The organism is Hydrogenophaga sp. PAMC20947 (genome assembly GCF_004795855.1).
Taxonomy (GTDB): domain Bacteria; phylum Pseudomonadota; class Gammaproteobacteria; order Burkholderiales; family Burkholderiaceae_C; genus Hydrogenophaga.
Map to the genome: position 1 here is coordinate 1,611,719 of NZ_CP039252.1, position 57,671 is coordinate 1,669,389.

Consider the following 57,671-nt stretch of genomic DNA (forward strand, 5'->3'; position numbering starts at 1 on the left):
CTGCTTTCAGTTGCAAGGCAATGTAGGGCACGATGCCCACCACAGTGATCAGCGTCACCAGGCCCGCCAATGTCGGGCTCTTTCCGTACCGGCTGGCAATGAAATCGGCGATGGAAGTGATGCGGTATGTCTTGGCGATGCGAATCATCTTGCGCACCACCAGCCAGGCCAGCGTCATGGCCAGCATGGGGCCGAGGTAGATCGGCAGGAACCACACGCCAGACTGGGCTGCGCGGCCCACGCTGCCAAAGTAGGTCCAAGCCGTGCAGTACACCGCCATGGACAGGGCATACACCCAGGCATTGCCAATCACCGACCGCCCGGCTGCCGCACGCCGATCGCCCCAGCTCGCTACCGCAAACAGCAGCGCCAGGTAAACGACCGAGATGAAGATGACCAGTGCGGGCGAGAGCATGGTCTTCAAGGCCCGTGAGAGCTGGGTGCACCGCCATCGCGCTCCATCACCCAAGCCAGCGCGGCGATCATGATCGCCCAGAGCACAAACAGGGCCGTCGGGAACAGTGGCAAGCCCAGCACCTCCACCTCGTGGTCCCACAACGCCAGCAAAGGAAAATTGAACGCCACCAGCCCCGCAAAAAACAGGGCCACCAGGCGTTGGGTCTTGAGACCTTGGGTCATGGACGTCTCCTTGAGGCTGGCGCAGTTCGTCGCCGCGCGTCTTCTCCCCATTGTGCGCCGGGCTCTGACCCTGCGCTTACGCTGGCCTCAAGGATGTTTTTGCCACAAAAAAAGGCAGGGGAACACCCTGCCTTTTGATTTGGGGCAACGCCGTTTACTTCGCCGTAGACGCCAGCAACTGCCAGGTATCGACCACCGAGTCAGGGTTCAGCGAAATCGAGCTGATGCCCTCATCGCGCAGCCACTGCGCGAAATCGGGGTGATCGCTGGGGCCCTGCCCGCAGATACCCACATACTTGCCTTCTGCCTTGCAAGCGCCAATGGCCATTTTGAGCAATGCTTTGACAGCAGGATCGCGTTCGTCGAAATCATGCGCCAACAACTCCAGCCCTGAATCGCGGTCCAGGCCCAGCGTCAACTGGGTCAGATCGTTCGAGCCGATGGAGAACCCATCGAAGTACTGCAAGAACTCGTGTGCCAGTACCGCGTTGCTCGGGATCTCGCACATCATGATGATCTTGAGCTCATTCTCACCGCGCTTGAGGCCCTTCTCTGCCAGCAACTCGGTCACCTTTTTCGCCTGACCCACCGTGCGCACGAAGGGCACCATCACTTGTACGTTGGTGAGGCCCATGTCTTCACGCACCCGCTTGATGGCTTCGCACTCCATGGCGAAGGCTTCGCGGAAGTCTTCGCTGATGTAGCGCGCGGCACCACGAAAGCCCAGCATCGGATTCTCTTCATCCGGCTCGTAACGGCTGCCACCGACCAGCTTGCGGTATTCGTTGGACTTGAAGTCGGACAAGCGCACGATCACCGGCTTGGGCCAGAAAGCGGCCGCGATCGTGGCCACGCCTTCGGCGACTTTATCGACGTAGAAAGCGCGAGGCGAGGCATGGCCACGCGCCACCGACTCGACTGCTTTCTTCAAGTCGGAATCGATGGCGGGGTAATCCAGAATGGCCTTGGGGTGCACACCAATGTTGTTGTTGATGATGAACTCCAGGCGGGCCAGACCCACTCCGCCATTGGGCATCTGCGCAAAATCGAATGCGAGCTGGGGGTTGCCCACGTTCATCATGATCTTCACGTCCACCTCGGGCATCACGCCACGCTGCACTTCGGTGATCTCGGTTTCCAGCAAGCCGTCGTATATGTTGCCGGTGTCGCCTTCGGCGCAACTCACGGTCACCAGGGTGCCGTCCTTGAGGAGCTCGGTGGCATCGCCGCAGCCCACGACGGCAGGAATGCCCAGCTCGCGGGCAATGATAGCCGCGTGGCAGGTGCGCCCGCCCCGGTTGGTCACGATGGCACTGGCGCGCTTCATCACCGGCTCCCAGTTCGGGTCCGTCATGTCGGTCACCAGCACATCGCCAGGCTGCACCTGATCCATTTCGCTGATGTTGTGCACCAGCCGCACGGGTCCGGTACCCACTTTCTGGCCGATGGCACGGCCCGATGCCAGCACCGTGCCCGTGCCCTTGAGCTTGTAGCGCAGCTCGGCTTTACCAGCGGCCTGGCTCTTCACCGTTTCGGGGCGCGCCTGCAGGATGTAGAGCTCGCCGTCGGTGCCATCTTTGCCCCACTCAATGTCCATGGCTCGGCCGTAATGCGCTTCGATCACCATCGCGTACTGGGCCAGCTTTTCCACCTCGGCATCGGTCAGGCTGTAGCGGTTGCGCAGCTCCACCGGCACGTCGGTGGTTTTGACCAGCTTGCCCTTGAGGGCGCCGCCCTGGGTTTTTTCCTGCGCCGTCGTGAACTCCATCTGAATCAGCTTGGAGCCCAGATTGCGGCGAATCAATGCACGCTTGCCCGCCTTGAGCATGGGCTTGTGCACATAGAACTCATCCGGGTTCACGGCCCCCTGCACCACCGTTTCACCGAGGCCATAGCTCGATGTGATGAACACCACATCTTCAAAGCCGGATTCGGTGTCTATGGTGAACATCACACCGGCGGCCCCCAGATCGGAGCGAACCATGCGCTGCACACCGGCCGACAAAGCCACGTCGGCGTGGGCGAAGCCTTTGTGCACGCGGTAGCTGATCGCACGGTCGTTGTAAAGGCTGGCGAACACTTCCTTCATCGTGTGCAGCACTTCGTCGATGCCGTGCACGTTCAGGAAGGTCTCCTGCTGGCCGGCGAACGAAGCGTCAGGCAAATCTTCGGCTGTGGCCGAAGAGCGCACAGCGAAGGTGGCCTTTTCATTGCCCCCAACCAGGGTGGTATAGGCCTCACGAATGGCTTTTTCCAGGTCGGCCGGAAACGGCTGCTTTTCTACCATGGCGCGAATTTCCGCACCCGCTTCTGCCAGCGCACGGACATCTTCCGTGTCCAGCGCTTCGAGGCGCGTGTTGATGCGCGCGGTCAGGCCTTCAAATGCCAAGAACTCGCGAAACGCATGCGCGGTGGTGGCAAAGCCCGTGGGCACCTTCACGCCACTGGGCAACTGGGAGATCATTTCACCGAGACTGGCATTTTTGCCACCGACGGATTCAACGTCGGTCATCCGAAGATGCTCGAAAGGCACGACCAGATCGGTCGGGGAAAACAGGTTGGACATGGATAGACTCCGCTCAAGGTTAAAAAACCGGGGGCTCCATGCGCCAGCGCAAGACCTGTTGTGTTTTTGTGGGTCCGAAACCAGGCGACGGGGCGAAAATCGGAAGTGGCGGCCGCCAGTCAACTGGCCAGGCGCCACAAACCCTTGATTGTAGGTGGCGGCTTGCCCTGAGACCGCAGCTTGGCCAGAATCAACCTGAAAAGCGCAGTCTTCTGCGTTGAACTTCTATAAACCACGAGAATTTCCGCCCATGCCCAACCGCACCGCCTTCTTTGTTTCTGACGGCACAGGCATCACTGCCGAGGCTTTTGGCAATGCCATCCTGGCCCAGTTTGAGGCCCCTGTTCGCCGGATTCGCCTGCCCTTTCTGGACAGCGTGGACAAGGCCCACCAAGCTGTGCGTCAGATCAACCACACCGCCGAGATCGAAGGCAAGCGCCCGCTGGTTTTCACCACAGTGGTGAACATGGATGTGTTGAAGGTCGTCAAGACCCATTGCAACGGCATGGTGCTCGACATGTTTGGCACCTTCGTGGAACCCCTGGAAGCCGAGCTGGGCATCAAGTCCAACCACCGGGTGGGCCGCTTCTCCGACGCGTCCAAGAGCAAGGAATACAACGACCGCATTGAAGCCATCAATTTTTCCTTGATGCACGACGATGGTCAAAGCCACAAGGATTTGCAAGGATCGGATGTGATCTTGGTGGGCGTGAGCCGCAGCGGCAAGACACCCACTTCGCTGTACCTCGCCATGCAGCACGGGCTGAAGGCGTCCAACTACCCGCTGATCCCGGAAGACTTTGATCGACGCAAACTCCCGCCAGCGTTGGTCCCCCATCGCAAAAAGATTTTTGGTTTGACCATTGCACCCGAGCGCCTGAGCGAGATCCGCAACGAGCGCCGCCCCAATTCGCGCTACGCAAGTCTGGAAAATTGCCGCATGGAAGTCAACGAGGCAGAAGCCATGATGCGCCGTGAAAGCATCCGCTGGCTGTCGACCACCACCAAATCAATCGAAGAAATCGCGACCACCATATTGCAAGAGATCCAGCCTGATCGACTGGCCTATTGAAATCGCCCGGTCAAACGGCCAACTGTTGCGCGCCTTTTCTTCAGCACTTCAAGCGTGGTGCGATCGCTTCCCGCTTGGGTCAGGCGCTCTTGTCGGCCTCAGCGGCCGGACTGTTTGCTTTGCCCTTGCGTTTGCCAGGGCCCAGGCCATGGGCTTGGCGACCCAGAACAAACGAAAAAAGCAACTTTATCCACAGCGTGACGCCCGCGATGGCAATCCAGTCCTCCGACTTGAGCGCTTGAAAACCCAGCACCGCGATCAAAACGCCCAACATCACCACGCCACCGACGAGGTTGATGACCATCTCGTAGGGGGCGTACTTTTCAGCGTTGGGCGGGGGTGCGCCCTTTTTCAACGCCACTTCGGAAAAATCACGTTTCACCAGAATCCGATAGGCCCGCCGCAGCCAGAAAAATGACACCGGAAAAAGGGCGAGCAAAAAAATCCAGTTGAAGATAAATACGCTGGGGAGCTGCATCCTGAAGATCCTAGGGTTTGATGGAGTGCTAAACACTGTGCACAAACGCCCTGTGTGGGCGACTGTGCGCAATGCTCTGGACTCTTGAAAGCGAGGCTTTCTCTATTGTGCGCCAGAGCACATGGGTGAAAAACAAAGCCCCGCCAGAGAACTGACGGGGCTTTGGTGAACATCACACCGGCCCGAAAGCCAGTGAGATGTCAATCAAGCTCAGTGACCTCCGGAGACCATTCCCGCACCCTTAGGCACGCGAACCGACTCCACCAGCTCCTGGATGTGCTTGGGCACAGGTGCACCCATCTTGCTCACCAAGTAAGCCACCGCAAAGTTGACGATCGCGCCAACGGTACCAAAGGCTTCGGGCGCAATGCCGAAGAAGCCGTTGACACCACCGACCATGTCGACAAAGTCCGTACCCTTGACGAAGAACAGGCCCTTGTGTGCGAACACATAGAACAGCGTCACGAAGAGGCCCGACAACATACCGGCGATAGCGCCTTTGTCCGACACGGTCTTGCTGAAAATACCCATCATCAACGCAGGGAAGATGGTGGAGGCAGCAATACCGAAGGCCAGTGCCACTGTACCGGCAGCGAAGCCGGGTGGGTTCAGGCCAAGGTAGCCCGCGACGAAAACCGCCACACCCATCGAGATCTTGCCAGCCATCAGCTCGTTCTTTTCGCTGATGTTGGGGTTGATAGCGCCCTTGATCAGGTCATGGGAAATAGCCGATGAAATGGCCAACAACAAACCAGCCGCGGTTGACAGCGCAGCGGCCAAGCCACCTGCAGCCACCAAGGCGATCACCCAGTTGGGCAACGTGGCGATTTCCGGGTTGGCCAACACGATGATGTCGGCGTTCACGGTCAGCTCATTGCCCTTCCAGCCAGCCGCTTCGGCCTTGCCGATGGCAGCTTCGTTCTTGGACTTGTCGTTGTAGTACTGGACACGACCATCGCCGTTTTTGTCTTCCCACTTCAACAGACCGGTCTTTTCCCAGCGCTTCATCCACTCAGGACGCTGCTCATAAACCAAACTGGCTTCGGTGGCGTACAGATCGCCATTGGCTTTCACCGCGTCGGGATTCACGCGCAATTGACCCGCAGGGCCGGTGATCAACCCCACAGCGGAGTTCATGGTGCCATGCAGGTTCAGCTTGGCCATGGCGCCCACAGCAGGTGCCGTGGTGTACAGCAAAGCGATGAACACCAGCGCCCAGCCAGCGGAAGAGCGGGCATCGGCCACTTTTGGCACCGTGAAGAAGCGCACGATCACGTGGGGCAGACCGGCGGTACCGATCATCAGCGACACGGTGTAGAAGAACATGTTCAGCATGCTTCCGTTGGCCGTGGTCGTGTATTCACTGAAACCAAGCTCCGTCACCACTTGGTCAAGCTTGTTCAGCAAGGAAACATCGGTGCCAGCCATGTTGGCGCCCAGACCCACCTGTGGCAGGAAACTGTCGGTCAGGTTCATGGAGATGAAGAACGCCGGCACGAGGTAGGCAGCGATCAACACGCAGTACTGAGCGACTTGGGTGTAGGTAATGCCTTTCATGCCGCCGAACACGGCGTACATGAACACGATGGCCATACCGATGTAAATGCCCTGGTCACTGGTCACGCCCAAGAAGCGTGCAAACGTCACGCCCACACCGGTCATCTGACCAATGATGTAGGTGAGCGACGCCACCAACAAGCACAACACGCCAACGTTACGGGCGGTCTTCGAATAGAAGCGATCGCCAATGAACTCAGGCACAGTGAACTTGCCGAATTTGCGCAGGTACGGCGCCAGCAGCATGGCCAGCAACACGTAACCGCCGGTCCAGCCCATCAGGAACACGGCGCCGCCGTAGCCCAGGTTGGCGATCAGGCCCGCCATGGAAATGAACGAAGCCGCAGACATCCAGTCAGCAGCTGTGGCCATTCCGTTGGCGATGGGGTGCACCCCGCCGCCGGCAACGTAAAACTCGGACGTGCTGCCCGCGCGCGCCCAATAGGCAATGCCGAGATAGAGCGCAAAGCTCAATCCGACAAAGATGTAAATAGTGGTTTGAAGTTCCATGGTGCGTCCTTGTGATCAGTCTTCTTGCATGCCGAACTTGCGGTCGATCTTGCCCATCTGGCTGGCGTACCAGAAGATGAGCGCGATGAACACGTAGATGGAGCCTTGCTGGGCGAACCAGAAGCCCAGCGGATAGCCGCCCAAATGGAAGTTATTGAGTGCCCCTGCGAACAGGATGCCAGCACCATAAGAAACCAGGAACCAGATGACCAGCACCTTGGTCAGGAGACCCAAGGTGGCCGACCAATAGGCCTTTGCATTGTTGTCAGTTGCCATGAATGTCATCTCCTCATATTGATTGCGATGTGCCCAGACGGGGGTTGGCCGTCACGTTGTGTGTGCGAAAAACCGGGCACGACGCACCCGCTCTTAGCACTCCGAAAGGGACTTTGTTCACGATTCCTTACGTCAAAGTTTCTTAGCCTTCGCTTAAGGGCGATACCGAGGGTAAGTCCTTACAAAACAAGCAAAACGCCCTGAAACTTTCGTTGTTTTCATAGAGGAAACGCCGGGTTTTCAGGGGTGGAAGAAAAGCGCAATTTCACTTAAGGAACCTTAAATAACAGTTGCGTTTTCAACACCCGCTTTCGAGCGGTCAGATTTGGTCAGAGATCGGTAAGAACGGCTTCTGAAACTGCTCAGGTCTAAACCCATAAAAGGAGATGTCATGGAAGACGAACTGGTCCAGAAAATTCTGAAAAACCCGAAATACCACGAACTTAAAAACAAGCGCTCAAAGTTCGGATGGTGGCTCACGCTGGCGATGATGGTCGTGTACTACGGCTTCATCACCCTGGTGGCTTTTGACAAAGCCCTCCTGGCCACGCCGCTGGGCGCAGGCGTCATGACACTGGGTATTCCAGTGGGCTTCGGTGTGATCGTGTTCACCATCATCATCACAGCGATTTACGTGAGACGCGCCAACACCGAGTTCGATGAACTCTCCAACGAAATCACCAAGGCAGCGTACAAATGAACCAACCCTTTATGCGCCGCGCCTTGACGCTGCTGGCGCTTTTTGCCACCTCCGCCGCAGTCTGGGCGGCCGGTGCCGACCTGGGCCAAGCTGAAAAGCAGCCCACCAACTGGACCGCCATCGCCATGTTTGGCGCGTTTGTGCTGTTCACCCTGTTCATCACAAAATGGGCGGCAGCCAAAACCAAATCGGCATCCGACTTCTACACCGCAGGCGGCGGCATCACCGGCTTCCAAAACGGCTTGGCCATCGCGGGCGACTACATGTCGGCCGCTTCATTCCTGGGTATTTCTGCGGCCGTGATGGCCAGTGGATTTGATGGACTGATCTACTCGATCGGTTTCCTGGTGGGCTGGCCCGTCATCACCTTTCTGATGGCGGAGCGCCTGCGCAACCTGGGCAAGTTCACCTTCGCCGATGTGGCCGCATTCCGCTTTGAACAGACGCCCGTTCGCATCTTTGCGGCTTCTGGCACACTGGTCGTGGTGGCGTTCTACCTGATCGCCCAGATGGTGGGCGCTGGTCAGTTGATCAAGTTGCTGTTCGGTCTGGACTACTACATCGCCGTGATCATTGTGGGCGCGTTGATGATGGTCTATGTGTTGTTCGGCGGAATGACCGCCACGACCTGGGTGCAGATCATCAAAGCCTGTCTTTTGCTCTCTGGTGCGTCATTCATGGCCTTCATGGTGCTCTGGCACTTCGGTTTCAGTCCTGAAGCGATGTTCGCCAAAGCGGTCGAAATCAAGGCGCAATTGGGAGGCGCCGCCAGAGACACGGCGATTGCTGCGGCCACCGCAGCCAGCGCTGTGGCAGCCGACCCCGACGCTGTTGCCAAGGCCGCCGCCGACCTGACCACCGCCAATGCCATGCCCGATGCAGCCAAGGCCGGCATTTCTATCATGGGCCCAGGCAACTTCGTGAAAGACCCCATCTCCGCCATCAGCTTCGGCATGGCACTGATGTTCGGTACCGCTGGCCTGCCGCACATCCTGATGCGCTTCTTCACGGTGCCCAGCGCCAAGGAAGCCCGCAAATCCGTGATGTGGGCCACCGGCTGGATCGGCTATTTCTACCTGCTGACTTTCATCATCGGTTTCGGCGCCATCACCTTCGTGTTGACCAACCCCGGCTTCCTCGATGCCAAGGGCGGTCTGATGGGCGGCAACAACATGGCGGCGGTTCACCTGGCCAACGCCGTGGGCGGCAACGTGTTCCTGGGCTTTATCTCGGCAGTGGCATTCGCAACCATCCTCGCGGTGGTGGCGGGCTTGACGCTGTCGGGTGCCTCGGCCGTGTCACACGATATCTACGCTACCGTGATGAAGAAGGGCAAGGCCGATTCGGCATCCGAACTGCGCGTGTCGAAAATCACCACGATATGCCTCGGCATCGTCGCGGTGGTGCTGGGCATCGCCTTTGAGAAGCAGAACATCGCCTTCATGGTGTCCTTGGCTTTCGCCATTGCAGCTTCAGCGAACTTCCCCGTGTTGTTCATGAGCGTGCTGTGGAAAGACTGCACCACCAAAGGCGCGGTGATCGGCGGCTTCTTGGGCTTGATCTCATCCGTGGCTTTGACCATCGTGTCGCCGTCGGTCTGGGAAGCCACTTTGGGTCACCCCAAAGGTTCGGCCTGGTTCCCCTACACCTCGCCCGCCCTGTTCTCCATGACCATTGGCTTTGTGGGCATCTGGCTGTTCTCCATCTTGGACAACAGTGCCCGAGCCAAGATTGACCGTGCCGGCTTCATTGCACAGCAGGTGCGCTCGGAAACGGGCATCGGCGCATCGGGTGCATCCGGCCACTGACCCAGGTTCTTAACAAAACCGCGGCGGGCAAAGACTGACCGCCAAGAAAAAGGAGGGCCTCGGCCCTCCTTTTTCTGTTGCGCAAACCGCATCTCAACCCACGGATTCCGACACCTCGCTTGCCACAGGCGTCACGACGGGCAGGCGAATCAGGTGGTCAAACGCGCTGAGGGCTGCTTTGGAGCCCTCTCCCGCAGCGATCACGATCTGCTTGTAAGGCACGGTGGTGCAATCACCCGCCGCGAACACACCGGGCACATTGGTGTGACCCTTGGCGTCGACCTCGATCTCACCAAAACGGCTCAGCGCCACATCACCCTCGAGCCATTCGGTGTTGGGCACCAGCCCGATCTGAACGAATACACCTTCCAGCTCGACCAGCTGCTCGACGCCACTCAAACGGTCCTTGTAGCGCAAGCCGTTCACCTTGCCATGGGCACCCATGATTTCGGTGGTCTGTGCGTTCACATGGATGGCGACGTTCGGCAAGCTCTTGAGTTTGCTCACCAGAACCGCATCGGCCTTCAGTGCGTCGGCAAATTCCACCAAGGTTACCTGGGCCACGATGCCGGCCAGATCAATCGCCGCCTCGACACCCGAGTTGCCGCCGCCGATCACCGCCACGCGTTTGCCCTTGAACAGCGGGCCGTCGCAATGGGGGCAATAGGCCACACCCTTGTTCTTGTATTCCTGCTCGCCGGGTACGTTGACATTCCTCCAGCGCGCGCCGGTTGAAAGGATCACGCTCTTGCTCTTGAGCGACCCGCCGTTCGCCAGCTGCACCTCGATGAACCCCCCCGGCTCGCTGGCCGGAATCAATTTGTCTGCCCGCTGCAGGTTCATGATGTCCACGTCGTAGTGGCGCACCTGCGCCTCCAGCGCTGCCGCGAACTTCGGGCCGTCCGTTTCCTGCACGCTGATGTAGTTTTCGATGGCCATGGTGTCGTTCACCTGCCCCCCGAAACGCTCAGCGGCCACACCCACCCGGATACCTTTGCGAGCGGCATAGACCGCCGCAGCGGCACCGGCTGGGCCACCGCCCACGATCAGCACATCAAACGGATCTTTCTGGTTGAGCTTGGCGGCTTCACGCTCATCGGACTTCACATCCAGCTTGGCCACCATCTCTTCCAGCAGCATGCGGCCCGACCCGAACACCTCGTCGTTGCGGTACACCAGCGGCACGGCCAGCACCTGACGGCGCTCGACCTCTTCCTGGAACAGGCCACCATCGATCACCACAGTCTGGATATTCGGGTTCAAGATGGCCATCAAGCTCGCCGCCTGCACCACGTCGGGACAGTTGTGGCAGGACAGGCTCATGTACACCTCGAAGCGGTGCTCACCGTTCAGCGCCCTGATCTGCTCAATCACCTCAGGCTCGACCTTGGGTGGGTGCCCACCCGTCCACAGCAAGGCCAGCACCAGCGATGTGAATTCGTGGCCCAGCGGAATTGCCGCGAAACGAACACCGGTGCTCTCGCCTTCGCGGGCGATCACAAACGAGGGCTTGCGGCCATCCGAGCCCGACTCGTCAACAGTCACTTTGTCCGACAAGGCGGCGATCTCGCCCAGCAATTCCCGCATCTCAGCCGCCTTGGCGCTGCCGTCGAGCGAAGCGATCAGGCAAATGGGCTGGCGGAGCATCGCCAGGTAGGTGGAAAGCTGGCCTGTGAGGGTGACGTCAAGCATGGTGATCTCCTTCAAAATCGGTCAAAAATGGGCGCACTGAACCAGTGCCGCTGGTGCATGGGCCTTTTTTGGAAAGCCCATGGGTCTGCGGTACAAGTACCAACCTGTGTAAGAGCCGGAGCGAGGTGCCCCAACCCAGAACGCCGCGGGTCTGGCTCTGCCAGTCCGCCAGCGTTGCCCCCTTGAGGGGGTGACGCGCCGCCGGGTGCGGCGCGGGGGGGTCAGATCTTGCCGACGAGGTCCAAAGAAGGCGTCAGCGTCTTTTCGCCCTCGTTCCACTTGGCAGGGCACACCTGGCCTGGGTTCTTGGCCACGTACTGAGCGGCTTTGAGCTTGCGCAGGGTTTCCTTCACGTCGCGGGCGATGGCGTTGTCGTGCACTTCCATCGTCTTGATTTCGCCTTCGGGGTTGATGATGAAGGTGCCGCGCAGCGCCAAACCTTCTTCTTCAATGTGCACGCCAAAACCGCGGGTCAGTTGGTGGGTCGGGTCACCGATCATGGGGAACTTGGCCTTGCCCACGGCGGGCGAGGTCTCATGCCAAACCTTGTGCGAGAAGTGGGTGTCGGTGGTCACGATGTAAACCTCGGCACCGGCCTTCTGGAACTCGGCGTAGTTGTCGGCTGCGTCTTCCACTTCGGTGGGGCAGTTGAAGGTGAAAGCGGCGGGCATGAAAATCAACACCGACCACTTGCCTTGCAAGTCTTTGTCGGTGACTTCGATGAATTTGCCTTGCTGAAACGCTTGGGCCTTGAACGGCTGGACCTTGGTGTTGATGAGCGAGAGCGCGTTGATGATCGACATATTCTTCCTTGTAGAGAGCGGTTGATAAATGCGTTTGCGCTGTTTTGTGCATCGCAACAGGATTAATCATAGCGCAGAACTATCGATTACCCACATTGATAGTCCCTATGCCGTCGATAGTTTTTTACTGGTGCACCGCACAAAGCGTTGCAATCCCACCAACATCATTGCGAATCGTTCGCATTTCGATTAAGATTATCCTCTCAGCCAGCCACGGTGCCTCGACATTGCAGCCAGCCAACAACCTCCTTGCTCAGCTGCCCCCATGTCCAAACGCCTTCCTGCGGCGCCCCGCCGCGCTGCCGTCCGTCCCCGGATCGATGCCTCTCTGAATCACCCTGCCTTGCTCCCTCTGGGCGCGCTCTTATTGGCCGGATCGATCAACGCCCATGCTCAAAGCCCCACACCAGGCGCTGCGCCAGCAACTGCTGGCACTTTGCCCACGGTGTTTGTGCGGGAAAAGGCCGAAGCACCCGAGGGCAAAGACGCCCTTCGCGCCACCGACACGCAAATCGGCAAAGGCAACCAAAAATTGCGCGACATCCCGCAATCGGTCACCGTGGTCACCGAGAAACTCATCGATGACCGCAACCTCGACACGCTCAAGGCGGTGCTGAAGAACACCGGCGGCATCAGCTTCCTGGCGGCCGAAGGCGGCGAAGAAGACATCAAACTGCGCGGCTTCAGTCTGCAGGCCACAGGCGACGTGTTTGTCGACGGCCTGCGCGACCCCGCTTTTTATGACCGCGACACTTTCAATCTGGACCGGGTCGAACTTCTGCGGGGCTCTGCTTCCATGTTGTTTGGCCGTGGCTCCACCGGCGGCGCAGTCAACATGGTCAACAGGGTGCCGCGCCTGATTGACGAAAACCAGGTTGATCTCACACTGGGCAGCCACGCCTACAAGCGAGCGGTGGGAGACTTCAACATCAAGACAGGCGACAGCGCAGCTCTTCGCCTGGGGGCCATGGTCACCAAGGCCGACAACAACGGCGCCGGCAGCAGCATCGACAAAAGCGGCATCTCAGCGGACTACCGATGGGGCATCGGCGAACGAGACGAGTTCTCCGCCAGCGTGTACCACCTCGACAACAACAACGGCATCAACTACGGCCTGCCTTGGATCAAACCCACCGTCGGTTCGGGTGCCAGTGCGACCACGCTGTTGCCACTCGACCCCGATGCCGCCTACGGCATGGGCAGCGACTACAGCGATGGCTCGGCCAGCACGCTCACGTTAAGCCACATCCACCGCTTTGACAACGAGAACAGCCTCACCACCAAAGTTCGGCGTGGCGCTTACACCCGAGACCAGCGCTCGGGCGCGGTGCGGCTGTGCACCAGTGGTCTGAGCCGCCAGACAGGCTTGCCCACCAACACCGACTGCCCGAGCTCGGTGGCGTTGGATACCTTCGGCCCCAATACCGTGCTCACCCGGGGCAATCACACGAAGGTGCAGGATCTGGACACGGTGTATGCCCAAAGCGATTTCAGCGGCAAATTCGAAGCACTGGGTCTGCGCCACGAACTGCAGGCGGGTGTCGATGCGGCGCGGGAAGAGAAGATCGTTTTCGCGGCCTCTTCCGTGTCCAAGCCAAGAACCGAAGCAGGTACACCCAACGACGGGGCGTGGATCGACGAAGGGGCACGCACCCTGACCACCAACAGCCAATACCTGTCACAAGGCTACGGCGCTTATGTGCAGGATCTGGTGCAGATCGCACCGATGTGGAAGCTGCTGGCCGGCCTGCGATACGACAACCTCACGGGCGCCTACGACAGCTTCTCCAGCAACAACCCCGGAAGCTACAAAATGAACGTTTCGGAGTGGAGCCAGCGCGCAGGCGTGTTGCTCCAGCCCAGCGCACGCCAGTCGTACCATTTCTCGGCCGCTACGTCGTTCAACACCTCAGGCGACGCCTACTCGCTCAGCGCAGACAACGTGGATGTGCCGCCAGAGCAGGCCATCAACCTCGAAATCGGTGCCAAGCTCGACTCGGCCGACGGCAATTTCACCACCCGCCTGGCCGTTTTCCGCTCCACCAAGCTGCACGAACGCAACACCGATCCCGATGTCAATTTGGTGACCCTGTCGGGCAAGCGCCATGTGGCCGGCTTCGAGACCGACATCACGGGCCGCATCACGCCGCAGTGGGAAGTTTACGGCTCCTATGTGTGGATGCCCGTCGCCAATATCGACATCGGTGTACCAGGCTCAGAAGGCCAAGGCACCCGCCCCTCGCTCACACCTGAGCACTCGGGCACGGTGTGGAGCACCTACAAGTTGACCCCTCGCTTTCGGGTAGGCGCAGGCCTGAATTTCCGCGGCAAGCAGTCGCCTAACCGCAACCCGGGCTGGGAGGCAGACGCCTACGTCACGGGCGACCTGATGGCGGAGTACACCTTTGATTTCGATCGAATCGCACTCAAAGCCAATCTCACCAACGTGACCAACAAGCTCTACGCCGACCAGCTCTACACCGGACACTACATCCCCGGCGCGGGTCGCACGTTGCAAGTCACGGCGAGCTTGAAATTCTGATGCTTTCGGCGTCTCGTTCCTGAGGGAAAAAAGGGCCCATCTCACCACCTGGCGAGAAAGGTCCCTTTTTCCCCTATTCATTCGTTCACTCATTCACGAACTCCTGGGCACAGGGCGCTCCTTGCGCCGCCTCCGACGATCCATGCTCCTCAACCTCCCCGACATCCTGTCGCTATCCGAAGTGCAACAGGCACAACAGCTGATGCAAAGTGCGCCATGGGGCAACGGGACCGAGAGCGCGGGTCGGCAGGCGCGAGCCGTCAAGAACAACCAGCAGCTGCCCCACGACTGCGAAGCAGCCCTGGCCATTCGAACGCTGGTGTTGAACGGTCTGAACCGCTCTCCCATATTCTTCAGTGCAGCCTTGCCGCTGCGCATCTTCACACCACGGGTCAACCGCTACGGCGACGATACAAACGCTTATGGCCCACACGTCGACAACGCCATCCGGCTCAAAGCGGGCGAAGCTGGCCAAACCGACTATGTGCGCACCGACATTTCGTGCACCGTGTTCCTGAACGAACCCGATGATTACGATGGCGGTGAGCTCAACGTGAGCGACACCTATGGCACCCAAGCCATCAAGTTGCCGGCCGGACATGCCGTTCTGTACCCCGGCACCAGCTTGCACGAGGTGACCCCGGTCAGCCGAGGCCACCGCCTGGCCTGCTTCTTCTGGGTGCAAAGCATGGTGCGCAGCGATGAACAGCGCCGCCTTTTGTACGACCTCGATATGAACCTGCTCGCGCTGCGCAGCCAGCATGGCGAAACGCCTGAGACCACGGCCATCACCGGCACGTATCACAACCTGTTGCGCATGTGGGCGAGTACATGAGCCCCCACGCTCCACCGCTGCGCGGGTCGCTGCCCCCCAAGGGGGCTGATCCGGCTTGGGGCGGCCCTGCGCCGGATCGCTTGAGCCCCAACCCTGCACCACTGCGCGGGTCGCTGCCCCCCGAGGGGGCCGATCCGGCTTGGGGCGGCCCTGCGCCGGATCGCTTGAGCCCCTACCCTGCACCACTGCGCGGGTCGCTGCCCCCCGAGGGGGCTGATTCGGCTTGGGGCGGCCCTGCGCCGGATCACTTGAGCCCCTACCCTGCACCACTGCGCGGGTCGCTGCCCCCCGAGGGGGCCGATCCGGCTTGGGGCGGCCCTGCGCCGGATCGCTTGAGCCCCTACCCTGCACCACTGCGCGGGTCGCTGCCCCCCGAGGGGGCCGATCCGGCTTGGGGCGGCCCTGCGCCGGATCGCTTGAGCCCCTACCCTCCACCGCTGCGCGGGTCGCTGCCCCCTGAGGGGGCTGATCCGGTTTGGGGCGACCCTGCGCCGGATCGCTTGAGCCCCCACACGCCGCCGCTGCGCACGATGCTGCCAGACGGCGTGGTCACTCTGGCCGACCACGAGGACAGGGTCAACACCGTGTTGTCGCCACAAACGCTGGCCTACTTCAACGGTGGGGCAGCGGACGAAATCACCCTGCGAGACAACATGCGGGCCTGGCAACGCATTCCCCTGCGCCCCCGCGTGCTGCGCTCGGTAGCCGGGGGCCACACCCGCGTCTCCCTGCTCGGGCGCAGCCTGGCTCACCCTATCCTGGTCGCTCCCATGGCGTATCAGCGCCTCGCACACCCGCATGCAGAACAAGCCACAGCATTGGCCGCGGCGGTTTTGGGCGCCGGCATGGTGCTCAGCACCCAGGCCACCACCCTGCTGGAAGACGTCGCCCAACTCGTGCTGACTGAGCCCAGCCGAGGGCCTCTGTGGTTCCAGCTTTACATGCTGCCCGACCGGGCTTTTGTACGCAAACTGATACAGCGCGTGGAGACCGCTGGCTACGAAGCCTTGGTGCTCACCGTGGATGCGCCCGTTCAAGGCGCCCGCGAGCGGGAGCGTCGCACCGGGTACCGGCGACCGCCAGAGCTTGCTGCGGTCAACCTCGCGGGTCGCGTGGCGCCCCGCCCTCGTGAGCTCCAGGCAGGGCAAAGCCGGCTGTTTGACGATCTCATGACCCATGCCCCCTCCTGGGAAGACGTGACATGGTTGCGCTCCATCACCCACCTGCCCGTCATCCTCAAAGGCATCACCCACCCGCTCGACGCCCAACAAGCCGTGGCCTGTGGCGCAGTCGGGGTGATTGTCTCCAACCATGGCGGGCGCACACTGGACACCATGCCCGCCACCGCCCACCTGCTGCCGGCGGTGCTGCAAGCCGTGGGTTCAGAGGTTCCCGTTCTGGTTGATGGTGGCATCCGGCGTGGTACCGATGTGCTCAAGGCCATGGCCCTTGGCGCGAGCGCGGTGCTGGTTGGACGCCCCGTCCTCCACGGCCTGGCGAATGCGGGCGCGACGGGCGTTGCCCATGTGCTCCGGCTGTTGCGTGACGAGCTGGAGATCGCCATGGCGTTGTGTGGTTGCCGTTCACTGGACGAAGCGGCCACCCTCGGCATCGTGGATTCCACTTGGCCAACTCGCGCTCACACGCTTTGAAGGAACCGGATGTCCACACTGGATTTTTTGTGCAAACAGTCTAAGTTTATTCAAATACGAATCATTTGCATTTATAATGATCCATCACGATGTAACAGCAACCATCCCTCAGGAATACACACCCATGATCCTTAGTCTGAGCGTTCTGGCGGGCAGCTTCACCTTCGTTGGCGTGGCCGCCTGGTGGGTCTTCAAGCGATGAGTTGGGCGTTGTGCCCTACTTTGCGACTTTTCCCCGGCATCCCAGCCTGAAACGCCTCAGCCTCGCTGCCGCAGCCCGCCACTAAACTATGATTTCTGCCCGCGCCAGCCTCAACTTGCCACCCGAAGCCGCCCTCCTGACGCCGAGCAATCCATCGAACATGAAACGACCCGTTTTGATCGTGGCCAGCGTGGTCACCTTTCATGCGATCGCCCTGTGGGCCTTGCAAGCCGGATTCGTGCGCCGTGCGGTAGAACAGGTGGTGCCTGTGGAAGTCCTGGTCGAGTTCATTGAGCTGCCGCAGCCCCAGATAGCACCGGCGCCCGAGCCAGTGCCGGAACCGCAGCAGCCCGCCCCGACCCCGGCGGCTCAGCCCAAGCCAAGGCCCACGCCTAAACCGGTGCCCAGGCCGGCGGTCGAACCGGTTCCGATACCAACGCTCAGCCCACCAGCCACCGAAAGCGAGGCACCCTCTCTGGCTCCGGCGGTGAGCGCACCTGTGGACGCCAAGCCGGTCAAACCAGCGGCGCCCCCTGCGCCACCAGCTCCGCCCAGAGTCGTGCTGCCATCCAGCAACGCAAGCTTCCTGAACAACGCCCCACCGCCCTATCCTCCACTGTCCAACCGCCTGAGAGAACAAGGCCGCGTGGTGATCCTTGCGCTGATTGCGGTCGATGGAACTGCCGGCCAGGCCAGCATCAAGACGTCCAGCGGTTACTACCGGCTCGATCAAGCGGCCTTACAAGCCACGCTCCGGTGGCGCTACGTGCCCGGCAAGCGCGACGGTGTTCCTGAGGCTATGTGGTTCAGCATTCCGATCGACTTCGGGCTCGACTAAAGCGCACCCCTTTTTCCATCCATTCCTTCTAGAGACCCCCAAGCCCATGGAACCCCACATCGCCACCTCTGGCCTCGCCCACGTCTGGACCCAGGGCGACGCCGTCACCCGCACCGTCGCCCTGGTCCTGCTGCTCATGTCCTTGGCCACCTGGATCATCATCCTGTGGAAATTCCTCGATCAGCGTGGCCACCGCCGGCAAGCCAAAGCGTGTGAGAGCTTCTGGCACAGCGCCGATTTCGCCGAAGGAGTGGACAAGCTCGGCAACCAGGATGGCAACCCCTTCCGGGCCCTCGCCACCGAAGGCCGCGAGGCGACCCGCCACATCCTGCACAGGGATGGCAAAAGCGGCACCCAACTGCACGATGCACTCGATGTGAGCGACTGGGTCGAGCGCTCTTTGCGCAACAGCCTGGACGATTTCACGGCGCGGGCCCAAAGCGGCCTGACCATGCTCGCATCCATCGCCTCCACAGCGCCATTTGTGGGTCTGTTCGGCACCGTCTGGGGCATCTACCACGCGTTGCTCGGCATTGGCGCCGCAGGCCAGGTCAGCATCGACCAAGTGGCGGGGCCTATCGGCGAGGCCTTGATCATGACGGCGTTGGGCCTGCTCGTGGCCATCCCTGCCGTGCTCGGCTACAACGCCCTGGTGCGCGGCAACAAAGGCATCACACACCGGCTCAACCGCTTTGGCAACGACCTCCACGCCTACTTTGTCACCGGCGCCCGGGTGACCGTGGGCAGCGACGACGGCAAGGTGCTCCCCATGAAGCGAGGCTGACACCATGGCCATCGGAACCCAGGACGACAGCGACCAGATGCTCAGCGAGATCAACATGATCCCGTTCATCGACGTCATGCTGGTGCTGCTCATCATCTTCATCATCACTGTGCCGGTGATCAACCACGCGGTCAAAGTCGACCTGCCTCAAGCCAGCCACCAAAAGGCGATTGACAAGCCCGAAAACGTCCGGCTCACGGTCGATGCAGGCGGCGAGTACTTCTGGAACGATGTCCCGGTGGCCGATGCCGAGCTCGAGCAATACCTGCTCAGCGCGGCCGCGCAGACGACGCAGCCCGAGCTGCACATCAGGGCCGACAAAGACGTTCGCTACGAGCGTGTGGCTCTGGCCATGGCCGCAGCGCAGCGAGCCGGCCTGAGCAGGATCGGGTTCATCACCCAACCCAAAGCCCCCTGATCCAACCCGATCCGGTACGACCCCATCCGACCTGCCAGGACCCGCCCATGAACAGCCCACCCGACCGAGCGACGACGCCCGACACCCCATCAAACGCCAACGACAAATCCCCTGCGGGCGTCGCTGCCCCGCCCAAGGCCGCCCATCGCATTCAGAGCCATGAAGTCATGCGCGGGCAAAGCGCCGTGGCTATCGAACACAACGGCAACGTTTACCGCCTGCAAACCACCCGTCAGGGCAAGCTTATCCTGACCAAGTAGGTACAACCCAGGCCATACACCCCCCGTTTTTTCATCGTGGGGCGACCCGAGGTGCAGACCGCACTTCGGATCCGCTTTTGGACCAGCCATCGAGTACACCTCCCCTAGCCAGTCTTTTTTTTCACGATCACTGACCAAAAAAAAGGGCCGCTGACAGCGGCCCTTTTTCGGCTCATGGCCTGAACGGGTTCAGAGGCCAACAGCAGCAATGCCCGCGCGCGCAATCTGAGCGTCTTCCGACGACTTGACGCCGCTCACGCCCACAGCACCCAGGCACTGGCCATCTTTCATGATGGCAACGCCACCCTCCAGCAAGCCCGACACAGCCGGTGCACTGAGGAACGATGTGCGCCCCTGATTCACCAGATCTTCGTAGAACTTGCTGTCTTTGCGGCTCAAAGCGGCCGTATGGGCCTTGGCCGGGGCGATGTGCGCAGACAAAGCAGCAGCGCCATCCAGCCGCTGCAACCACAACAGGTGGCCGCCATCGTCCACAATCGCGATCGTCACCGCCCACTGGTTCTTCAGGGCCTCGGCCTCGGCCGCAGCCGCGATTTGTTTGACGTCAGCGAATTCGAGTACAGCCTTGTTTTTCATGAACTTTTTCCCATTCTCCGGATCACATGACCGGGTGCACGGCCAGCCACATCGGCCCGCCAACCCGGCAACCTTAACCCATTCATTCCCGGCATTGAAGTCACAAGTCGATTGACTTGCGTTGAAGTGCCGGGGAATTCCGTCCAGGGTTGAATTTGCCCCCTCAGGCCGCACCTGAAGTCCATGCCTTCTACAATGGGTGCAGCTCGGCCTTCCGGCCGATCGATGAATTGCTACACGTTCAAGGAGACCCTTATGAACCAACCCCTTTCTTCCGGCCGCTTCGGCTCCGCCGTCTCCAGCGCCGGCGAGCGCAACAAGGTGATGCGCAACACCTACTGGCTGCTGGCCCTGTCCATGCTGCCCACAGTGCTCGGTGCCTGGATCGGTGTCGCCACCGGCATCACCGCAGGCCTCGGCGGCGGCATGGGCCTGATCGTGTTTCTGGGCGGCGCCTTTGGCTTCATGTACGCCATCGAGAAAACGAAGAACTCTGCGGCCGGCGTCCCCGTGCTGCTGGCCTTCACCTTCTTCATGGGCCTGATGCTGTCCCGCATGCTGGCGGCCGTGCTCGGTTTCAGCAATGGTGCGAGCCTGATCATGACGGCCTTTGGCGGCACAGCCGGCGTGTTCTTCGTCATGGCCAACCTGTCAACCATCATCAAGCGAGACCTCTCCGGCATGAGCAAGTGGTTGTTCGCCGGTGCCTTGGCCATCATGTTTGGCGCCATCATCAACGTGTTCGTGGGCAGCACCATGGGCATGGCCGTGATCGCCACCCTGGCCATCGCCGTGTTCAGCATGTACCTGCTGTACGACCTCAAGCGCATTGTCGATGGCGGCGAAACCAACTACATCACCGCAACCCTGGGCCTGTACCTCAGCCTGTTCAACATCTTCCAGAGCCTGCTGGCCCTGCTGGGCATCTTTGGCGGCGACGACTGATCGCTCGGAACAGCGACACCCCAAAAGGGCCTTCGGGCCCTTTTTTTCGGCTTGTCGCCAGCAACCGGCTGGAGAACGGCCTCAAGCTGATGGCCAATCTGCCGAAACAAGGTACATACCGGACACCACTCCATGCGACACACTGCCCTCACCACCTGCTTGCTCCTGGCCGCCACGGCACTGGCCGGCTGTGATGCCCTGGGCATCGAAACCGCGCCCCAGGTAGCCGCCAAAAAAGATGCCGAGGCCCACGCCATTGGCAGCGGTTGTCGGCACGCGGTGCGCAGCATCGAAGCCTGTTTCCAGACCAACCCAAAAGCGACCAAGGCCGCCATGTTCAGTGGTTGGAAGGAAATGGATCAATACATGCGTGACAACGAAATCCTGGGAATGCCTTCCGAGACGGGGTCGACCGCGTCAGATCCACCCGCCACGCCGGCTGACGAAGCTGACGGCCACGGCCAGAAAGCGCACAAGTCCTGACGCCGCCGGCGGCACCGCCCCGGCACCCCATTGATTCAGTCCACCCGCTCGAACACCGCCATGCTCTCGACGTGAGCGGTGTGCGGAAACATGTTCACCACCCCAGCCAACGTGCAACGGTAGCCCGCCTGGTTCACCAGCAAGCCCGCATCGCGCGCCAGCGTGGCCGGATTGCAGCTGACATAGACAATGCGCTTCGGCGGTGTCCAGCCCTCGGGCTTCTCCGTGAGCTGGTGCATGTCGGCGAGCGTCTGCGCCAGCGCAAAGGCGCCTTCGCGAGGTGGGTCCACCAGCCACTTGTCAGCCGCTCCGTCGGCGACCAGCAGCATAGGCGTCATTTCGAACAGGTTGCGCGCCACAAACGTGATCGGCGCGAGGGGCCGGGCGCGCCCGGCCTGATTGTGGATCAGGTTATCGCGCGAACGGGCCACCAGCGCCTCGCTGCCTTCGATCCCCACCACCTCGCCCGCCATGGTGGCAATCGGCAAGGTGAAGTTACCGAGGCCACAAAACCAGTCGATCACACGTTCGTGGGGCTGGGCATCGAGCAAGCGCAAAGCGCGCGAGACCAGCACCTGGTTGATGTGTGGGTTGACCTGGGTGAAATCGGTCGGCTTGAAAGGCATGGAGATGCCAAAGGCTGGCAAAGCGTACGACAAGGTTTCTGCCTCGCTCGCTGGGGCATCGAGCAAACACACGGTGTCCGGCCCCTTGGATTGCAACCACCACTGCACACCATGCAAGGAGGCAAACGCTCGCAGCTTGCCCACGTCGCCATCGCTCAGCGGCTCCATGTGGCGAAGCACCATCGCCGTCACGCTGTCGCCACAGGCCAGCTCGATTTGCGGCAGCGTTTCGCGCGCATCCATGTTGAAAACCATCTCACGCAGGGGCATCAGCATGGCGCTCACATGGGGGGGCAGCACATGGCACACCTTCATGTCGGCCACATAACGGCTCTTTCGCTCGTGGAAACCGATCAGCACCTCGCCCTTCTTGTGCACATAGCGCACCGACAGACGGGCCCGGTAGCGGTATCCCCAGGCCGGACCTTCAATCGGGCGCATCATCGTTTCCGGCCTAACCTTGCCCAGGTGCCACAGGTTGTCTTCCAGCACTCGCTGTTTGACCGCCACCTGGGCGCCTTCGTGCAGGTGCTGCATCTTGCAGCCACCGCAGGCACCCGCGTGCAAGCCAAAATGGGGACAACCCGGACGAACCCGCTGAGCCGACTCTTTGTGGATGGCCGTGACCACACCCGCCTCCCAGTTGGCCTTCTTGCGGTGCACGCTGGTGCTGACGACTTCAAAAGGCAAAGCGCCCTCAATGAAGACCACTTTGCCATCAGGCCGGTGGGCGATGCCTTGGGCATCGATGTCCATGGATTCAACGGCCAGCCAGCCATCGGGCAGCGCAGGCGTTGCGTCAGCGTAGGGATTGGGGGTGTCGTTGGCCGTGGTGGCCAAGCTGTTTTCGTGGGTTTTTGAAGCGCTCATCCCCTGATTGTCTCAGGCCTGAGGCCTTCCTTCGCCCGACCGCTCAGGTCCAGGCCTCAAGATACTCGCCCCAGTGGGATTCGGCAGGTGCCAGTTGCCCCAGCGTCTCTTTGACGTAGGCCACTTCCTGCTGATACTCGGCCTCGGTGAATCCGCCCCGCATCTTCTGAAACCGGCAATACACCAGGTAGGTGTTCATGACGTCGGTTTCGCAGTAGCGGCGCACCTCTTCGGTTTGCCCTGCCAGGTACTGGGCGTACACCTGCGAGCCATCCATGCCCAGTTTGCCTGGAAACCCACAGAGCTTGGCCATGGCGTCCAGGGGCGCGTTGCTTCGGGGGTTGTACATGGCCAGCAAGTCCATCAGGTCCAGGTGGCGCATGTGGTACCGGCTGATGTAGTTGTTCCACTTGAATTCGCGCTCGTCTTCACCCAGGTCCCAGTACTTGCCCGCCTCCACCCCGTGCCGCAGGCCGCGGTAATGCAAAACCGGCAAGTCAAAGCCGCTCCCGTTCCAGCTCACCAACTGAGGGGTGTGTTTTTCAATGGCATGAAAAAAGGTCTGGACCACCTTGCCTTCGCTCAAGCCATCGCGATCGACAAACGAATGGATGCGCAGACCATCGGCGTTGCGAAACACGCAGCTGATCACCAGGATGCGCTGCAGGTACAGCGGCATGAAGTCGCTCTGGCCCTTTTCCTTGCGCTCAGCAAGCCAGCCGGCATACACCTGCTCGTCGGTGGACTCAGGCGACTCGCCGCGCAACGCCCGCAGCCCCGCCACATCCGGAATGGACTCGATGTCAAAGACCAGAACGGGCCAGACCATGGGATGGGCCAGCGGCTGCCGCAGCGATCAGTTCTTGGGCAGGTAGCCCATGGGGTCGACGGGCTTGCCGTTGCGGCGCACCTCGAAGTGCAGCTTGACGCGGTCGGCATCGCTGCTGCCCATCTCGGCGATTTTTTGCCCCTGCTTCACGGCCTGGTCTTCCCTCACCAGCAAAGCCTGGTTGTGCGCGTAGGCGGTGAGGAAGGTGCTGTTGTGCTTGAGGATGATCAGGTTGCCGTAGCCCCGCAGGCCTGCGCCGGCGTACACGACCCGGCCGTCAGCGGCGGCCACCACGGGATCACCCACGCGACCCGCGATCGCAACGCCCTTGTTTTTGGCCTCGTCGAACTGCGAGATCACGGAGCCTTGCGCTGGCCAGACAAAATTCACTTCTTCACCGGCCTGGACAGGCTCTGGCACAGGGGTGGCGGGAGCAACGGCCACAGGCGCGGGACCAGCCCCCGGCGCAGGCAAGGGCGCGGTGGCTGCGGTGCCGTTGAGCGGACGCGCCACCACACCCTGTGTCGCCACAGGCGCGGCGGTCACACCAGCGGCACCCGGCACGGGTGCCATTGCCACAGCATTGGCACCGGCGGGCGGCGCCACACGCAGCACCTGACCGACCTCAATCAAATTGGGGTTGGTGAGGTTGTTCCAGGTCTGCACATCACGCGGGCTCTGCCCACTCTCCAGCGCAATGCGGTAGAGGGTGTCGCCAGGGCGGACAGTGAAATAACCCGGCTTGCCTGCGTTCTCTGCGCCAGGCAAAGGTTTCACATCGGTCATTTTTCCGCCTGTGCGGTCTTCCACAGGAGCGGGTCCCGACACGCTGCGTGTTGAGCAACCTGCCAGCAAAACCACACCCACGAGCCCCACGCTCAAACCCACACTGCGCCAGCTCCTACGAGAGCCCAGCCCATCGGCCGAAAGAGTCGTGGCATTCATACTGTTCATCGAGAAAACTCCCACCTGTAAGGCGCCGCGTGTCTGCGACCGCGACGATCCTGAATCACACATCCCGCAACGTGCGGGTCGCGCTTCACGCGATACCTGATTTTAGAGGCACGAAGTGCACCGCCTCGAGCTCCGAGCGCTCCACACCCCTGGCGGTCTTGTCAATCACCACCAGATGCTGATGTCCACGCACCGTCACAGCGGGCGCCACCAAACGCCCACCCACCGCGAGCTGGTCAATCCAGGCCTGGGGAATGGCTTCACCACCCGCTGCCGCAATGATCGCCGCATAAGGGGCTCCCTTGGGGAAGCCTAACATCCCGTCACCAAAAATGAGGTGCAGGTTGGCCACGCGCAGCGTCCGCACATTCTCCCTTGCCTTTTCGTGCAAACCGCGCAAACGCTCGATGGAATACACCTCTTGTGACAAATGGCTCAGCACCACGGCCTGATAGCCACAGCCGGTGCCAATTTCCAGCACCCGGCCCAGCTTCTCCGTGCGCCCCTGGCACATCAGCTCCAGCATGCGCGCCACCACGTTGGGTTTTGAGATCGTCTGGCCCAGGCCGATGGGCAAACTGGTGTCTTCATAAGCCTGATTGGCCAGCGCGCTGTCCACAAAACGGTGGCGTTCCACCGTTTGCATGGCCATGAGCACCCCGGTATGGCTGATGCCCTGGGCCTGCAACTTGCGCACCATGTCCACACGAACCGCCTGGGAGCCGGTTCCAAAGCCGCTCGCCTGGGCTGGTCTGGACTCCACAAGGCCCGTCACGGCGGGGCGAATGGGTGGGCCCAACGGCGCTGCCGGCCGCGGGGTGACCGAAGCCGACGGCCTGGCGACCATGGACGGTGCCCCCGTCACCAGCCTGGCAGGAAATCCCGGCCGTGGCTTGCCCGCGCCCAATGGGGAAGTGCCTGGGGTTGAGGGGCCGCCCGGGCGTTTCACGCTGAAGTCCCCGCTGCTTGAGACAACAGGGCCGCCAAAGGCGCCCAATAGGGCAAGCGTTCATGGTCTGTGAGGTCGACCTGCAGCGGTGTGATGGTCGCAAAACCCGCCGCACTGGCGTGGAAATCTGTGCCCTCGGCACCGTCTTTGGCCGCGCCCGCGCTGCCAATCCAGTACATGGTGTCACCCCGCGGGTTGGTTTGCGATATCACCTGTTCGGCCGCATGACGACGCCCCAGCCGAGCCACCTTGAACCCATGGATATCGGCGGCCGGGCGGTTGGGAATGTTCACATTCAGCAGCCAGGGCGCTGTTGGCGCACCGGTCGCCTTCAAAGAAGGCAGCAAACGCGTCACCAGCTCGGCCGCTTTTTGCCCGGCGGCGTCCAGGTGGGCCCAGCCTTTTTCCACCTGGGAGAAAGCAATGGCAGGAATTCCAAAGAGATAACCCTCCATGGCTGCACCCACCGTACCGGAGTAAATGGTGTCGTCGCCCATGTTGGCTCCGTTGTTGATCCCCGAGACCACCAGATCGGGCCGGTAGCCCAGCAAACCGGTCAAAGCGATGTGCACGCAGTCGGCAGGCGTGCCGTTGACATAGCGAAAGCCGTTGGGCGCTGTGTGCACATACAAGGGTGAATGCAGGCTCAAGGCATTGGACTTGGCGCTGTTGTTGTGTTCGGGCGCCACCACCTCCACTTCGACGCCTGGCAACACCCTGAGCGCTTCGTACAAGGCAACGATACCCGGCGCCTGATAGCCGTCGTCATTGGAGATGAGTATTTTCATTGTTACGATTTTAGAGCGAGGACAGCATTTCTGTGGCTTGCAAGCGCAGGGATTTGACCGGTCGCAATCGGGACAGAAAACGGGTTCTCCCGCTCACATCGCCGGTCGCACCTGCCTATCATGAACCGTCAAGAAGGTTCTTATTCGCCCCTGCCTGGTGCACCGGGTCGATGCAGTACTTCGCCCACCCTGAATTCAAGGAGATCCCCGTGAAAGCCTGGCTATGTGAAAACCCCGTAGGCGTTGAGGCCCTGACCTGGAAAGAGCTGCCGACCCCCGAGCCCAAAAAAGGCGAAGTGCTGATCGAAATTCAGGCCGCCAGCCTGAACTTTCCCGACCTGCTGATCGTGCAGAACAAATACCAGATGAAGCCGCCGCTGCCCTTTGTGCCAGGCTCGGAATACGCAGGCGTTGTGCGAGCGCTCGGCGAAGGTGTCACCCACCTGAAAATTGGCCAGAGCGTGGCCTGCCTGAGCGGCACCGGCGGCTTTGGCACCCACACCTTGGCCCCGGCCGCCCTGTGCATGCCCCTGCCCCCAGGCTTCCCGCCTGTGGACGCTGCGGCCTTCATCATGATCTACGCCACCTCTTGGCACGGCCTGATGGATCGTGGCGCCCTGAAGGCGGGTGAGACGGTCCTGATACTGGGCGCGGCCGGCGGCGTGGGCACCTCGGCCATCCAGATCGCCAAGGCGGCTGGCGCTCGGGTCATCGCGGCTGCGTCCACCGACGAAAAATGCGCCTTGTGCACGTCACTGGGCGCTGATGCCACGATCAACTACAGCGTGCACACACCTGAAAAGGGTTTGCGCGAAGAAATCAAACGCCTGACCGACGGCAAAGGGCCTGACATCGTTTACGACCCGGTCGGTGGCGCATTCGCAGAGCCGGCTTTTCGCTCCATCGCCTGGCGCGGCCGCTACCTCGTGGTGGGATTCGCCAGCGGTCCCATCCCTGCCCTGCCGCTGAACCTCACCCTGCTCAAGGGCGCCAGTATCGTGGGCGTGTTCTGGGGCGACTTCGCCCGCCGCGAACCCAAAGCCAACGCCGAGATGATGCAGCAGCTGGCCACGATGTATGGCAAGGGCCAGATCAAGCCCGTCGTCGACCAGACCCTGCCCATGAGCGAACTGCCCAAAGCCTTCGAGATCATGGGATCGCGTTCGGTGAAGGGCAAGCTGGTCATGGTGAACTGATTGAGGCCAGGCCCGCGCCGATCGAGCGCCGGGCCAACCCATCCACCGGATAGGCACCCAGGCATCCGAACCGCCATGAAAGAAGCCCGGTAGATCTCAGATCCATCGGGCTTTCCCTATTCTTTGGGCCGGTGTTTGGCACCGTACTCAAACATCAGCACTTTGTGGCTTTGCTGGTCAGTTGTGGATCGGCAGCAACACACCGTGGGCAACTCGAGACGCTTGCCCGCGCTTTGCCACGCAGACCATGTCAGAAAATCACCACCCCACGGATCGACTCGCCGCGTTTCATCAAATCGAATCCCTTGTTGATGTCTTCCAGCGGCATGGTGTGGGTGATGAGATCGTCGATGTTGATCTTGCCTTCCATGTACCAGTCCACGATTTTTGGCACGTCGGTGCGCCCACGCGCGCCGCCGAAGGCTGAGCCCTCCCACTTGCGACCGGTGACCAGCTGGAACGGACGCGTGGAAATCTCTGCGCCGGCTTCGGCCACGCCAATGATGATGCTGCGGCCCCAGCCTTTGTGGGTGCACTCCAGGGCCTCGCGCATCACCTTGGTGTTGCCGATGCATTCAAAGCTGTAGTCGGCACCGCCATCGGTGAGCTGGACAACCGCATCAACCACGTTCTCAACCTCTTTGGGGTTGATGAAGTGCGTCATGCCGAACTTGCGCGCCATGTCCTGGCGCGCGGGGTTGATGTCCACGCCGATGATTTTGTCGGCACCCACCATCTTGGCGCCCTGGATCACGTTCAGGCCAATGCCGCCCAGGCCAAACACCACCACGTTGGCGCCCGCCTCCACCTTCGCGGTGAACAGCACAGCACCAATGCCGGTGGTCACACCGCAACCGATATAGCAGACCTTGTCAAACGGCGCGTCTTCGCGGATCTTGGCCAGGGAAATCTCAGGCGCCACCGTGTAGTTGCTGAAGGTGCTGGTGCCCATGTAGTGGAAGATGGGCTTGCCATCAAGACTGAAGCGGCTGGTGGCATCGGGCATCAAGCCCTTGCCCTGGGTGCCGCGGATCAGTTGGCACAGGTTGGTCTTGCGGCTCAGGCAAAACTTGCACTGGCGGCACTCGGGTGTGTAGAGCGGGATGACATGGTCACCCTTTTTCAACGAAGTCACGCCGGGGCCCACATCGACCACAATGCCTGCGCCTTCATGACCCAGGATGGCCGGAAAAATGCCTTCCGGATCAGCGCCCGAGAGCGTGTAGTAGTCGGTGTGGCAGATGCCCGTGGCCTTGATTTCCACCAGCACCTCACCCAGCTTCGGGCCTTGCAGATCGACGGTTTCAATGGTCAGCGGCTGGCCTGCTTGCCAGGCAACGGCGGCTTTGGTTTTCGTAGGGGCTCACTTGTTCGGGTTCAGAAAAAAGTCAGTCTGATCAGGGCTCAGACCCGGCGCACTCAGGACGCGGGCAAGACCTTGCCCGGATTCATCAGTCTGTCTGGATCCAGCATGTTCTTGATGGTCTTCATGGTCGCCAGTTTGCCCGGGTCCAGGGTGTCAAACATGGCGCCAATCCGCTTGGAGCCCACGCCATGCTCGGCCGAAAAAGAGCCACCCAGCGCCTGCAACGTGCCATAGAGCACAGACTCGACCCGGGCAGCCATGTCGGGCGCCAAGGCTCCGGCCCGACTCAGAATGATGTGCAGATTGCCATCGGCCAAATGACCAAACACATAGGGCTGCAACGCAGAATCAATCCTCGCCAGGCCGGCCAGCACCTTGTCGAGATAGTCGGCCAGGCTGGACAGCGGCACAGACACATCGTAGGACGGCGCTGCGGGGTGAACCCGGTACAGGGCGTCCGTGTCTTCCCGCAACCGCCACAAGTCTCGTTCCTGGCGCGCTGAGCTGGCGATGATGCCGGTGGCATCAGGGTAGTGCTCCAGCACCTGCCCAAACAGGGTTTCAAAAGCATCCCTCAGTGGCTGTTCGTGTGCGCCACCAAGAGACATCAGCAAAAAAATGGGCTGGTCCAGTGCCATGCCCGGCTCGCTCCAATGCTGGGCCTTTGCCGTCAACTGGATGAACCGCTGCCACATCGCCTCGGCGGCACGCAAATGCCCTGTTTCGATGGACATCGCCCACCGGATGGTCTCCAGCGCGGCCTGTACCGAAGGCAGACCCAGCAACGCGGTGGCACTGGCCTGCGGCAGCGGATCGAGCTTGAGCACCACACGTGTCACGAGGCCCAGGCTGCCTTCGGCACCGATGAACAGGTGCTTGAGATCGTAGCCGGCCGAGTTTTTGACGACCCGCGTCAAGTCGCTATAGACCGACCCGTCGGCCAGCACGGCCTCCAGCCCAAGCACGCGGTGGCGCATGACGCCATTGCGAAACGCCATGATGCCGCCAGCGTTGGTCGAGACCATGCCAGCAATGGTGGCTGAGCCGCGTGAAGGGATGTCAATGCCTGGCTCCAGGCCTTCGGCGGCTGCGGCCCCTTGCAGCGATTCCAGCGTGACACCGCCCTGCACCACCGCGATCCGGCTCACGGCGTCCAGGCATTCGATATGCGACATGCGGGCCAACGACACAATCACTTCGCCCACATGGGAGATCGAGCCACCGACCAGCCCGGTGCGTCCACCCTGCGGCACGATGGCCACGCCGTGCTCTCGGCACAGACGAACCACCTCGGCCACTTCCGCGGTGTTGGCGGGCAACGCCACCAAGCCTGCGCCGAGATTGTCGGGGTGCCAGCCCACGTCCATCGCCTGCACGTCGGCGCCTGATCGAACATGGGCGCAGCCAAGCGCGGTGCGCAATGCGCCAGTGAGTTTCGTCAGCATCAGGCGGCCACCGGGTCAGCCTGGTGGATCTGCGCGAGTGCGGCAATCAACCTGTCGTTTTCAGCCGGACTGCCAATGGTGGCGCGGATAAAGCGCTCGTAGCCGGGCTCACGCCAGGCCTTGACGATGATGCCCGCCTGCCGCAGCAAGGTATCGGCCACGCCGCCGCTGTCTTTTCCCGCGTCGAAAAAAAGGAAATTGGTTTGCGAGGGTGCCACCCGCAGGCCCAGCGCACAGAGGGCCTGGGCCACACGGGCACGCTCCAGCCGCAGCCGCCCCACGGATGCATGCATCCAGGCCTCGTCGGCGAGTGCTGCCAGGGCCGCAGCCTGGGCTGCGGCGTTGACGTTGAAGGGCGTTTTGGCCGCACTGAGGACTCGCGCGATCTCGGGATGTGAACAAACGGCATAACCCACGCGCAAGCCGGCAAGGCCATAAGCCTTGGAAAAGGTGCGCAGCACCACATGGCTCACACCGCTTGCGCGCAACACCTCGATGCCATCGGGAGCGCCTGGGTCGGCGAACTCAAAATAGGCTTCATCCAGCACCAGCAGCGTGCCCGGCTTGACGGCCTTGATCACGCGCTGCAGCGCCGAACTGTCCAGTGCCGGGCCAACGGGATTCCACGGGGACGACAAAAAGGCCACATGGGGTGCAAGCGCCAGTTCGCGCTCCAGGCCATCAAGGTCAAAACCCAGCGCCGGCGTCATCGCCACCTTGACGACTTCTGCACCTGCGGCCAGTGGTTCGATTTCGTGCAAACCAAAGCTGGGCACAACCGTTAGCACCCGGCTGCCCGGCACCAGGACGGCTCGGGCAATGGCTGCAATCAGCTCTTCGGAGCCATTGCCAATCACCAGTTGCCGCGCCTCGCAACCCAGCTTCTGGGCCAGCGCAGCGCGCAAGGCGGTACAGGCCGGGTCGGCATAACGCCAAGGCTCGTAGGCGGCCGAGGCGAGCGCTGTCATCACCATCGGTGAGCAGCCTTCGGGGTTCTCATTGCTGGCCAGCCGCGCTATGTCGTGCTGACCGCTGATACCCCGCGCCACCGCGACGTTCATGCCCGCGTGGTACGGCGGCAGCGCAGCGACATGGGGGTTGAAACGAAGGCCGTGCGGCTGGTTGTCGGATGCGGACGGGGTCATGGGAGCCATTCGAATAGTGAAAAAAACATCAAAGATCCAGCACCAGGTTGCCCTTGGGCCGGGCGCAGCAAATCAGCACCTGCCCGGCACCAGGGTCGTCCAGTGGTTCCTCGAAGTAGTTGACTTCACCGTCCACCAGACCGGTCTTGCAGGTGCCGCATACGCCGGCACGGCAGCTGAATTCGGGAGCGAGGCCGTGGCTTTCGGCAAACGACAGCAGCGATTCGGCACCGTCCACCCAGCTGGCGCTGCGGCCGCTTTTGCGGAAGGTGACGGTGATGGCACTCTCGGCGCCTGCCGTTGTCACGCCGGCAGGCGCACTCGGAGCCTGGGCCGCAGCAGGCTGCGGAGCCTGCTTGGCCAGCGCCGCGTCGGGCTCCAGCACCGTCGCCGGACCGAAGAACTCGTAGGCAATGCGCTCCTTGGCCACGCCCAGGCTGCGCACCAGCCGAAACACCGCCTGCATGAAGGGTGGTGGCCCGCAAAGGTAGAACTCGTAATCATCGAGTGGCAGCAACCGCTGCAGCAGTTCCCGCGTGATCACGCCTTCGGCCTGGAAGCGTGCCGCTGCGCGGTCGGCCTCGGTTGGAAAACGGTAGATCACATGCGCATCAATGCCGCTGCGCAAACCCGCCAGCGTGCGCACCTCGTCACCGAGTGCATGCACCTCACCGTTGTCGCAAGCGTGGATAAACACCGTGCGGCGATCGCTCTGTTCGGCCAGCGCATGCAGCATAGCCACCATGGGCGTCAGGCCCACGCCGCCCGAAAGCAGTACCACGGGGCGCGCGCTGAGGCGGTCCAGGTAGAAGTCGCCACGCGGGCCATCGGCCATCAACACGTCGCCCACCTGGACACGGTCGTGCAAGTAGCAAGAGCCCAAGCCGTCGGGCAGGCCAGGCATCGGCGCCGTCTCTCGCTTGACCGAGATGCGGTATCGCCCCGGATGGCCGGGCGCGCAGGACACACTGTACGTGCGCAACACATGCCCACGCTCATTGTCCGCCGGGAACTTGAAAACCAGGAACTGCCCTGCCTCAAAAGCGCGCCAGCCGCCAGGCTCGGCCGGCTCCAGGTGAAACGAGGTGATGGTGCTGCTTTCACGCACCTTGTCGATCACTTTCAGGGGGCGAAAGCCCCCCTTCCCTGTCGACGCACTCATGCAGCTTCCGGCACGACCGGCTGATCGGCAAGTTCGCGCTCTTCCTTGATCATTTGGGCCAGGCGGCGGCGAAAGCGCAGCGGGCCAACGTCGATTTTCAGGTCGATGTTGGGCGTGCGTTGTTCGGCAAAGCCCTGGTGAACGGCCTCCAGGATGGGGCGATCTTCCTCAAAGGCACCGCGCACCGAGGTCGCGAACTGACGCGAAATCTCTGCATCGTCTGGCGCGAAGTTGCGCATCTGGAACCAGTAGTACTTGGTCGTGTTGGCGTCGATGGGCGTCATGAAGTTGTAGCTGTCCATGATGAACACATCTTCGTGGGGCGGTTTGCCCTCGCCGCCGGTTCCGGCGGGTGTAAAAACGGCCTTGATGAGCGCATTGGATGGGTAGCGCACCTCGTACTGCTGCTTGCGGTCGCAACGGCCCTCGAATTTAAGGAAGGGCGCGTAAAACGGCGCGGGGTCCACATCGTTCATCCAGCGCCACACTGTGACGCCATTGTCGGCCACCGTGGTTTGCAGCGGCGTGTCTTCGCAGGCCGAACCTGCAAACGAACTCTGGTGCACCCAGGACACGTGCGTTGGGTCCAGCAGGTTGTCGGTCATGTACTGGTAGTTGCATTGAACCTGCATGCCGTCACCCTGGTTCAAGCCCCAGGCCGAGTCGCCCCAATGTTCCACAGCAAAGATAGTGGCCGGATCGGCCAGCGCGGGCTCACCCATCCAAATCCACAAGAGGCCGTAGCGCGCCTCCATCGGGTACGAGCGAACCACCGCCGTGCTGGGCGGCCGATCGGTGGCGGGCGCCCGGGTGCAGGCGCCCGAACAATCGAACATCATGCCGTGGTAGCCACACTCGATCTGGTCACCATGAATGCGCCCCATGGACAGCGGCAGCTTGCGGTGCGGACATGCGTCTTCCAGCGCAGCCACCTTGCCGTCAGACTTGCGAAACAGCACGATTTTTTCGTCCAGCAGCTTGACCGCCACAGGCTTGTTGCCCACTTCGTTTTCCCAGGCCGCGACATACCAGGCGTTGCGCAAAAACATGACGATTTCTCCTAGGGGGTTGCACGATTTTAAGTCTATACCATAGTGAAATTCAAGCGCTTCAACAAGTGAATTTACTTGCTTTCTTCTTTAGAAAATCTAAACATATACGATGCCCGAAAAACTCCCTTCTTTGGTGCGCCCTTCGACAACACGGCCGCCCCAGCAATTACCCCCTTTGCGCGCCCTGCAGGCCTTCGAAGCTGTGGCACGCACCGGAAGCGTGATGTCGGCCGCACTGGAATTGGGCGTGTCGGCCGGCGCGGTCAGCCAGCAAATTCGCAAGCTCGAAGACCTGCTCGATCTGCGCCTGTTCGAACGGCGTGGCAGAGGCATGGAGCTTTCAACCTGGGGGCGGCTGTATCACCCGGAGCTCGGCGCCGCGTTTGACCGCCTGCGCGCCGCACAGCAAAGCCTGTGGCGTCTGCGCACCGAAAGTGGCTTGACGGTGAGCTGCCTGTCCTCGGTGGCCAGCAAATGGCTGGGCACGCGGCTGTTTGACTGGCAAGCCTCACATTCAGAATCCCGGCTGCGGTTGATCGGCGCGGAAATCGAACCCGACCTGCAGGGCGGCGGAACCGACTTTCGCATCTCCTACGGCCAACAGTCGCGCCAGCACACCCATTTCACCGAGCTCTTCACCGACTGGGTGGTTCCAGCCTGTTCGCCAGGATTGCTCGATGCGCGCCCAATACGCACGCCCGCCGAGCTGCTGAGCCTGCCGCTGATTGGCATCGCCTGGGAAAGCGCTCACCTGCCGCCACCCACCTGGGCGGACTGGGCACGCAGCGCCGGCGAGGACGATGGGCCTGTGAACAGCAGCTTGACATTCTCTTTGTCGAGCGCAGCCATTGACGCGGCGTTGGCGGACCGAGGGTTGGTGCTGGCGCCCATGTCCATGATCACCGGCGACCTGATTGAAGGCCGGCTGGTTCTGCCCTTCGACCACCGCCTGCAATTGCCGCAACCGTATTTCCTGGCCTGGGACCGCTCTGCCCTGAACAAGCCCTTTGGCCGTGAATTCCAGCAATGGGTTTTGACCTTGGGCCGCAGACAAACGGGCATATCTTCAGGCGAAATTCCCTTGAGCCGGCTGATGTCCGGCATGGAGAACCGCCCCATCAGCCCGTAGCTTGTTCAATGGCAACCCCTTGTCAGCGCGGGTTCTCGATGGCTGGCGAAGCCAGACAGCACAGCGCTCAACGTGAGCTCGACTTGCCATCCATGGTGGGTGAAAAATGGGCGATCAGTTCGTGGTCCACCCCTGGGTAGGTCACCCGCACGAACGTCACCGGGCTGGCGCCGGTCCATGTTCGGCGTTGAACCACCAGGCATGGAGTTCCACCCGCGACTTGCAGCAATGCTGACATGTCATCGTCGGAGGCGCCGGCTCGGATTCTGTGCTCCGCCGAAGTCCAGGGCACGTGGCTGACGAGCCAAGCGCCCGGTGGCTCGTCCTCGAAGGCTTCTGCGGCAGCTTGAGGCACGGCGGTGAGATTGATCAACCGGTACTCCAGACAGAACGGCCGAGCGCCTGCAAAGTGGAGGCTGCAGAGTTCGAGCACCGGACCCGCTTTGTCCAGACCAAGCGCAGCCATGTCGGCGCGCAGGCTACGCCGCTTCTTGTGACTGATCAGTTCAAACCGGTAAGGCTGGCTCAGCGCGAGCACTTCAGCGCGAATATCGTTGATTTCGAGCACGGCCGAGCTGGAGTGCGATCGCAGGACAAAACTGCCCGCCTTGCGCCGACGCTCCACCATGCTGGCGCGCGCCAGTTGCGTCAACACCTTGTTGACGGTCATGCGCGAGCACTGGTACTCATCGGCAAGCTCATGCTCGGAGGGAATCCTGTGCCCTGGCTGCCACTTGCCGCTGAGGATGTTCTGCTCGATATCGCTCAGGATGCGCTGGTGCAACGAAACGGTTGGCTCCGATTTGGCCTTCGTGGCCTTTGTGGCCTTGACAGGCCCCTTGGTCCGGCGGACCACTGCAGCGGGTTTGGGCTTCGTTTTATTGGGCATCAGAGGAGCATATCCGTACAGCGATCCATGCAAGGCTGGCGCGGTTTGCCAAAAGCGCTTTGCGGGCGACCTTCGAGCAACAGCTTGCCTTGATCAAAAAATGCAATCATTGCCCCGACCGTTGCCGCCAAGCCGATTTCATGTGAGTCCAAGACCATGGTCGGTCACCCCCGCCCGATGTAGGGCATGTCTCTTGCCATCACGGTCATGAATTGCACATTGGTATCCAGTGGCAATGAGGCCATGTGATAAACCGACGACGCCACATGGTTTGCATCCATCACGGCCTCGACCTGGGTTGAACCGTCCGCTTGCGGCACCCCCTTTGTTTGACCTTGAGACATCTCGGTCAAAGCGTTGCCGATATCAATCTGGCCGCAGGCGATGTTGAAAGCACGTCCATCGAGAGACAGGCACCGGGTCAGGCCCGTGACTGCGTGTTTCGACATCGTGTAAGGCACCGACCCGGGACGGGGAACATGGGCCGAAATCGAGCCATTGTTGATGATCCGCCCGCCTTGCGGTGTCTGGTGTCGCATCAGGGAAAAGGCTGCCCGCGCCGCCAGGAACATGCCGGTGATATTGATGTCACAGACCTGCTGCCATTCAGCGACCGGGATTTCGTCAATCGGGGCAGAAACGTTGTTGATACCGGCGTTGTTGAACAGCGCGTCAAGTCGCCCCCATTTGTCCGAAAGCCGCGCGAATGCGGCATCGACCGCACCGGCATCGGTGACATCACAGGGCAGGATCAGCGCGTTTTCGGAACCCGCAGCTGTGGCTTCCAGCGGTTCGCTTCGGCGACCGACCAGGGCAACACGCCAACCCTGTTCAAGGAAGTGTTTCGCGGTTGCGCGGCCGATGCCACTGCCTGCACCGGTGATCAGGATGGTCTTCTCTGTCATCTTCATATGCCTTTCCAGTTTGGCGCGCCGCGAAGCCGGTCGCGATCAATGGTTGTCGCGTGGCAAGCTGTACCGGGTCTTGTGATAGCTTGCGGACAGTTCCAGGCAACCGCCTTTGTCGAGCTGTCCAACGGTGCTGCGAAAAATCTCTTGCCAGGGCGTTTCATTGATCAGCACCGGGGGCGTCCAGGCATCCTTGCGCGCCTGCCAATCTGCATCGTCCACCAAGGCGTTCAGCGAACACTTGTTGAGATCCAGCCGAACCTGGTCACCGGTGCGCAGATACGCCAACCCGCCGCCGATCACCGCCTCTGGTGAGGCGTTCAGAATCGATGGGCTTTCGGATGTGCCCGACTGCCGACCGTCTCCCACCGTCGGCAAGTGGCTGATACCCTTTTTCATCACCTCTGTCGAAGGGCGCATGTTGACCACCTCGGCAGAGCCAGGGAAGCCAATATTGCCGACCCCGCGAATGAACAGCATGCAGTTTTCGTCGATGGCCAGTTCCGGGTCGTCGATGCGCGCGTAATAGTCTTCCGGCCCTTCAAAGACGATGGCGCGGGACTCCAGAACGCCTTCCTGACCTGGCGCAGACAGGAATCTTTCGCGAAATTCGGTCGAGATCACCGAGGTCTTCATCAGCGCCGAGTCAAAAAGGTTGCCCGACAGCACGAGGAATCCAGCTTTTTCGCGCAGGGGCTCTGCAACGGTTTTGATGACGTCGGTGTCGCGGCTTTCCCAGTTCGCCAGATTTTCGCCAATGGACTTCCCGGTCACGGTCAATGCATCGGCGTGCAGGCGTCCAGCTTTCAGCAATTCACCCATCACGGCCGGTACGCCCCCTGCGCGGTGGAAGGACTCGCCCAGGTATTTCCCGGCGGGCTGCATATTCAACAAAAGCGGCACGTCGAAACCAACCGTCTGCCAGTCCTGCAATTCCAGTTCGACGCCAACAAGGCGAGCAATGGCCTGGAGGTGCGGCGGCGCGTTGGTCGAGCCGCCAATTGCAGAGTTGGTGATGATGGCGTTCTCGAATGCTGCTCGGGTCATGATGTCCGAGGGTTTCAAATCCAGATGCGCCATTTCAACGATGCGTTTACCGGTCTGGTAGGCCATGCTCATCCGTTCGCGGAACGGGGCCGGAATGGCAGAGCAGCCAGGCAGGCTCATTCCCAGGGCTTCGGCAAGGGCATTCATGGTGCTGGCTGTGCCCATGGTGTTGCAATGACCCAAAGACGGGGCCGAAGCGCAGACTTGTCCGATATATTCTTCGTAGTTGATCTTGCCGGCGGCCAAATCGCGTTGGCCTTGCCACAAGACCGTACCGGACCCTGCGAGTTCACCATTCCACCAGCCATCCAGCATGGGCCCGCCCGACAAGACGATGGACGGCAGATCGGTGGTGGCAGCGCCCATCAACATCGCCGGTGTCGTCTTGTCGCATCCTGTTGTCAGCACGACCGCGTCGATCGGATAGCCATGCAACACCTCAACCAAACCCAGATAGGACAGGTTGCGGTCCAGCGCAGCCGTGGGCCGGCGGGCGGTTTCCTGTATGGGATGCACCGGGAATTCCATCGGAATACCACCACCATCGCGAATGCCGGCCTTGATCCGGTCCATCAGGAACACGTGAATTTTGTTACAGGGAGACAGGTCGCTGCCCGTTTGCGCAATGCCGATGACGGGGCGGCCGCTTTGCAACTCCTCACGGGTGTATTCCTGGTTTTGGTAGCGCTCAACATACAGCGCAGTCATGCCGGGGTTGTTGGGGTTGTCAAACCATTCCTGGCTGCGGAATTTTTTGTTGGCGCGTTTGTCGGTCATGTCGTGAATTCCTTCAAAAATCAGTTCGCGATATTTGCTTCTGCCATGTAATCCCGGATGTTGTCGGCGAAACTGTCATCGCGTTTCAGACCAAATGCCTCAGCCTTGGGGGTGACATATTCGTAGCGCCATCCGGCGACCATTTTCTGAATGTCTGCCTGGGGTTCCCAACGGATCAGCTTGGCCGGTTCCGGCCCGGCAACTTCGGTCATCGCCGCCACGGCCTGGCGAATCGAAAGCGTCAGACCGGGCATGGTCATGCACCGGTTCATACCCAGGTCGCCCGCCTGTATCTCGGCGCCGATGATCAGGTTCTCGATGCACCTGCGGGGCGACAGGAAATACTGCATCGTGTCGGGCGCGACCGGACAGATGGCCTCCATGCCATTCAGCGGCTCACGGAACATCGATGAAAGATACGACGACGCGGCGCGGTTCGGGGCGCCGGGGCGCACCGAAATAGTGGGCAGACGCAGAGCACGCCCGTCAACCATGCCTCGACGCGAATAGTCGTTGATCAGCATCTCGCCCATGGCCTTTTGCGTACCATAAGAAGACTGCGGATTGGGCAGGGTCCAGTCGGTGATCGGGTCGGGAACATCCCCACCAAACACGCTCAGCGAGGACGAAAAGACCAGCACCGGCGCGGTGGTCAACGCGCGACATCGTTCCAGCACGTTGACCGTACCAAACAGGTTGACGCGCATGCCCGTGTCGAACTCCTCTTCGGCTTGGGCCGACACAATCGCGGCCAGCAGAAAAACCACATCCACATCCGCCCCGATCAAACCGTCAACGCTGGAGCGGTCGGCAATGTCGCAGGTACATGCCTCGACCGGGAATGGCGCATCGACCATCGCCGGTGCGTTGATATCGGCCAGCATCAGACGGTCAATTTTTTCGCCCCGCAGCGTTCCACGCAGCGCCATTTCCCGGGCCAATTTTTGCCCGACAAAACCGCCCCCACCAATCACGAGAATATTCACAATTTTTCTTTCACCTGCGCCACATACTGATCAACCGCGAAAAGCACACTGGGTGGCTTTGACGGCACTCGGTGGTCGTGCGCCGAGGCAGTGGGATTGGGCTGGTTCGGGATCACACGAGCATCGCGGCACCACGATCCAGGTAGGTATCGAGGAACTGGTCCAGGCGCGGATGGCGGGGCTTGCCAAATACCGTCTGTGGGCTGCCTTCGAGCAACAGCTTGCCTTGATCGAGAAACGCAATCTTTGCCCCGACCGTGGCGGCAAAGCCAATTTCATGTGAGACCACGACCATGGTCATGCCGTCGTCGGCCAGGGCCCGCATGACGTTGAGCACTTCGCCGGTGAGTTCAGGGTCCAGCGAAGAAGTGGGTTCATCGAAGAGCATGATTTTGGGCTCCAGCGCCAGCGCGCGCGCAATGGCCACCCGTTGCTGTTGGCCACCGGACAACTGCGACGGATAGTGCCCCGCCCTTTCTTCGAGGCCCACCTTCTTCAGTTGCGCCATGGCACGCTCTTCAGCTTCGGCCCGCGGGAGTTTGCGCACCATTTTGAGGGCTTCGCTGACATTGCCCAATGCCGTCATGTGCGGCCACAGGTTGAATTGTTGAAAGCACATACCGATCTGCGAACGGGATTCTCGTATGCGGTCAGCATTCAGGCGAGCCCGTTGGCCGTTGACATCCAACGAAAAGCCCAATGGCTGGCCATTGACCAAAATGGAACCGACGGTGGTCTCTTCCAGAAAAGCCATGCAGCGCAACAGCGTGCTTTTGCCCGAGCCCGAGGGGCCGATCAGGCAGGTGACCTGCCCGGCCTCAATGTCCAGATCGATGTTGTGTAGCACTTCCACGGCGCCGAAACTCTTGCTCACACCTTTGACCGATATCGCGTGTTTCTTCATGGTTGTTGTCTGGTTGGCGTCAAGTGCTTGCGAATGCCTGGTGCCTACGGTCATGACAGGCAGCGCAGATCGTTGGGTGAGCGTAGGGGTCATGCGTTTTTCAATCCAAATCGGGAAAGGCGGGCTTCAGCCAGGCGGCCGAGATTGCCGCAGATTTCGACCAACGCCCAATAGAAACAGGCCAGCAAAAACAGGGCTTCGACGAAGGCGTAGTTGGCAGAACCCAGTGAGCTCACCTGGAAGGTCAGTTCCGGCACAGTGATGATCGACAGCACCGCTGTTTCCTTCAGCAGCACAATCACCATGTTGACCATCGGCGGAAGCACCAGCACCGTCATCTCCGGCACCAGAATGCGACCGACAATCTGCACACGGGTCAGCCCGAGGCACTCGGCTGCTTCAACATGGCCACGCGGAACCGATTCAAAACCGGCTCGGAAGATCTCGCTGAAATAGGCCGCGCCATACACCGCCAGACCGAACAGGCCAGCGGGCACCGGATCCAGCGTCAAGCCGATGAAGGGACCGCCGTAGTACAGCAAAAAGAGCTGGATCAAAAACGGCGTACCGCGGATCAGGTCCACGTAGGCACGCAGCCCCTTGTCCAGTGTGGGCGGCCCATAGCGGCGCCCGATGGCCACAAAAAACCCCAGAACCACGGCAGCCAGCGTTCCGGCCAGCCAGATCAGCAGCGTCACACCACCCGCCCGAAGCAGTTCGGGCCCCGCCGACGCAATCAGGTCAAAATCAAAAGTCATGCTTTCACCCCCCAGCGGAATGAACCTTCCAACCGGTTGGCGCCGACCGACACCACGGTGTTGATCACCAGATACAGCAGCGCGGCGGCAGCATACAGCGGCAGCGGCTTGAAGGTGCTGGCCGACAGGTCTTGTGCCATGCGCGTCAGTTCGACCACGCCCACCACCGACACCAGCGACGACGCTTTCAAAATCATGATCGCCTCGTTGGTCAAGGCGGGCAAAGTCATGCGCAGCGCAATCGGTGCGCGGATGCGCCAGAACTGCTGAAACGGCGTCAGGCCCAGCATGTCGGCCGCCTCAAGCAAGCCTTGTGGCACGCTGGCAAATCCACCCCGCAGGTTCTCGGCCTGGTAGGCCGCGGTACACAACGACAAACCGATGATGGCCGCCACCATACTGGGCACATTCAAGCCCAACATGGGCAAGAGGTTGTAGATCAGCAAGAGCTGAACCAACAACGGCGCACCACGGAAGAAGCTCACAAAGGTGCGCCCCGCCAGCGAAACTGCACGTTGACTGGACTGCATCGCCGCCGAAACCACAGTTCCCAGCAGCAAACCCAGCACGATGGAGATGGAGCTGATCACGATGGTCCAGCCACAGGCTTGCACCAGCAACATGAACAATTTGAACGACATGGCTTAGGCCTTTGTTTTCTGATGAAGATCAACACGGTGGCCAGCCTGGCGAAGCCCAGGAGACCGGCCACCGCTCACGAAATCCGACCGCGTCAGAAGTTGGGCGTTGGCGCTTGGTCTGGTGTATCGAAAGATGCCCCAAACCATTTTTTCTGCAGACTGGCCAGACGACCATCGCCCTTCATCTTCATGAGTGCCGCATCGACCTCATCAGCGAGTTTTGCTGCGTCTGCGTCCTTGCGGCTGATGTAGCCAAAGTAGCTCTTGGCGCCGAAGGGAGGCTGCACCAACTCAAAGGTATCGGAGCGTTGCTGCGCCACGTAGGCGATGTTGGGGAACGAGTTGGCGACAGCCGAAATTCGGCCTGCTGCGAGATCGGCATAGGCTTCGTTGAAGCCTGGGTATTCACGCGTCTGGATCTTGCCAGGCAGCGTTTCACCGTACTCCTTGGCCTGGGCCAGTTGGGCCGTGGCCTTGCCCGCGCCCACAACCTTGCCCGAGACGTCGGCAGGCTTCATGACCGAGCTATCGCCTTTGCGCTTCAGAAAGCCCACCGTGGCTTCGGCAATAGGCGTTGAAAAACGGTAGCGTTCCACACGCGCCTTGGTGATGGTGGCAGGACCGGCCACGATGTCGAATTTTTTGGTTTCAAGGCCAGGAAAGACCCCTTCCCACGGCAACAGAACCCACTCCAGCTTGACACCCATCTCTTTGGCAATCTCTTTGAACACGTCAACGTTCAGACCTACATGGTCTCCCTCTTTGATGAAGTCAAACGGTGCAAAAGCGGTTTCGGTGCCGACTTTCAGCACGCCAGCCGCCTTGACGCGTGTCAGGGCATCCTGCGCATGAGCACCGGCGCAAGTCAGCACGATGGCCGCGCTGGCCAGGGTCTTGATAAAGAGTCGTTTGGTCATATTGGGTCCAGGGAAGGTTAAAGAATCGGGTTGCCACAGTGGGAATCACCGCGTACTCACAGGCATGCAAAAACTGCGCCAGCTTTCGTTTTGCCTATACATATTTAATCACCTGCCTCCTGCTTCGTCAACGAAATCGCCTGAGGGCTGTTGATTCATTTCTCCTTGCATGGGCAGCGCGTTCGGGTCGTACCCTCTCTGCACAAAACAAGTTCCGAGAGCGCGAACCCGAGTTTGCCGAAAGTGATCCCGTGTGAAGCCCTCACGTCCACCGCAATACAAATCATGGCCCGCATCCAGGGCATGCCCTGATGCCCGACCCCGTCTTTTGCGCCCGATATCCGCCTGGCAGAGCGAGCTCAAGCACCGACCTGGGCGCGCCCCACGACAGCGGCCTTTGTCGCCACCAGGCGCACCAAAACGGGATTGCTTCGTCGCCCGCGCGCGCGGGCATCCCGTCGCGCCACAGGTGGAGGGGCCCAACTTGGTGCATACAAGGAAAGGTGGGCATGGGTGGTGCCATGACACGGGTGCGGATCGAGGCGATGCAAGCGCACCGGCCCCCCATTGGTGCGAGATCGGTTTGCAAGAGCCTCGAGATGGGGACTCACGGCTTGCGGTCAAGCGCAGACGACTCCGAGGGCAAAGCGGCCCGCCCATGTTGCGGCCAATAGGACACCGCTGAATCATCTGTGCCCGCTGGGCAGGCCATCGGCACACGAGATCGAACACGGCCATGACCGCCATGCCGGTTTTCGCAACGCTTGCAATCCGATTATTTTGTATATACATTACTACAAAATCACTTTCTAATCTGTTTCTAGCCCGTCTTCACCCTCTCTTTTCAGCAGGTCTTCTCATGACACTCACCGCCTCGTCAACCCACCCGTCCGAACCCACCCACTTGACGCTCACCCCCGGCCAGGTTGAACTCGGCCTGTTGCGCCACATTCATGCCGGCGGCGTGCGCCTGTCGCTGGACCCAGCGGTGAACAGCGGTATGGTGCAATCGCTGGAAGCGGTGCAGCACATCGTCGACAACGATGAGGTGGTCTATGGCATCAACACCGGCTTCGGCAAACTGGCCAGCACCAAAATCCCTGGCCACCAACTGGCCCAGCTTCAGCGCAACCTGGTTTTGTCCCACAGCGTGGGGACCGGCGAGCCGCTGGCCGCACCCGTGGTGCGCCTTGTGCTGGCGACCAAGGCGGTCAGCCTGGCACGCGGCCATTCCGGCGTGCGCCCGGCGCTGGTGGACGCCCTGCTGAGCCTCTTCAACACTGGCATGATGCCCCGCATCCCCTCCAAAGGCTCGGTCGGCGCCTCGGGCGACCTGGCGCCTTTGGCGCACATGGCCTGCGTATTGATTGGTGAGGGCGAAGCCACCACGGCCGACGGCGAAGTGGTGAGCGGCGCCGAAGCGATGCGCCGCATCGGCCTGGAACCGTTTGTTCTCGGCCCCAAGGAAGGCCTGGCGCTGCTCAATGGCACGCAGGTATCGACCGCGTTGGCCTTGACCGGTTTGTTCGGCGCCGAAGATGTTTTTTCCGCCGCGCTGATGTCGGGAGCGTTGTCACTTGAAGCAATCCAGGGATCCATCAAACCTTTTGATGCGCGTATCCACGCCGCTCGAGGCCAGCCCGGCCAGATGGCGGTCGCCGGTGCCGTTCGCGCTTTGCTGGAGGGCAGCGAAATTGTGCCCTCGCATCCCGATTGCGGCCGGGTGCAAGACCCCTATTCCATTCGTTGCATCCCGCAGGTCATGGGCGCCTGTCTTGACAACCTGACACACGCAGCACGGGTGCTGCGCATTGAAGCCAACGCCGCATCAGACAACCCGCTGGTGTTCACCGACACCGGCGAAGTGATCTCGGGCGGCAACTTCCACGCCGAGCCGGTGGCTTTCGCTGCCGACATCATTGCGCTGGCCATCAGCGAGATCGGCGCCATCTCCGAGCGCCGAATTGCTTTGATGCTCGACACTGGTCTGTCGGGTCTGCCGCCTTTCCTGGTGCACGACGGCGGCCTGAACTCCGGCTTCATGATCGCCCAGGTCACGGCCGCCGCACTGGCGTCGGAAAACAAGTCGCTGGCCCACCCCGGCAGCGTGGACAGTCTGCCCACCTCGGCCAATCAGGAAGACCATGTGTCGATGGCCACGTACGCTGCACGCCGCCTCGGCGACATGGTCAACAACACAGCTGTGGTGGTTGGCATTGAGGCCATGTGCGCTGCGCAAGGCATCGAGCTGAAGCGGAATGTGGCCCCCACAGTCGGCACTGGCGTGCCCTCGCTGCCCCCCGAGGGGCCTCAGCCCGCCTTGGGGCGGCCCGGCGTCGGGCTCAAAAGCTCACCGCTGGTGGAGGCCGAGTTCGACAAGCTCCGCCAAAAAGTGGCGTTTCTGGAGAGCGACCGCTACTTGGCACCCGACATCGAAGCGGTGCGCCTGTGGGCCTTGGCCGCCGATTTGCCCGACGCCCTGCTGAGCATCCTGCCCAGCCGCGCCTGACCCCTCTCTGCATTCTTTCACTGGAGTATTTGCCATGAACGCCACCGAAAAATTCACGCCCATCGATCCCCGATTTGATGCCAGCCGCGAGATTCGCGCGCCACGCGGCACCGAGCTGAGCTGCAAGAGCTGGCTCACCGAAGCCGCTTACCGCATGATCCAGAACAACCTCGATGCCGAGGTGGCCGAAGACCCAAAAAACCTCGTGGTCTACGGCGGCATCGGCCGTGCCGCCCGCAACTGGGAATGCTATGACCAGATCCTGGCCTCGCTCAAGGAACTGAACGACGACGAAACCTTGCTGGTGCAATCGGGCAAACCGGTCGGCGTTTTCAAGACGCATGAAAACGCACCACGCGTGCTGATCGCCAACTCCAACCTGGTGCCCAAGTGGGCGAACTGGGAACATTTCCATGAACTCGACCGCAAGGGCCTGTTCATGTACGGCCAGATGACGGCCGGCAGCTGGATCTACATCGGCAGCCAGGGCATCGTGCAAGGAACCTTCGAGACCTTCGTCGAGGCCGGTCGTCAACACTATGAAGGCAGCCTTGCCGGCAAGTGGATTCTGACCGCGGGCCTGGGCGGCATGGGCGGCGCCCAGCCGCTGGCCGCCACGCTGGCTGGCGCCTGTTCGCTCAACATCGAGTGCCAGCAAAGCAGCATCGACTTTCGCCTGCGCACCCGCTATGTCGACAAGCAAGCACGCGACATTGACCACGCGCTGGAACTCATCGCGCAACACACCGCAGCCAAAGAAGCCGTGTCCATCGCGCTGCTGGGCAATGCCGCCGACATCGTTCCCGAGCTGGTTCGCCGTGCCAAAGCCGGCAGCATCAAGCCCGATCTGGTGACCGACCAGACCTCGGCGCACGACCTCATCAATGGATACCTGCCCACGGGCTGGACCGTGGCGCAGTGGAAGGCCGCCCAGAAAGACCCCGAGCAACACGCGGCGCTGACCGAAGCCGCGGCCAAGTCCTGCGCCGTGCATGTGCAGGCCATGCTGGACTTCCAGTCCATGGGCATCCCGACGGTGGACTATGGCAACAACATCCGCCAGGTCGCCTTTGACCAAGGCGTGAAAAACGCCTTCGACTTCCCTGGCTTCGTGCCGGCCTATATCCGCCCCTTGTTCTGCGAGGGCAAGGGCCCGTTCCGTTGGGTCGCGCTCTCGGGTGACCCGGAAGACATCTACAAGACCGACGCCAAGCTCAAAGAGCTGTTCCCAGAAGACAAACCGCTGCACCGCTGGCTCGACATGGCGCGAGAGCGCATCGCTTTCCAAGGGCTGCCAGCGCGCATCTGCTGGCTGGGCCTGGGCGAACGCGACAAGGCCGGCCTGGCCTTCAACGAAATGGTGAAGAGCGGTGAACTCAAAGCCCCCATCGTCATCGGCCGCGACCACCTCGACACGGGATCGGTCGCCAGCCCCAACCGCGAAACCGAAGCCATGAAAGACGGCACCGACGCCGTGTCCGACTGGCCGCTGCTCAACGCCTTGCTCAACACCGCTGGCGGCGCCACCTGGGTGAGCCTGCACCACGGCGGCGGCGTGGGCATGGGCTACTCACAGCATTCGGGCATGGTCATCGTGGCCGACGGCACCGACGCCGCGGCCGAGCGCCTGGCCCGTGTGTTGATCAACGACTGCGGCTCGGGCGTGATGCGCCACGCCGATGCCGGCTACGAGCTGGCCGTGGCCACCGCAAAGGAGCAAGGCCTGAAGCTGCCGATGGTGAAGTAGGCCCCGCTGAAATCAAGGAGCGATCACCCATGATGGGCCTCAACGGGCAAGCCCGGCGAGTCTGTGTATCGCGCACCGATCCAGCAGATGGCGTCCTGAACCCATGAAGACTGAAATCAGCATGCACCGCTTTGCGCTCGACCAACTTCCCGTGACGCCGTGGAAAAACGGCGGCGGCACCACCCGAGAAATCCTGTGCCTGCCTCCCGGGGCGAGCATGGACAACTTCGACTGGCGCATCAGCATTGCCACGATTGAGCAGTCTGGCCCGTTCTCGGCCTTTCCCGGCATAGACCGGGTGATCATGCTGCTGGACGGAGCGGGGGTGCGCTTGCGGGCAGGCGAAATCAACCACTGCCTGGACACGTCCGGCCAACCGTTCGCGTTCTCTGGCGACCTGTCCCTGGATTGCGAGCTGCTCGGCGGCCCATCCACCGATTTCAATGTGATGAGCCGACGCAACAGCTTGCGCGCAGAAGTGCAGGTGGTCACCGAGGCACGCCAGATACCCCCCTCAGCCCAGGGACTGTTGATGGCCACGCGCGGCGCCTGGCATCTGCAAGCGAAGGCCCACGATTTTCAATGTCCCGGTGGTCACGGCCTGTGGTGGGATGTGGCAGCCAGCTGGCAGGCCACACCGATTGAGGCCAACGCCCAGTTGATCTGGGTGGGCCTGTACGGTGTAGAAGAAGCAAAGCGTTAGCGACATCTTCACTTGCGCAGGAAGCTGCGCACTCAATGGAAAGCACAATGGTGATGCCAATGAACACACTCTCAAGCGCCTCCAGTGCCGACGGCATCTGGCACAACCTGCACCTGGCCGATGGCAGAACCGCGCAGGCCATGGCCATACAGCACGGCCAGATTGCCTGGATGGGCGAGATGGACGAATTGCCAGAGGCCTTCAATCAATTGCCCCGCATCGACGCGCACGGCACCCTGGCCACACCGGGTCTGGTCGATTGCCACACCCACCTGGTCTACGGTGGCCAACGCGCCAACGAATTCGCCATGCGCCTGGCGGGCGCCAGCTACGAAGAGGTGGCCCGCGCGGGCGGCGGCATCGTATCGTCGGTCACAGCCACGCGCGCGGCCAGCGAAGACGAGCTCTATGCCCTGGCCGCGCCCCGCTTGCAACAATTGCTGGCCGACGGCGTGTGTGCCATCGAGATCAAATCGGGGTACGGCCTGAGCCTCGAGCACGAAGCCAAGCAGCTGCGCGTGGCGCGCCGCCTGGGCCGTGACCACGGCGTGACGGTGCGCACCTCGTTTTTGGGCGCCCATGCGCTCCCACCCGAGTACACGGGGCGCAGCCAGGACTACATCAACCTGGTCTGCAATGTGATGCTGCCGGCGTTGCACGCGGAAGGGCTGGTGGACGCGGTCGATGTGTTCTGCGAACACATCGCATTTTCATTGGCCGAAACCGATCAGGTATTCAAAGCTGCCCAGGCACTGGGCTTGCCGGTGAAGCTGCACGCGGAGCAACTGTCCGATATGGGTGGTTCGGCATTGGCCGCCAGCTACGGCGCCCTGTCCTGCGACCACATCGAACACCTGTCCCAACAGGGCATCGACGCCATGCGTGCCGCAGGCACCGTGGCCGTGTTGTTGCCAGGGGCGTACTACACACTGCGCGACACGTTCCTGCCCCCCATCGCCGCTTTGCGCGCAGCGGGCGTTCCGATGGCTGTGTCGACCGACCACAACCCGGGCACCTCGCCAGCGCTGAGTTTGCTGCTGATGGCAAACATGGCCTGCACTTTGTTCCGTCTCACGGTTCCGGAGGCGCTGGCGGGCATCACGGTCCACGCAGCACAGGCCTTGGGCCTGCAGGAAACGCATGGCGTGCTCGCGGTTGGAAGGCCTGCGAACTTCGTGCTGTGGGATTTGAAAGAAACCGCAGAGCTGGTGTACTGGCTGGGCCAGCAACCCGCCCGGACGGTGGTTCGACAAGGTGTGGTTGCGCTCGATACGTTGGGCTTGATGTGACCGCAATGGGTGCTTTGACCCACACGCGTCTTGGTTGGGCATTCGCCTTGGCAGGTCCAGCCAAAACCCCATACCGCGGCCGCCCATGCGGCCAGCCCTGAACACCCGGCCGACCACCCGCCAGAACGACCCCAGCATGACAAACGCCCTCTTCACCCAAGACGCACTGCTCCCCACCGGTTGGGAGAAAAACGTGCTGCTGCAATGGAACAGCCAGGGTGCGCTCACCCGCGTCACCCCCAACACCGAAGCCAACGGCGCGCCCACCACCGCTGGGCCTGTCATCCCCGGCCTGCCCAACCTGCACAGCCATGCTTTCCAGCGCGCCATGGCCGGGCTCACCGAATATCGCGGCGCGGCGCAAGACAGCTTCTGGAGCTGGCGCACGCTGATGTACCAGTTCGCCGCCCGGCTCACGCCCGAGCAGGTGGAGGCCATCGCCACCTGGCTCTACATTGAGATGCTGGAAGCCGGCTACACCTCGGTGTGCGAATTCCACTACCTGCACCACGACGCCAACGGGACCCCCTATGGCAACGATGCCGAAATGTCCATGGCCCTGCTGCGCGCGGCGAAAACCGCCGGCATCGCCATCACCCTGCTACCGGTGCTGTACCAGACCAGCGGTTTTGGCGGCACCCCACCCAGCGCTGGCCAGGCCCGTTTCATCCGCTCCACCGAGTCGATGCTGCGCCTGCTGGAAACGCTCAAACCGCTCTGCGATGCCCAAGGCGCCGGGCTGGGTCTTGCGCCGCACTCGCTGCGCGCTGTCACGCCCCACAGCCTGCGCGATGCCCTGGCCGGGCTGAATGCCATCGCCCCCAATGCGCCCGTCCACATCCACATCGCCGAACAGACCGTTGAGGTCGATGCCTGCCTGGCCTGGAGCGGTCAACGCCCTGTGGAATGGCTGCTGGACCACGCGCCGGTGGATGACCGCTGGTGCCTCGTCCACGCCACCCACATGAGCGACAGCGAATACCAGCGTGCCGCGGCCACGCGCGCGGTGGCAGGCATCTGCCCCAGCACCGAGGCGAACCTGGGTGATGGCCTTTTCGATATGCCGCGCTGGCTCGCTCACGGCGGCGCCTGGGGGATTGGCTCAGACAGCCATGCCTGCGTCAATGCAGCCGAAGAGCTGCTGCTGCTCGAATACGGCCAGCGCCTGAAACTCCGCCAACGCAATGTGCTGGCCAACCCTCAGCAAGCCCATGTGGCAACAGCCACGCTGCTGCGGTCGGTGGCAGGCGGTGCCCAGGCCTCCGGCCGCAATGCGGCGGGTCTGGTCGTGGGCCAGCGTGCCGACCTCTGTGTGCTGGACGCGCAGCAACTGGCCTTGGCCGGACTGAACGCCCCCGACATGCTGTCCGCCCATGTCTTTGCCAGCCACCGCACTTCCGCACTGGATGCCGTCTGGGTCGCTGGCCAGCAGCGCACCCAACTGGGCAGGCACCCACTGCACGCCAAGGCCGCCGCCGCCTTCATCCAGACCCGCGAAGCATTCACCCAGGCCTGATATGCAACCCCTTCACTTCCACCAGGGCAGCGAACCGCTGCTGATCTCCATGCCCCATGTGGGCACCTATGTGCCGCCGGCACTCGCAGCCCGCCTGACCGATGTGGCCCAGCAAGTGCACGACACCGACTGGCACCTGGAACGCCTGTACGACTTCGCGAAAGACCTCGGCGCCTCGCTGCTCATCGCCACCCATTCGCGCTATGTCATCGACCTCAACCGCGACCCGTCCGGCGCGAGCCTGTACCCGGGTCAAAGCGTCACCAGCCTGTGCCCGGTGGACGACTTTGACGACCAACCCCTGTACCGCGAACCGAACGACACCCCCCAGGAAGCCGAGATCGCGCAACGCCGCGACACCGTCTGGCAGCCCTACCATCAACAACTGCAGAAGGAGCTTGCGCGCTTGAAGGCACAACACGGCAAAGCCGTGTTGTGGGACGCGCACTCCATACGTTCCGTGGTGCCACGCTTCTTTGAAGGCAAGTTGCCCGACCTGAACCTGGGCAATGGTGGCGGTACCCGTTGCGATCCTGCGCTGGCAGATGCACTGCTGAGCATCGCGCAATCAAGTCCTGCGCACACAGCTGTGCTGAATGGCCGCTTCAAGGGGGGTTACATCACCCGCCAATATGGTCAGCCGGCCCAGGGCGTCCACGCCATCCAGCTGGAAATGACGCAGTCCAGCTACATGCAGGAAAGCATGCCATTTAACTATCTGCCTGAGGTCGCTGCCCAGATCCAGCCAAAGCTGCGCCGCATGGTGGAGGCCGCGCTGTCGTTCGCGCAGAGTTGACCCACTTCGGTGGGCAATTGTTGATTTGAGTTGGACGGTCTCTGGTCGAACAGGGCGAGCCCACTATTGGAAACAGCGCTCAAGCGTGAATTGCGGTCTGTGGGCGGAAGGGAGTGGGAGTCGAACCCACCAAGCGCGCTGAGCGCGCCTCGCCGGATTTGAAGTCCGGGCGCCCCACCGGGGTGCGCTTCCCTTCCGAATTTTTCGGCCACACCAATTCATCATAGCGGAGAGGAATCCGGCTTTGAAGATGGCTGGCTGATCTAATCATGGTTGCATGGCGCGTCGTTCACCGATGAGTTTTGTTGCCGCAACGCGATCCAGAAATTCCAACACCTGTACCGTCAGATTGCGTCCTATGCCGGATCGATCCCTGTACTGGGCGGCATCAAACATGCCATCAGCGGACTGGGCAGCGAGCGTTGCGGCAAGCTCGCTCAGTGCGACGACGGTGCTTGGCAAAAAAAACCGGTTCCTGGCGATTCGCACCAGGTGCCCGAGTGCACTCACCCGCAACAAGAATTCAAGGAGCCGCGGCGACTCCATATTAAGTGTGGTCGCAAGCTCCCCCACGATGGGTGGACGCAGCCCATGCGCTTGCAGAATTGCAGAGACCCGTTCAAGCAACAACACGTCGTCAGCGTCCAGACGTGCACGATGCCCAGGGCGGCGCATGCTTAAGCCCTCTCGCACCAAGCTGCCATCGGTCAGCAAGGACTTCAAAGCGGCACGAAAAACCGCAGAAGCATTGCGTGCGGAAAGCTGGGAGGCCAACTCGGCGTCGGTGGGCCCCAGGCTGTCCGCCTGCTCACCATGCCAGGCGTCCACTGCTGCACAAATAGCGACGCCCAGCGATGCCCATTGCGATGCCGCCACAGCCACCCGGCCCGAAGCAGTCGCTATCACCTGGATCTCCAGACCTTGCAGCAGCGAATCCAATTCATGGGTCGTGAGATTCCACGCCTGCCCAAAGCGCGCCAGATCGACCCCCTCGGGCGTGACCGCCATCAGGGCCATCAGACTGTCCGAGGCCGAGGGAAGCTCCATCGCCGACAGTTGCGCCAGGCGGGCTGGCTTTGAGCGCCCCCGCGTCACGCCAAAGGGATCTACAACAAAGCCGCCTGCGATCGTGCGTTGCCCCGACTGATCCCGCAAAATGAAACGATCGCCTCGCATGGCACTGATGGGCTGATCCAGTACCAGTTGCGCCATGCCCGTCGACCCCGCGAGGATGGAGCGCTCGCCCAGCGTAGCCACCCGCGCGCTCAAGGCGGTCGCGCCAATGTGCAGATGCACAGGCGCCCAGTGCGTCAAAGCACGTGACTCCGATCCCAGCACACTGAGACGCACGTCCAGACGTGCCGTCGGCGCATGGGCCATCAGCGCAACAATCCAGTCGCCGCGCTGTACCTCATGCCTTTTCAAGCCAGTGCCGACGAGGTTCAATGCACACCGCTGACCGGCGCTCGCGAACAAGGTGGTTCGATTCTGTGCATGAATGCTGCGCACGCGCACCGGCGTTCCCTGTGGCGAGATCAGCAACTGGTCGCCCAGATTGACACGCCCCGAAAATACCGCGCCCGTCACCACAAGCCCCGCCCCGCCAATCGTGAAACACCGATCGACAGCCAGCCGGAAACTCCCTTGGGTCGAACGCCCCGTCCAGGCAAGATCCGCGGCCGTCAAATGGGTGCGCAAGGCTGCCAGGCCCTCACCGCTGGGCGTCGCAATCGGAAACACGGGCGCGCCTTGCAGCGCGCTCCTGGCCAGCAATGCAGCAATTTCAACCCGGACATCGGCCAACCGCTCAGGACTCACCCGGTCGATTTTTGTGATGGCAACCGCCCCCTGCTCAATCCCCAGCAAATCAAGAATCGCAACGTGCTCCCGGGTCTGCGGCATGGGCCCGTCGTCTGCTGCAACAACCAACAAGGCGAAATCGACTGCCGCCACGCCCGCCAACATGTTGCGCACGAACCGCTCATGCCCTGGAACGTCGACAAAACCGATCGGCCATTCAGACCCGAAATCCGCGTAGGCGAAACCCAGGTCAATCGACATGCCTCGCCGCTTCTCTTCTGCAAGCCGGTCTGTGTCGGTGCCGGTCAGCGCCTTGACCAGTGTCGTTTTGCCATGATCCACATGGCCTGCGGTGGCGACGATCATCCCTGCGAAGGCGTCAACAGAGCGAGAAAACCCGCCTCATCCTCGAGGCAGCGCAGATCAAGCAAAAAGGCGCCATCTGCAATCCGCCCGATCACGGGAACTGGAAGCTTCCGAAACTCCCCTGCCATCTGATCCAGCCAGCTTCCAGATCCCTTTTTGGGCCCTGCGGGTTTGATGCGCACCGCAAAGCTGGCAAGCAAATCAACGGGCAATGAGCCGCTTCCGATCTGACTCTGCACGGGAACCACGTCCACTTGCGCCCTTGCGCCCAGGTACCTTGACAACAAGGGCAACACACGGTGCGCCAAAGCTTCAATTTCGGTTGGCGGACGCGCCAGCAAACGCAAGACGGGGATGTGCTGGATCAGCCGTTCAGGGTTCGCATACAAGCGCAAGACCGCCCCCAATGCCGCGATCGTCAATTTGTCGCAGCGCATGGCCCGTTTCATCGGATTTTTTTTGATGACGGCCACCAAACTGGCCCTCCCGACGATGATGCCCGCCTGTGGTCCGCCCAGTAATTTGTCGCCACTGAAGGTCACCAGATCCGCACCTGAGGCGATCGTCTGCGCTGGCGTCGGTTCGTGCGGCAAACCAAAACGGGCAAGGTCCACCAAAGTACCACTGCCCAGATCGACGACAAACGGCACACCGCGTTCTTGGCACAAGGCGCCAAGTTCCCGCGGATCGGCTTCTGCTGTAAAGCCTTGAATGTTGTAGTTGCTGGCATGCGCCTTGAGCACAAGAGCCGTTTTAACGCCCATCGCGTTTTCAAAATCGTGCAAATGCGTGCGGTTGGTCGTCCCCACTTCGTGCAGTTTGCAGCCTGCGCGCGCCATGATGTCGGGCAGACGAAAGGCGCCGCCAATCTCAATCAACTCCCCGCGCGAAACGATGACCTCGCGGCGCAGGGCCAGACTGTTCAGCGTCAGCAAGACGGCCGCGGCATTGTTGTTGACCACCGTGGCGGCCTGCGCACCCGTGAGGCGACACAGCAAGGCCTCTACATGGTCATCGCGGTCACCCCGTTTGCCGGTCCCCAAATCATATTCAAGGTTCGAGGCGCCTGAGGCAACCTGCACCATGGCCTCGATGGCCTCTGGTGGCAACGGCGCGCGACCCAGGTTGGTGTGCAGCACCGTTCCTGTCAGGTTGAACACCTTGCGCAGGGAGGGCGCAACCACAGCATCAACGCGTGCGTGAATACTGTGGGTGATGCCTTCGTCGGTGCAGCCGTCTGCCCGCTCGCGCAGGAACGCCAACTCGTCACGTGCGGCTTGCAGCACGAGCGGCCGTCCGTGCGCCTCGATCAAGGCTGAAATGGCCGGCCATCCCAAGACCCGATCGACGGCAGGCGGGCGAAGATGCACATCGCGATCATGGTCCGCCATGCCGCCCTCCTGTGGCGTAAGGGGCCCTACACCCGGACGCAGCCCCCTCTCGGAAAAGATCAGGCGGCTGTGATCGCCCGGATGATCTGCTCCAGGGCCTCGTCGGCGAGCGCACGCAACTCATCATCGGTGCGATCCTGAATCGGATGGCGCACGAACACCAGGGCTGGATCGATTCCCAACACCTTGGACTGTATGGCTGCCGCCTGCACGAATTCGGTGGACGCAATGCCTACTCCTGGAATGCCCCGACCTTCGAGATCTGCAATGTCATGCATACAGCACGACGTACAGGACCCTCAGTCAGCCAAACCTTCAATCACCACTTTGCATTCAGCGGCTATTTGCTGTTTCAGTGCGACCGGCGCCACACGTGTGAAGGTGGGCTTGCGGTAGCGTTTCACACCCACACCACGTGCAGAAAGCTGCTCGGCAATGCGGTCCAGAAAAATATTTCCGCGAGCCTTCGAAATATCAAGAATGCCAACGATCAGCCCCTCAAGGGTGGCCGGTCGCGGTTGCAGCGCGCGCACCGCTGGCGCGCGCTCGGCTGTCGGATCGAGAAGAATGTTGGATGCATTCATGTTGTGATCTCCTTGGAAACAGGGGTTGATCCGGTTGCACCTGATGCGGCCCAACCGGCAATAACGGCAGAAAACAGTCCTGCTGTCCCACCGGCACGGACAATGAGGAGTCCACCGGGACGAAATTTTGGTACAAGTGTGCCAGCCAGGCTGCTCGGCAAACCCTCGGAGATGCCGCCCGCACCGACAACCATCTCGTCGCCGGGCAGCAAGAGCAAGCGTTCAAGTTCTTCCAGCAGGCGGGCCTTTGACCAGCCCGCCTCAATGAAAACACGGCTGTGTTCGGGGGACACCACCAGCAATGCGTCGCCCGCCATTGCCAGCTTGGGATGATCAACCGCCCGCAGGCACAGCGCAAAGCTTCGAGCCAGAGAATCGGGCGTACGAGATTTTTGATCGACGATGCCTTGCACACCTTCAGCGGCGAACAGCGTGACGGTTGACGCGCCAGGTGCAAATCCCCGTTCGACCGACAAGGATGTCCAGTCGCTGTCTTCTGCCTCGGCAAAGCAAAAGCTGTACTTGCCCGGCGTCCCCAGCGCAGCCCTGTCCAGCTCGCCAGGGCGGCCACCACCCACGTTGCGAATGACCAGTTGCAGGGCACGTCCTATGGAGGCATTGGCCCGGTTTCCCTGGCCAAGCGCATTGACGCCAGAATTCATGCCAACCGCCTTGGCCACAGGTCCATTGACAATGACCAGCGGCCCACAAAACATGGTGGTACACAACACACCATGCATGCCGAACTCATCCATCAGCGCGGCCTCGACGGCTGCCAGCACGACAGGCATGTATTCTGGCTTGCAGCCTGCCATCACGGCGTTGATGGCCACCTTCTCGACGGTGCACGGCGCAAGGTCTGGCGGCATCATGCCCAGCATTTCGTCTGGCGCGCGCGTGGTTCCGGCCAACATGCGCAGAACGCGCGCCTGGGTCGGTGGCACCACCGGCAAGCCATCGGTCCAGCCTCGATCAAAGCAGGCCTCCATCAGGTCTTCGCCGTCCCCGAGTTCAACTTGACGGGAAGAAAATTTCACGCCCCCGAAACGAATGGCGAGTTCCTCAGCGATTCCGGGGTCCAAGGTTTTGGAGCCACAGCCTGGACGAACAGCCGGCAGCTCACACCCGAGGTCTGGGACGCCAGAAATCCGCTGCCAGTCTTCGCGATGCCAACCATAGGCACGCTCGACTTCCTGCCCATCCTTCACCCGAATCAATGTAGGCACGAACTCGGTGTTGAGCCGGTAGGAACTTTCCAGCGTGTCATCAAAAAAAACGTTCGCAACACCGTCGGCATAGGCAGGATCGTCCTGAACATAAACCGTGAGCGGCGCATCGCTTTTTGCCAACTGGCGAACGAGCGGCTCGACCAGCATGCAGGTCGGGCAATCGCGTTTCACGATGATGATCAAACCATTGTGTAGAGGATGCATGGATGCCGTTCGCAATGCGTTGCCTTTGTGAATATTCAGACCGAATCAACGGCACCAAAACGATGTGGGCCTTGCGTTCGATCGCCTACCCGGCATCCACCGGTTTTCCAAAAGGCTTCGCGAATCGATCTCGCTAAGCACAGTGACTGCTCAGAGTCGTCGGTCGGAAAAATCTGTGCACCGGCAAAAAGCCTCAATCGGCTGATCCAAAAACGATCTGCTTCGCGCGCCTCTCCAGAAACAACGCAAAACTGCATCAGCAGTCGATGGCATTGTGCTTTCCCGGGCAGAAGCCGACTGTCGCGAAAGTTCAAGGAGTACCCGCTCCTGGTCGACTCTGACCCAGCGGCCGCCACCAGCTCAAGCCGACCCATGTCTGCTTGCAGCAGTTCCCGATGGAAACCCAGTACCTGGCAGCAACGGTGGCTCCGTACATTCCTGCGACCGCCAGTCTATGGCAGGGAGTAGCCGCATGGCCCATGCACCTTCTGCACCCGCATGTTGTCGATGCAGCTCAACTCCCATCAACCCAGACACCCATC

The 57,671-nt window shown here is 61.5% G+C and carries 52 protein-coding genes and 1 tRNA gene (1 of these 53 cut by a window edge); 20 read left to right on the forward strand and 33 right to left on the reverse strand.

Annotated elements, in window-relative coordinates:
- The 3 genes from E5678_RS07180 to ppsA all read right to left on the reverse strand — a co-directional run.
- Positions 1-415, reverse strand: partial view of a sensor histidine kinase gene (locus E5678_RS07180; RefSeq protein WP_136177883.1) — the beginning only. 2,375 nt of this gene lie to the left of the window's left edge; only the first 415 of its 2,790 coding nucleotides appear in the window; it begins with the start codon at positions 413-415; its stop codon lies off the left edge, out of view.
- 5 nt (positions 416-420) lie between these two features.
- Positions 421-639, reverse strand: a complete 219-nt coding sequence (locus E5678_RS07185; RefSeq protein WP_136177884.1) for a hypothetical protein — start codon at positions 637-639, stop codon at positions 421-423.
- 154 nt (positions 640-793) lie between these two features.
- Positions 794-3,205: a phosphoenolpyruvate synthase gene (gene ppsA, locus E5678_RS07190; protein WP_136177885.1), complete on the reverse strand. Its 2,412-nt coding sequence runs from the start codon at positions 3,203-3,205 to the stop codon at positions 794-796.
- A 250-nt stretch (positions 3,206-3,455) separates the two neighbouring features.
- Here ppsA and E5678_RS07195 point away from each other — a divergent pair, with 250 nt between their 5' ends.
- On the forward strand, positions 3,456-4,277 hold the full coding sequence (locus E5678_RS07195) for a pyruvate, water dikinase regulatory protein (protein ID WP_136177886.1): 822 nt from the start codon (positions 3,456-3,458) through the stop codon (positions 4,275-4,277).
- Between the two features lie 79 nt (positions 4,278-4,356).
- On the opposite strand, the gene E5678_RS07200 is transcribed toward E5678_RS07195, so the two are convergent.
- From E5678_RS07200 to E5678_RS07210, 3 genes are all read right to left on the reverse strand, one after another.
- Entirely contained in the window at positions 4,357-4,755 is a 399-nt protein-coding gene (locus E5678_RS07200; RefSeq protein ID WP_136177887.1) for a hypothetical protein, read from the reverse strand.
- 210 nt (positions 4,756-4,965) lie between these two features.
- Positions 4,966-6,822 (reverse strand): sodium:solute symporter family protein, encoded by a 1,857-nt coding sequence (locus E5678_RS07205; RefSeq protein ID WP_136177888.1) that lies wholly within the window; start codon positions 6,820-6,822, stop codon positions 4,966-4,968.
- Positions 6,823-6,837: 15 nt separating this feature from the next.
- The gene (locus E5678_RS07210) at positions 6,838-7,098 is read right to left on the reverse strand and encodes a DUF4212 domain-containing protein (protein ID WP_136177889.1); all 261 of its coding nucleotides are present in this window, start codon (positions 7,096-7,098) and stop codon (positions 6,838-6,840) included.
- A gap of 391 nt (positions 7,099-7,489) precedes the next feature.
- On the opposite strand from E5678_RS07210, the gene E5678_RS07215 reads away from it, so the two are divergent.
- Both E5678_RS07215 and E5678_RS07220 read left to right on the forward strand, forming a co-directional pair.
- Complete coding sequence (locus tag E5678_RS07215; RefSeq protein ID WP_136177890.1) at positions 7,490-7,798, forward strand: DUF485 domain-containing protein; 309 nt, start codon at positions 7,490-7,492, stop codon at positions 7,796-7,798.
- The gene (locus E5678_RS07220; RefSeq protein ID WP_210732004.1) at positions 7,795-9,606 is read left to right on the forward strand and encodes a cation acetate symporter; all 1,812 of its coding nucleotides are present in this window, start codon (positions 7,795-7,797) and stop codon (positions 9,604-9,606) included. The genes E5678_RS07215 and E5678_RS07220 overlap by 4 nt, the downstream gene beginning before the upstream one ends.
- A gap of 93 nt (positions 9,607-9,699) precedes the next feature.
- Here the strand turns inward: E5678_RS07220 and ahpF are convergent, their stop codons facing one another.
- Positions 9,700-11,298 (reverse strand): alkyl hydroperoxide reductase subunit F, encoded by a 1,599-nt coding sequence (gene ahpF, locus E5678_RS07225; protein WP_136177891.1) that lies wholly within the window; start codon positions 11,296-11,298, stop codon positions 9,700-9,702.
- Positions 11,299-11,519: 221 nt separating this feature from the next.
- On the reverse strand, positions 11,520-12,101 hold the full coding sequence (ahpC, locus tag E5678_RS07230) for an alkyl hydroperoxide reductase subunit C (protein WP_136177892.1): 582 nt from the start codon (positions 12,099-12,101) through the stop codon (positions 11,520-11,522).
- A 265-nt stretch (positions 12,102-12,366) separates the two neighbouring features.
- Here ahpC and E5678_RS07235 point away from each other — a divergent pair, with 265 nt between their 5' ends.
- The 7 genes from E5678_RS07235 (at position 12,367) to E5678_RS07265 (ending at position 19,632) form a co-directional block, all read left to right on the forward strand.
- The gene (locus E5678_RS07235; RefSeq protein WP_136177893.1) at positions 12,367-14,643 is read left to right on the forward strand and encodes a TonB-dependent siderophore receptor; all 2,277 of its coding nucleotides are present in this window, start codon (positions 12,367-12,369) and stop codon (positions 14,641-14,643) included.
- Between the two features lie 142 nt (positions 14,644-14,785).
- Positions 14,786-15,478 carry a Fe2+-dependent dioxygenase gene (locus E5678_RS07240; RefSeq protein WP_136177894.1) on the forward strand — a complete coding sequence of 231 codons (693 nt, stop codon included), beginning with the start codon at positions 14,786-14,788 and terminating at the stop codon, positions 15,476-15,478.
- Positions 15,479-16,008: 530 nt separating this feature from the next.
- Entirely contained in the window at positions 16,009-17,130 is a 1,122-nt protein-coding gene (locus E5678_RS07245; protein ID WP_136180676.1) for an alpha-hydroxy acid oxidase, read from the forward strand.
- Between the two features lie 362 nt (positions 17,131-17,492).
- Positions 17,493-18,170 (forward strand): energy transducer TonB, encoded by a 678-nt coding sequence (locus E5678_RS07250; protein WP_136177895.1) that lies wholly within the window; start codon positions 17,493-17,495, stop codon positions 18,168-18,170.
- 46 nt (positions 18,171-18,216) lie between these two features.
- Positions 18,217-18,954, forward strand: coding sequence for a MotA/TolQ/ExbB proton channel family protein (locus E5678_RS07255; protein ID WP_136177896.1), 738 nt, complete (start codon positions 18,217-18,219; stop codon positions 18,952-18,954).
- A gap of 4 nt (positions 18,955-18,958) precedes the next feature.
- On the forward strand, positions 18,959-19,372 hold the full coding sequence (locus E5678_RS07260) for a biopolymer transporter ExbD (RefSeq protein ID WP_136177897.1): 414 nt from the start codon (positions 18,959-18,961) through the stop codon (positions 19,370-19,372).
- 47 nt (positions 19,373-19,419) lie between these two features.
- Positions 19,420-19,632 carry a hemin uptake protein HemP gene (locus tag E5678_RS07265; protein WP_136177898.1) on the forward strand — a complete coding sequence of 71 codons (213 nt, stop codon included), beginning with the start codon at positions 19,420-19,422 and terminating at the stop codon, positions 19,630-19,632.
- A gap of 189 nt (positions 19,633-19,821) precedes the next feature.
- Here E5678_RS07265 and E5678_RS07270 read toward each other — a convergent pair whose 3' ends face one another.
- Positions 19,822-20,229 (reverse strand): heme-binding protein, encoded by a 408-nt coding sequence (locus E5678_RS07270; protein ID WP_136177899.1) that lies wholly within the window; start codon positions 20,227-20,229, stop codon positions 19,822-19,824.
- A 255-nt stretch (positions 20,230-20,484) separates the two neighbouring features.
- On the opposite strand from E5678_RS07270, the gene E5678_RS07275 reads away from it, so the two are divergent.
- The gene (locus tag E5678_RS07275; RefSeq protein WP_136177900.1) at positions 20,485-21,174 is read left to right on the forward strand and encodes a Bax inhibitor-1 family protein; all 690 of its coding nucleotides are present in this window, start codon (positions 20,485-20,487) and stop codon (positions 21,172-21,174) included.
- Between the two features lie 132 nt (positions 21,175-21,306).
- The gene (locus E5678_RS07280; RefSeq protein ID WP_210732005.1) at positions 21,307-21,657 is read left to right on the forward strand and encodes a hypothetical protein; all 351 of its coding nucleotides are present in this window, start codon (positions 21,307-21,309) and stop codon (positions 21,655-21,657) included.
- Positions 21,658-21,692: 35 nt separating this feature from the next.
- Here the strand turns inward: E5678_RS07280 and rlmD are convergent, their stop codons facing one another.
- The 5 genes from rlmD to surE form a co-directional block, all read right to left on the reverse strand.
- Positions 21,693-23,123 carry a 23S rRNA (uracil(1939)-C(5))-methyltransferase RlmD gene (gene rlmD / locus E5678_RS07285; RefSeq protein WP_247597006.1) on the reverse strand — a complete coding sequence of 477 codons (1,431 nt, stop codon included), beginning with the start codon at positions 23,121-23,123 and terminating at the stop codon, positions 21,693-21,695.
- Between the two features lie 73 nt (positions 23,124-23,196).
- The gene (locus E5678_RS07290) at positions 23,197-23,982 is read right to left on the reverse strand and encodes a 3'-5' exonuclease (protein ID WP_136177902.1); all 786 of its coding nucleotides are present in this window, start codon (positions 23,980-23,982) and stop codon (positions 23,197-23,199) included.
- A 27-nt stretch (positions 23,983-24,009) separates the two neighbouring features.
- Complete coding sequence (locus E5678_RS07295) at positions 24,010-24,927, reverse strand: peptidoglycan DD-metalloendopeptidase family protein (RefSeq protein WP_136180677.1); 918 nt, start codon at positions 24,925-24,927, stop codon at positions 24,010-24,012.
- A 94-nt stretch (positions 24,928-25,021) separates the two neighbouring features.
- Complete coding sequence (locus E5678_RS07300; protein WP_136177903.1) at positions 25,022-25,783, reverse strand: protein-L-isoaspartate(D-aspartate) O-methyltransferase; 762 nt, start codon at positions 25,781-25,783, stop codon at positions 25,022-25,024.
- 98 nt (positions 25,784-25,881) lie between these two features.
- Positions 25,882-26,673: a 5'/3'-nucleotidase SurE gene (gene surE, locus E5678_RS07305; RefSeq protein WP_136177904.1), complete on the reverse strand. Its 792-nt coding sequence runs from the start codon at positions 26,671-26,673 to the stop codon at positions 25,882-25,884.
- Between the two features lie 209 nt (positions 26,674-26,882).
- On the opposite strand from surE, the gene E5678_RS07310 reads away from it, so the two are divergent.
- Positions 26,883-27,869, forward strand: coding sequence for an NADPH:quinone oxidoreductase family protein (locus E5678_RS07310; protein ID WP_136177905.1), 987 nt, complete (start codon positions 26,883-26,885; stop codon positions 27,867-27,869).
- 250 nt (positions 27,870-28,119) lie between these two features.
- Here E5678_RS07310 and E5678_RS07315 read toward each other — a convergent pair whose 3' ends face one another.
- The 5 genes from E5678_RS07315 to E5678_RS07335 all read right to left on the reverse strand — a co-directional run bounded on the left by E5678_RS07315 (position 28,120) and on the right by E5678_RS07335 (position 34,036).
- Complete coding sequence (locus tag E5678_RS07315) at positions 28,120-29,184, reverse strand: S-(hydroxymethyl)glutathione dehydrogenase/class III alcohol dehydrogenase (RefSeq protein ID WP_136177906.1); 1,065 nt, start codon at positions 29,182-29,184, stop codon at positions 28,120-28,122.
- A 104-nt stretch (positions 29,185-29,288) separates the two neighbouring features.
- Positions 29,289-30,680, reverse strand: coding sequence for an FAD-binding oxidoreductase (locus E5678_RS07320; RefSeq protein WP_136177907.1), 1,392 nt, complete (start codon positions 30,678-30,680; stop codon positions 29,289-29,291).
- Complete coding sequence (gene hisC / locus E5678_RS07325) at positions 30,680-31,825, reverse strand: histidinol-phosphate transaminase (RefSeq protein ID WP_136177908.1); 1,146 nt, start codon at positions 31,823-31,825, stop codon at positions 30,680-30,682. The genes E5678_RS07320 and hisC overlap by 1 nt, the downstream gene beginning before the upstream one ends.
- 28 nt (positions 31,826-31,853) lie before the next feature.
- A complete protein-coding gene (locus E5678_RS07330) occupies positions 31,854-32,987 on the reverse strand; it encodes a 2Fe-2S iron-sulfur cluster-binding protein (protein WP_136177909.1) in 1,134 nt (377 codons plus the stop codon).
- Positions 32,984-34,036, reverse strand: a complete 1,053-nt coding sequence (locus E5678_RS07335) for an aromatic ring-hydroxylating dioxygenase subunit alpha (RefSeq protein ID WP_136177910.1) — start codon at positions 34,034-34,036, stop codon at positions 32,984-32,986. Before E5678_RS07335 ends, E5678_RS07330 begins: the two co-directional genes overlap by 4 nt.
- Before the next feature lie 112 nt (positions 34,037-34,148).
- Here E5678_RS07335 and E5678_RS07340 point away from each other — a divergent pair, with 112 nt between their 5' ends.
- On the forward strand, positions 34,149-35,168 hold the full coding sequence (locus tag E5678_RS07340) for a LysR substrate-binding domain-containing protein (RefSeq protein WP_136177911.1): 1,020 nt from the start codon (positions 34,149-34,151) through the stop codon (positions 35,166-35,168).
- Positions 35,169-35,235: 67 nt separating this feature from the next.
- Here E5678_RS07340 and hutC read toward each other — a convergent pair whose 3' ends face one another.
- The 8 genes from hutC to E5678_RS07380 form a co-directional block, all read right to left on the reverse strand.
- Entirely contained in the window at positions 35,236-36,057 is an 822-nt protein-coding gene (hutC, locus tag E5678_RS07345; protein WP_136177912.1) for a histidine utilization repressor, read from the reverse strand.
- A 164-nt stretch (positions 36,058-36,221) separates the two neighbouring features.
- Positions 36,222-36,968, reverse strand: coding sequence for an SDR family oxidoreductase (locus tag E5678_RS07350; protein WP_210732006.1), 747 nt, complete (start codon positions 36,966-36,968; stop codon positions 36,222-36,224).
- A 39-nt stretch (positions 36,969-37,007) separates the two neighbouring features.
- The gene (locus tag E5678_RS07355) at positions 37,008-38,789 is read right to left on the reverse strand and encodes an IlvD/Edd family dehydratase (protein ID WP_136177913.1); all 1,782 of its coding nucleotides are present in this window, start codon (positions 38,787-38,789) and stop codon (positions 37,008-37,010) included.
- Between the two features lie 20 nt (positions 38,790-38,809).
- Entirely contained in the window at positions 38,810-39,775 is a 966-nt protein-coding gene (denD, locus tag E5678_RS07360) for a D-erythronate dehydrogenase (RefSeq protein ID WP_136177914.1), read from the reverse strand.
- A gap of 112 nt (positions 39,776-39,887) precedes the next feature.
- The gene (locus E5678_RS07365; protein ID WP_136177915.1) at positions 39,888-40,679 is read right to left on the reverse strand and encodes an amino acid ABC transporter ATP-binding protein; all 792 of its coding nucleotides are present in this window, start codon (positions 40,677-40,679) and stop codon (positions 39,888-39,890) included.
- An 89-nt stretch (positions 40,680-40,768) separates the two neighbouring features.
- Positions 40,769-41,437 carry an amino acid ABC transporter permease gene (locus E5678_RS07370; RefSeq protein WP_136177916.1) on the reverse strand — a complete coding sequence of 223 codons (669 nt, stop codon included), beginning with the start codon at positions 41,435-41,437 and terminating at the stop codon, positions 40,769-40,771.
- Positions 41,434-42,078, reverse strand: a complete 645-nt coding sequence (locus tag E5678_RS07375; protein WP_136177917.1) for an amino acid ABC transporter permease — start codon at positions 42,076-42,078, stop codon at positions 41,434-41,436. The genes E5678_RS07370 and E5678_RS07375 overlap by 4 nt, the downstream gene beginning before the upstream one ends.
- A 92-nt stretch (positions 42,079-42,170) precedes the next feature.
- Positions 42,171-42,995 carry a transporter substrate-binding domain-containing protein gene (locus tag E5678_RS07380; RefSeq protein WP_136177918.1) on the reverse strand — a complete coding sequence of 275 codons (825 nt, stop codon included), beginning with the start codon at positions 42,993-42,995 and terminating at the stop codon, positions 42,171-42,173.
- An 859-nt stretch (positions 42,996-43,854) separates the two neighbouring features.
- Between E5678_RS07380 and hutH the strand changes: the two genes are divergently transcribed.
- The 6 genes from hutH (at position 43,855) to hutG (ending at position 51,555) form a co-directional block, all read left to right on the forward strand.
- Positions 43,855-45,504 carry a histidine ammonia-lyase gene (hutH, locus tag E5678_RS07385; RefSeq protein ID WP_136177919.1) on the forward strand — a complete coding sequence of 550 codons (1,650 nt, stop codon included), beginning with the start codon at positions 43,855-43,857 and terminating at the stop codon, positions 45,502-45,504.
- 34 nt (positions 45,505-45,538) lie between these two features.
- The gene (hutU, locus tag E5678_RS07390) at positions 45,539-47,251 is read left to right on the forward strand and encodes a urocanate hydratase (RefSeq protein WP_136177920.1); all 1,713 of its coding nucleotides are present in this window, start codon (positions 45,539-45,541) and stop codon (positions 47,249-47,251) included.
- A 121-nt stretch (positions 47,252-47,372) separates the two neighbouring features.
- Positions 47,373-47,954: a HutD family protein gene (locus tag E5678_RS07395; RefSeq protein WP_136180679.1), complete on the forward strand. Its 582-nt coding sequence runs from the start codon at positions 47,373-47,375 to the stop codon at positions 47,952-47,954.
- Between the two features lie 59 nt (positions 47,955-48,013).
- Positions 48,014-49,243: an imidazolonepropionase gene (gene hutI / locus E5678_RS07400; RefSeq protein WP_136177921.1), complete on the forward strand. Its 1,230-nt coding sequence runs from the start codon at positions 48,014-48,016 to the stop codon at positions 49,241-49,243.
- Positions 49,244-49,379: 136 nt separating this feature from the next.
- Positions 49,380-50,759, forward strand: coding sequence for a formimidoylglutamate deiminase (locus tag E5678_RS07405; protein WP_136177922.1), 1,380 nt, complete (start codon positions 49,380-49,382; stop codon positions 50,757-50,759).
- Between the two features lies 1 nt (position 50,760).
- The gene (gene hutG, locus E5678_RS07410; protein WP_136177923.1) at positions 50,761-51,555 is read left to right on the forward strand and encodes an N-formylglutamate deformylase; all 795 of its coding nucleotides are present in this window, start codon (positions 50,761-50,763) and stop codon (positions 51,553-51,555) included.
- A gap of 104 nt (positions 51,556-51,659) precedes the next feature.
- Here the strand turns inward: hutG and E5678_RS07415 are convergent.
- The 6 genes from E5678_RS07415 to E5678_RS07445 all read right to left on the reverse strand — a co-directional run bounded on the left by E5678_RS07415 (position 51,660) and on the right by E5678_RS07445 (position 57,443).
- Positions 51,660-51,752: transfer RNA gene (locus E5678_RS07415), tRNA-Sec, on the reverse strand.
- Positions 51,753-51,822: 70 nt separating this feature from the next.
- Complete coding sequence (gene selB / locus E5678_RS07420) at positions 51,823-53,721, reverse strand: selenocysteine-specific translation elongation factor (RefSeq protein WP_136177924.1); 1,899 nt, start codon at positions 53,719-53,721, stop codon at positions 51,823-51,825.
- Positions 53,718-55,112: an L-seryl-tRNA(Sec) selenium transferase gene (gene selA, locus E5678_RS07425; protein WP_136177925.1), complete on the reverse strand. Its 1,395-nt coding sequence runs from the start codon at positions 55,110-55,112 to the stop codon at positions 53,718-53,720. Before selA ends, selB begins: the two co-directional genes overlap by 4 nt.
- Positions 55,113-55,171: 59 nt before the next feature.
- Positions 55,172-55,696 carry a UGSC family (seleno)protein gene (locus E5678_RS22805; RefSeq protein WP_281728103.1) on the reverse strand — a complete coding sequence of 175 codons (525 nt, stop codon included), beginning with the start codon at positions 55,694-55,696 and terminating at the stop codon, positions 55,172-55,174.
- Positions 55,693-57,129 (reverse strand): thioredoxin family protein, encoded by a 1,437-nt coding sequence (locus E5678_RS07440; RefSeq protein ID WP_136177928.1) that lies wholly within the window; start codon positions 57,127-57,129, stop codon positions 55,693-55,695. The genes E5678_RS22805 and E5678_RS07440 overlap by 4 nt, the downstream gene beginning before the upstream one ends.
- Before the next feature lie 35 nt (positions 57,130-57,164).
- Positions 57,165-57,443 (reverse strand): hypothetical protein, encoded by a 279-nt coding sequence (locus tag E5678_RS07445; protein ID WP_136177929.1) that lies wholly within the window; start codon positions 57,441-57,443, stop codon positions 57,165-57,167.
- Between the last annotated feature and the right edge of the window lie 228 nt (positions 57,444-57,671).

Coding starts and splice junctions, on each gene's coding strand:
- E5678_RS07185 (WP_136177884.1), bottom strand. CDS start 639: ATGACCCAAGGTCTCAAGACCCAACGCCTGGTGGCCCTGTTTTTTGCG.
- ppsA (WP_136177885.1), bottom strand. CDS start 3,205: ATGTCCAACCTGTTTTCCCCGACCGATCTGGTCGTGCCTTTCGAGCAT.
- E5678_RS07195 (WP_136177886.1), top strand. CDS start 3,456: ATGCCCAACCGCACCGCCTTCTTTGTTTCTGACGGCACAGGCATCACT.
- E5678_RS07200 (WP_136177887.1), bottom strand. CDS start 4,755: ATGCAGCTCCCCAGCGTATTTATCTTCAACTGGATTTTTTTGCTCGCC.
- E5678_RS07205 (WP_136177888.1), bottom strand. CDS start 6,822: ATGGAACTTCAAACCACTATTTACATCTTTGTCGGATTGAGCTTTGCG.
- E5678_RS07210 (WP_136177889.1), bottom strand. CDS start 7,098: ATGGCAACTGACAACAATGCAAAGGCCTATTGGTCGGCCACCTTGGGT.
- E5678_RS07215 (WP_136177890.1), top strand. CDS start 7,490: ATGGAAGACGAACTGGTCCAGAAAATTCTGAAAAACCCGAAATACCAC.
- E5678_RS07220 (WP_210732004.1), top strand. CDS start 7,795: ATGAACCAACCCTTTATGCGCCGCGCCTTGACGCTGCTGGCGCTTTTT.
- ahpF (WP_136177891.1), bottom strand. CDS start 11,298: ATGCTTGACGTCACCCTCACAGGCCAGCTTTCCACCTACCTGGCGATG.
- ahpC (WP_136177892.1), bottom strand. CDS start 12,101: ATGTCGATCATCAACGCGCTCTCGCTCATCAACACCAAGGTCCAGCCG.
- E5678_RS07235 (WP_136177893.1), top strand. CDS start 12,367: ATGTCCAAACGCCTTCCTGCGGCGCCCCGCCGCGCTGCCGTCCGTCCC.
- E5678_RS07240 (WP_136177894.1), top strand. CDS start 14,786: ATGCTCCTCAACCTCCCCGACATCCTGTCGCTATCCGAAGTGCAACAG.
- E5678_RS07245 (WP_136180676.1), top strand. CDS start 16,009: ATGCTGCCAGACGGCGTGGTCACTCTGGCCGACCACGAGGACAGGGTC.
- E5678_RS07250 (WP_136177895.1), top strand. CDS start 17,493: ATGAAACGACCCGTTTTGATCGTGGCCAGCGTGGTCACCTTTCATGCG.
- E5678_RS07255 (WP_136177896.1), top strand. CDS start 18,217: ATGGAACCCCACATCGCCACCTCTGGCCTCGCCCACGTCTGGACCCAG.
- E5678_RS07260 (WP_136177897.1), top strand. CDS start 18,959: ATGGCCATCGGAACCCAGGACGACAGCGACCAGATGCTCAGCGAGATC.
- E5678_RS07265 (WP_136177898.1), top strand. CDS start 19,420: ATGAACAGCCCACCCGACCGAGCGACGACGCCCGACACCCCATCAAAC.
- E5678_RS07270 (WP_136177899.1), bottom strand. CDS start 20,229: ATGAAAAACAAGGCTGTACTCGAATTCGCTGACGTCAAACAAATCGCG.
- E5678_RS07275 (WP_136177900.1), top strand. CDS start 20,485: ATGAACCAACCCCTTTCTTCCGGCCGCTTCGGCTCCGCCGTCTCCAGC.
- E5678_RS07280 (WP_210732005.1), top strand. CDS start 21,307: ATGCGACACACTGCCCTCACCACCTGCTTGCTCCTGGCCGCCACGGCA.
- E5678_RS07290 (WP_136177902.1), bottom strand. CDS start 23,982: ATGGTCTGGCCCGTTCTGGTCTTTGACATCGAGTCCATTCCGGATGTG.
- E5678_RS07295 (WP_136180677.1), bottom strand. CDS start 24,927: ATGAATGCCACGACTCTTTCGGCCGATGGGCTGGGCTCTCGTAGGAGC.
- E5678_RS07300 (WP_136177903.1), bottom strand. CDS start 25,783: ATGGTCGCCAGGCCGTCGGCTTCGGTCACCCCGCGGCCGGCAGCGCCG.
- surE (WP_136177904.1), bottom strand. CDS start 26,673: ATGAAAATACTCATCTCCAATGACGACGGCTATCAGGCGCCGGGTATC.
- E5678_RS07320 (WP_136177907.1), bottom strand. CDS start 30,680: ATGCTGACGAAACTCACTGGCGCATTGCGCACCGCGCTTGGCTGCGCC.
- hisC (WP_136177908.1), bottom strand. CDS start 31,825: ATGACCCCGTCCGCATCCGACAACCAGCCGCACGGCCTTCGTTTCAAC.
- E5678_RS07330 (WP_136177909.1), bottom strand. CDS start 32,987: ATGAGTGCGTCGACAGGGAAGGGGGGCTTTCGCCCCCTGAAAGTGATC.
- E5678_RS07335 (WP_136177910.1), bottom strand. CDS start 34,036: ATGTTTTTGCGCAACGCCTGGTATGTCGCGGCCTGGGAAAACGAAGTG.
- E5678_RS07340 (WP_136177911.1), top strand. CDS start 34,149: ATGCCCGAAAAACTCCCTTCTTTGGTGCGCCCTTCGACAACACGGCCG.
- hutC (WP_136177912.1), bottom strand. CDS start 36,057: ATGCCCAATAAAACGAAGCCCAAACCCGCTGCAGTGGTCCGCCGGACC.
- E5678_RS07350 (WP_210732006.1), bottom strand. CDS start 36,968: ATGAAGATGACAGAGAAGACCATCCTGATCACCGGTGCAGGCAGTGGC.
- E5678_RS07355 (WP_136177913.1), bottom strand. CDS start 38,789: ATGACCGACAAACGCGCCAACAAAAAATTCCGCAGCCAGGAATGGTTT.
- E5678_RS07365 (WP_136177915.1), bottom strand. CDS start 40,679: ATGAAGAAACACGCGATATCGGTCAAAGGTGTGAGCAAGAGTTTCGGC.
- E5678_RS07370 (WP_136177916.1), bottom strand. CDS start 41,437: ATGACTTTTGATTTTGACCTGATTGCGTCGGCGGGGCCCGAACTGCTT.
- E5678_RS07375 (WP_136177917.1), bottom strand. CDS start 42,078: ATGTCGTTCAAATTGTTCATGTTGCTGGTGCAAGCCTGTGGCTGGACC.
- E5678_RS07380 (WP_136177918.1), bottom strand. CDS start 42,995: ATGACCAAACGACTCTTTATCAAGACCCTGGCCAGCGCGGCCATCGTG.
- hutH (WP_136177919.1), top strand. CDS start 43,855: ATGACACTCACCGCCTCGTCAACCCACCCGTCCGAACCCACCCACTTG.
- hutU (WP_136177920.1), top strand. CDS start 45,539: ATGAACGCCACCGAAAAATTCACGCCCATCGATCCCCGATTTGATGCC.
- E5678_RS07395 (WP_136180679.1), top strand. CDS start 47,373: ATGCACCGCTTTGCGCTCGACCAACTTCCCGTGACGCCGTGGAAAAAC.
- hutI (WP_136177921.1), top strand. CDS start 48,014: ATGAACACACTCTCAAGCGCCTCCAGTGCCGACGGCATCTGGCACAAC.
- E5678_RS07405 (WP_136177922.1), top strand. CDS start 49,380: ATGACAAACGCCCTCTTCACCCAAGACGCACTGCTCCCCACCGGTTGG.
- hutG (WP_136177923.1), top strand. CDS start 50,761: ATGCAACCCCTTCACTTCCACCAGGGCAGCGAACCGCTGCTGATCTCC.
- selB (WP_136177924.1), bottom strand. CDS start 53,721: ATGATCGTCGCCACCGCAGGCCATGTGGATCATGGCAAAACGACACTG.
- selA (WP_136177925.1), bottom strand. CDS start 55,112: ATGGCGGACCATGATCGCGATGTGCATCTTCGCCCGCCTGCCGTCGAT.
- E5678_RS07440 (WP_136177928.1), bottom strand. CDS start 57,129: ATGCATCCTCTACACAATGGTTTGATCATCATCGTGAAACGCGATTGC.